This window comes from Desulfovirgula thermocuniculi DSM 16036, from assembly GCF_000429345.1.
Lineage (GTDB): Bacteria > Bacillota > Desulfotomaculia > Desulfotomaculales > Desulfovirgulaceae > Desulfovirgula > Desulfovirgula thermocuniculi.
The window spans coordinates 1-45,085 of record NZ_AUBR01000027.1 but is presented as its reverse complement, the minus strand read 5'-3'; the positions used below and the strand labels follow the sequence as shown (position 1 = coordinate 45,085).

Sequence of the window (45,085 nt, the reverse complement as noted above, 5' to 3'; positions counted from 1 at the left end):
CAGGGCGCGAAAGCTGGTAAAAAAGGTCAGGGAGGCGCTTGCGGATGCAGCGGACGGTGAGGCAGAAGAGCCTGCCGCTGAACGACGGAAAGTGGGCCAGGCTGCTCAAAACCGCTGAGGCTTACGCCCGGCAGAAGGATGCCTTCCTGGTGGAGTACGCCCACATTAAGTACCTGCACTACCTGGGCGACAAGCGCGCCTTGCGTGACGAGCTGGTCTCCGCCGGGTTTGCGAGCCCCTTCGGCTTGCAGGCCCGCATGTGGAAGCTGGCCTTGGAAGATGCCCTCTTCACCCTGGAGAGGCAGTGGGAGGCGGCCATAGAAACTGCAAGGGGCCTGGTCGCCCGCCACGAGGGGTTTACGGATGAGGAAAAGCACTATGCCTTCTGGCTGCTGTACAGGCCCCGGAAGGGTAGCCGCGACTGGAAACGCATCCAGGCCATCTTCACCGGCGATGATGTCACCGGTGAGCAGGTAACGTTGGACGGAGCCAAGCGGCACAGGGTGAGGAACTATTTGAGGCGCGTGCTCCGCCGCGTTCTCGGCAGGAGGCCCAGGGTGAAGAAGGCTCGCAGCTTCGTGGTGGACCGGCAGATGTACCGGGTGTTTTTCTCGGAGAAGCGGCAGTACATAGCGGTGTCCACTCTGACTCCCGGGGAGAGGGTGGTCATTCCTCTGGCGGGGGTGCACGCGGTGGAGGGGAACCTGCGGGTGGTGCTCCTGCCCGACGAGCGGGCGGTGGAAGTCCACATAAGCTGTGAGCCGGCAGTCTTTCCCGCCGGGGATGGAGAGGCAGGCATAGACCTGGGCGTGACGGAGGTGTTCACCGACGACACGGGCAGGAAGTACCGGGCTGAGTACTGTAAAGCCCTTCAGGAAATGTCGGACTACATCCTGGACAAGGGCAGGAAGTGCCAGAAGCTCTGGGCGCTGTACCGCAGGAACCTGGAGCGGGATCCCGCCAGGGCACGGCGCATAAGGAGGCACAACCTGGGCCTGGCCAAGCAGCGGAAGCGTCACCGGAGGTTCCGGCGCAGGTGCGAAAACGAGATCAACCGCGCCTTCAACGAGTTTCTGAAAACGCGCAGGCCCGGGGTAGTGGCCTACGAGGACCTGTCGCACCTGAGGGGCAAGGCCAGGAGTAAGGGACTTTCCAGGATAGTGAGCCTCTGGATGCGGCGCATTACCGGGGAGAGATGGGAGTACAAAAGCTACGTCCATTCCGTGGAGGACCCCGGACCGGTGAACGCGGCCTATTCCAGCCTGACCTGCCCCGTGTGCGGGTGGGTGGACCCGCAGAACCGTAAGGGAGACATTTTTGTGTGCCGGAAGTGCGGATTTACCGCCGATGCCGACCAGGTGGCCGCGATGAACCTGAAGGCCAGGCTGCACGATGAGGAGATAACGCGGTACACATCCAAGAGCAGGGTGAAAGAGATTTTGTTGCGTCGCTATTTCGAAAGCAGCGCGGTCTAGTCCTTTGGGCCGCGGTTGTTTTGCTCCGGATGTCCCGGGGCGTGTGGGCCGGGAAGCGGCCCGGCGGGAGAAAGCGCCGCCGGAACGTGCGCTGGCTGGCTTGGGGTGCACGCGAAGGCGGGCTTTGACGATGAAGGGCAAGAAACCCTGAGCACCGCCGGGTGGTCCTTCTGGGGTGCGCGGCAGACGCTGCTCTGGGGGGCTGGCAAGCGGTTTCCGGCCTTCCGGGTGGGAGCCCTTGCAGGCGGGGCGTCAGAACCACCCCGCCGTTTGGAAGCCGCAAGCCGCAGGAGGGAAGACGGTGGGACCGACCTGCCGGATGACGCCTCCGGACCGAGGGTGACTGTTTCGGGCGGGACTCCAGAAGCCCGCGGTCCGCTCATCCTGCCAGCCGGATGGGCGGGTTCAACCCGGCCTCTCGAAGAGCGTGAACTTTCGGCCTGCTTTGCTATCAAGGCACTATCTTCTGATAGAACTTGATAGCAAAAATGAAACAGGTCTTATGGGAAAACTGGAACGGGTGGCGTTTGCGGGGGCGTTTATCCTCGGCAGCTCCCTCGGCTTCATCTGGGTGCCCTGGGTCCAAAACCCCGCCGCTGCCGTGGGCAGCGCCTCGCTGGCCGCCGCGGCGGCAGCGACCGTAGCCTTGCTCTTTAACCGCAGGGAGCTTAGCCGCACGGCGCAGGCTCTGGCCCGCAGTATCGGAGAAGCGGGGAACGGCGGGGAAACAGGCGGCACCGTCCCTCCGGAGTTCCGGGAGGCGTACCGGAAAATAAAAGAACTCACCGACGGTCTGCGTGCCCTCAAGTGGGACTACCAGGTAACGGCCAGCCAGGTGTCCTCCGCCGTGGAGCAGATGTCCCTGGTAACGCAGGGTGCACGGGAAGCCGTGGCCGTCTTCCACAACCTCCAGAAGGCCGCGCAGGCCATCTCCAATTTAAGCCGTGAGCTGACACAAGAGGTTGCCGAAAACCGCCGGTCGGTGGGCAAGTGCCAGGACACCCTGCAGGAGGCCGTGGCGGCCCTTGACAGGATCTGCGCCGATTCTACGGAGGTTGCCGGGGAGATTGCCGCGCTGAACTCCGCCGTCAGCCAGGTGGACGAGATCGTGGCCAACATCGGACAGATCTCCCAGCACACGCGGCTGCTCTCCTTAAACGCCGCCATCGAGGCGGCACGGGCGGGAGAACACGGGCGTGGGTTCTCCATTGTGGCCGCGGAAGTTAAAAAACTCTCGGAGCGAACCCAGCAGGCCGTGGAGCAGACGGCCCTTGTGCTGCAGGAAATAAAGGGCAAGATGGCGCGGGTAGTTTCGCGCATTACCATGGGTAGGGAAAACATAACCGCGGGGATACGGGAAACCGGCCGGGTAAAGGAGAGCATCGCCTGCCTCGCAGAAGAAGTGGCCTCCATAAGCCACAGGGTTAACGAAGCCCATGCGGAGATCAGCGGATACCTACAGGAGCTGGAAGCGGCAGTGGAAGTCCTCGAAGGCAGTTTCTCCAGCCTGCAAAAGGTAGGCGAAATGCTCACCGGCGTGGCCGAACTGGTGGCCCAAAATGCCGCCAACGGGATAAACTGGCCGGGCAAGGAAAACGGCGCGGGGGACGGTGGTGAGCCGGAGGAAGGTGAAAATGTGCTGGGCGCCCTCAGGGAGATTGCCCGCCGCAGGGAGATCCGTAGCCTGGACCCGGAAAGCCGCCGCACCATCCTGGGGGAGTGGTTATCCAAAACGCCGGAGGTAGAGGCCGTATATTCAAACCGCGGCGACGGCACCTTCATCTTTTCCCAGCCGCCCGCCGCCCTGGCCAACGCCCGCATCCGGCCCTGGTGGCAAAAAGCCATGCAGGGAGAAGAGTACATTTCCTCGGTCTACGTCTCGGCCATTACCCGCCGGCCCTGCCGCACCTTCTCGGTGCCCATTAAGGACGAAAGCGGCAGGGTTACCGGCGTGCTGGCGGCGGACATTACGGTGTTGCACCGGTGAAAGGCTTCCTGTTGTGAAGCCTTCCCGTGCCGGCTAAAAAGCAGGCGGCAGCCCAAAAGCCTTTTAAACACGCGGCCCGGCTACCCTGCATCCCGCCGGGCCGCGCCCTTTTCATGTCTCCAAAACCGGCTGCCGCAGCGCTTAGCCGTTTAGCGCTCTTATGGTCTTTATGGCCTCCAGGGGTACCACGCGCATTCCCCGCAGCAACTCGCGCGCCGCCCGGGGGTCCCGCAGTACCTCCAGGAGGTTTTCCGTCTTGCGCAGGGTGAGGGGGCGGTAGCCTCTGCGCGTGAGGCCCCAGACCACCATCTTGCCGAGAAGCCCGCTGGCCGTCACATAGCGGCTCACAAACGACCACGTCCCGGTTTCCGGGGCCCACCCGAGGAACACGGTCCCCCCTTCAATGGCCCCGTGGCCGCCGGGCATGAGGCTGCCGGGATCCTCGGCAAAAGCCGCCAGGTCCGGGGAGGTCATGAAGGCCCAGCCGCGCAGGGCATCGGGTTCCGGCCAGATGGCCCACAGCACGGTGGCGGGGCCATCCCCTACTTCTTCCACCCAGCCACCCCGCAGGCCGGCAAAGCACTCGGCGCCGGTATATTTCAGGCGCTTAAGGGCCGCCAGGGCCCTTTCTTCCTGCTTGCGCCATGACCCGGCGGCAGCCCTGGTCAGGTCGGCCGACTTCAGGGCGCGCTCCGCCTCCATGATGGCGGAGGCAAACCTGCGCAGCAGCTCCAGCTCTTTTTGCAATTTCGCCCACCCCCAGCAAAAGAATAACCCGAAAACCGCCGCCAGGCAAGTTGAGAAAAAGTGCTTTTTAAAGTAACTAAAATCGGCACCTACCCATACAATGTAAACTGTCAAAAGTTGCTCTAAAAGGGGAGCGGAAGAGGTGAAAGAGGTACCCTTGTCCCGCCTGCCCCCAGGGCAAAAGGCAGAGGTGAGGCGCCTTTTGGGGGAAGGCCCGCTCAAGTTCCGCCTGTTGGATCTCGGCTTTGTGCCGGGGACAACGGTGGAGGCGGTGCGGCGCAGCCCCCTGGGTGATCCTGTTGCCTTTTGCGTCCGCGGGGCGCTAGTAGCCCTGCGCTCCAAAGATGCCGACCTCGTGCTGGTGGAAGTGTTGCCCGGGGACCAACGGCGAGGTGCATGCCCATGACCTTTCCGCAGGACAACCGCCCGAAGACTGACGGCGTGGTGGCCCTGGTAGGTAACCCCAACACGGGCAAGAGCACCATCTTTAACGCCCTCACCGGCCTAAAACAGCACACCGGGAACTGGCCAGGGAAGACCGTGAGCATCGCCAGGGGAACTTTCCGCGTGGGGGCGCAGAAGTATCTTCTGGTGGACCTGCCCGGGACCTACTCGCTTCGGGCCGGCTCGCCGGAGGAGAAGATAACCAGGGACTTTCTGCTCTCCGGCCGTCCCCATGTAACGGTGGTCGTGGCCGACGCCGGCCGCCTGGAAAGAAACCTCTACCTCGTACTGCAGGTGCTGGAAATTACCGGCAAGGTGGTGGTCTGCCTCAACATGCTCGATGACGCACGCCGCAGGGGCATTTGCGTGGACGTGCGCGCGCTGGAGGAGGAACTGGGGGTACCGGTGGTGGCGGCGGCGGCCCGGCAGGGCCTGGGCCTGCAGGAACTAAAGGGGAAAATCGACGCCCTGGCCAGGGGGGAGATAAGCGTTTGTCCGCGCAGGGTGAAATATGACCCCGACATTGAAGAGCAACTTGCCTTCATGAGTGGTACACGCTGGCTGGCCCTGGAAGCGCTGCTCGGCCAGCAAAAACCCGGGGAGGGGAGCTGGGTTGAGCGCTTTAAATACTGCCCCGTGTAAAAGCCCCGCTGACCTCCAGGAGCGCGTAGCAGCGGCCCTGTTCAGGGAGGCAGAGGCCATTGCCAACAGAGCCACCAAAGTAACAGAAGAGGAGGACAGCCGGGCACTCAGGTACCTGGAACGCAAGCTGGACGATTTCCTTACCTCCCGCCGCACGGGCTTTCTCCTTATGACCGCCCTGCTGGCCTTTATCTTCTGGTTGACGCTGGTGGGAACGAACTACCCCTCAGAAGCACTGGCGCGGCTATTCTCCTGGGGGGAAAAGCAGATTCTGGCTTTCCTGGGCGGGCTCAACGCCCCTCTGTGGCTGCAGGGGATACTGGTGGAGGGAATTTACCGTACCGTGAGCTGGGTAGTGGCGGTTATGCTTCCCCCCATGGCCATTTTCTTTTCCCTCTTCGCTCTTCTGGAAGACGTGGGTTATCTTCCCCGGGTGGCCTTTAACCTGGACCGCCTCTTCAGGGCAACAGGCGCCCACGGCAAGCAGGCCTTAACCATGGCCATGGGCTTTGGCTGCAATGCCGTGGGGGTTACGGCCTGCCGCATTATCGAGGCGCCGCGCGAAAGGCTCCTAGCCATCCTGACCAACGTCTTTACCCCCTGCAACGGGCGACTCCCCACTCTCATGGCCCTGGCCGCCCTTTTTGCCGGCGGGGGGCTTGCCGCTTCCCTGCTCCTGTGCGCCCTGGTGCTGGGAGGGTGTGCCATTACCCTAGGGGTCTGTTACCTCCTCTCCCGCACCTTCCTCAAGGGGCTCCCCAGTTATTTCGTGCTGGAGTTGCCGCCCTTCCGCAAGCCGCAGGTGGGGCGTGTGCTCCTGCGTTCCCTGCTCGACCGCACGGCCCTCGTGCTCGTGCGGGCCGTAACCGTTGCCGCACCGGCGGGCGCGCTGCTCTGGGTGCTGTCCGCCAGCGGGCTTGCCGCCAAGGCGGCAGCGGCGCTCGACCCCCTGGCCCGCGTGATGGGGCTGGACGGCTTCATCCTCCTGGCCTTTGTGCTGGGGTGGCCTGCCAATGAAATCGTCCTCCCCGTCCTGCTGGCCTGTTACCTTTCTGCCGGAACCATGGTGGAAGCGGAGAGCCTAGCCGGGCTGAAAGCGGTGCTGGAGGAGCACGGCTGGACGCACCTGACCGCCCTCTGCTACATGCTCTTTTCCCTGCTGCACTTCCCCTGCGGCACCACGCTGGTTACCATTTACCGGGAAACGGGGAGCCTCAGGTGGGTGTGCTGGGCGGTGCTCATACCCCTGGCCACCGCCTGCCTGGCCTGCACGCTAGTTGCACAGCTAGCTCGTGCCCTAGGACTAGTAACAAGCCTCTTTACCTGAGAAAAGCAACCTTGTGCGTGCGCCAAATAATACACTAAGACGGGTCTAAATAAATGCGGTTCTTTCCCAATTCCTTGGCCTGATAACAGGCCTGATCCGCTCTTGCAAGTAGCATGTCAACGGAGTCATTTTTTTTCGCTGAGGTAACACCCAGGCTTACTGTTATCTGGCGATGTGGGAAGGGGTAATTTTCTACAGACCTGCGTATTCTATCTGCTACCCTTGCGGCATCTTCCCCCTTTGTTCCCGGAAGTATAAGTAAAAACTCTTCACCTCCGTAGCGGCATGCAATGTCTGTAACCCTGATTGAGTTTTTTATTAACTCTGCCACCTTCTGTAATACCACATCGCCTGCCAAGTGACCGTAAGTATCGTTATAAGCCTTGAAACCATCTATGTCTAGGAAAATTACCGACAATTGATAACCATATCTGGCTGCCCTTTGCAACTCAACAGCCAGCACATCCTGCAAAGCACGTTTGTTGAGAAAACCGGTCAAGAAATCGGTTGTGGCCTCCTTTTCCAGGCGTCGGATGAGGGTAGCATTGGCCAAGGCAACTGCGGCAAAATTCGTGTATATCTGTAGGTTTCTATAGCCGATGTCATCCAGGGAAGCAGGAGTCGCTATGCCCAGTAACCCCACCAGGCCCAGTGCTGTCCAGAGTGGATAGATTATAACTTGAGAGATAGAAATAATTTCCACATCATTAAAGCCTGGCAACCCCTTTAGTTCGCCGATATGCAAAATGGTCGGTTCAATCTGGGAAGAAACTTGTTCGATTACTGGGTGAACCAGAGGCCACTCTTTCCCAATCAGCAGGTTGCTGCCGCGTACACCTTTACCATGGGCTATCCTGATCTTATCCCCTTCTCGGAGACCAATAAAGCATAAATCGGCCTGGTAAATTATTATCAGTGAATTAGTTATAAGTTCTAAGACCTTATCTAGTTCAATAATCGAAGTCATCAGGCGGCTTATTTCATAAATGCTGTTCAGTTCCAGTCTCCTTAACCCCAAAAGGTTTCTTTCTAAGATAGCATTGAAAACTTCATTCACGGTCCTGTATACGTTTTGCGCCTTGGTAACAAAGGCAATTTCCTCTTCGCGATCCGACAGGTTTGTATGCTTGGCAGGGGCAATTATAAGATACCCTATCTTTTGGGTATGGCTCCCCAGACGGTACGCGCAAAGTTTAATCCCGTAGGGGCATACAAGCGTATCTTTCTCCCCCAAAGATGCACAAGCAAGCTTATAAAAATCCATGCATTTATTGTCGCGAGGCTCCTTTCCCCCATTGACATCCTGGCATATTTCAACAGGCAAACTAAAGTGGGAAAAAGGGGTAACATTCGCATCAAAGATATAGATGTTTGCATTGATAGCTTTCGCTAGGGTATCCTGAAAATCCTGCCAGTATCTCACAGAAATGTTAAGGAAAAGATTGGGATGCATCAATTAACACCTCATTTGAGCATGTCCATTTTGTCCAGCCTACCGAGAATGCTTATCCCTTCGGCAGTAATTTCGTATTCCCTCAGAGACTTATCATGATCACTCCCCCGAGCTTTCAGAATCCCAATTACTTTTTTGACGCTAGAATTGTGTTCGACGTAGCGCAGGATGATTATATTATCGGCAATTAAAGACAGCTGAGCTTTGGAAACGACAAGAGGTGAAAAGAGATCCTCATTGAGCACTGTAAAGATGGTGGTGACATGTTCTCTCCTGAGCTGTTGTCCTATTGCCCACAGGTAATCCCTGTACTTTTGTACATCAGAAACGCTACTCTCAAAAGAAGAGATGCTGTCAATGACAAATCTCTCCACCTTTTTTTCTCTGATCATATCCAGTATTTCAAAAGCGTGTTTATCAACGTCCAGCTCTATGGGTGAAATAAATTTTATTTCCAACTGACCATCTGCTAAATATCCATCTATACTCCACCCTAAATAGCGGGCAGTATGCTGAAGTTGAAGCGCAGACTCCTCAAAGGAGAGAAACACCCCCCTCTCTCCCCTTTGAACTCCCTCCAGCAAAAACTTAAGGGCAAATATAGTTTTACCAGCCCCCGTAGCGCCGGAAATGAGGGTGATCGTCCCCTCTAACAAACCACCACACAACATTTCGTCCAATCCTTGGATACCAAATTTCTTTCGTCCCCGCTTGACTTCATACTGAAGTTCTTCACCTCCCGGCCTCAGGCGCGGGTACACTTCTATTCCCAAAGGGCTAATTTGAAACAAGTGTTCGCCTTGCTGAAAACTCGTCCCCCTCATCTTCAGGATGCGCATGTACCTTTTTTGAAACCGCTTTTCTTCTTGGCCATAAAGGTGGAAAATCCCATCAGCTATGGCAAATTCGCTTAGCCGCGTCAGCTCCTCCTCCTCGTACTCGCCAACAAGAAAGGCAGTAATCTCCCATACTGAAAAAAGAGCAGCCAGTTCAAAAACGAAGGCTCTAAAAGCTTTTTCGTCAGGGAAGAGATCCCTTATTACCTTTAGGCTATCGATCACTACTATGTTAGGCAAATATTTTTTAATCAGTTCTACCAGGTAATCAAGCCCTCTGCTCGCTCCCTCTTTACGCAGGACAGCTCCCATATCTCCGTAAATGATCTTGTCTCCAAGCAATTCGTGCGAGAAGAAAGAGAACTCTTGAAGGTGCCTTATCATCTTTAGTTGTGACTCCGAAATAGTGGTCAGGTATAGGCTTCTAAGGCCATCTCTGGCGTTATTAAATATGATGTGCTGGACGAATATCGTCTTTCCGCTGCCCGGGGAACCGGAAACAATATTTAGCGAATAAGCAGGCACGCCGCCACCAAGAATATAATCAAGATTTTTAATGCCTGTTTTTATCCTCTCCACTTTTCATTCCCCCCTTAGCAAAGGGATCCTCGTTAAATTCTTCACCTAGTATCCTTAATCTCTTCCTTATTTCTTCTGCCCTTTCATAACCGAGAAGCTTAGCTAAAATTTCCACATACCTGGCGATAAACTTCATAAACATATCTTCAACCGGCAATTCCGGGTTTTCCTCCAGTCTGGCCGCTATCCTCGCGCACGACACCCCATCTTGGTCGTACTGCAGGAGCTCTATCTCCTTATACTCAAGCGAAACTTCCCACACAACCCTTTCCATCAGGAGGCTTACGGAAAATGCTCCAAGGTATTTTGCAGATGCAGCCCACATTTCTTTGAGCAAAGTCTCATAACGCTTAATCCGATTCCCTATGGCATCGCTCACCATAACCCCTCCCTTCCACTAGAAGCTAAAACAAGCATAACACTTAACAGGTTACCTTTCAAGGGAATAAGTCTCGCCAGAACCCCGGTTACTACTTCATGTCCCAACTTACTTACTCATTCCTCTCCCGGCGGGGCTTGGCAACAGGCGATGCAAAAAAACGCCAGCGCGGGCGCTGATCCCCGGGGGCAAGATCGCTCCTCCAGTACCCGTAAAGAAAATAAACCAGCACGCCCAGCACCATCCACACCAGGAAGCGCATTAAGGTAACCCGGGGCAGGCTCAAAATGAGGTAGAGGGAGAAGAGGAGGGACAAAAGCGGCAGGTAGGGATAAAAGGGCACCTTAAAGGGCCGCGGGGCATCGGGCTTCGTCCTGCGCAGGATCATCACCCCTGCCGCCACCATTACAAAGGCGGTAAGGGTGCCGATATTGGCCATCTGGGCCACAACTTCCAGGGGAACAAGGCCCGCCACCAGTGCCACGACGCCCCCAATGAAGATGGTGTTCAGGTAGGGGGTACGGAGCCTGGGGTGCACGCGGCCAAACCACGGGGGCAGGAGCCCGTCCCGGGACATGGCCAGAAACACCCGGCTCTGGGCGTAGATGACCGCCAGGAGCACGGAAGTTATGCCGGCCAGGGCACCCAGGGCCACCAGGCTTCCCGCCCAGGTAACACCGGCAGCCAAAAGGGCCGTGGCCACGGGGGAGGCCACGTCAAGCCGGTAATAAGGCACCAGGCCGGTGAGCACAACCGTCACCATTACGTAGAGGAGCGTGCAGATGGCCAGGGAGCCGATGATGCCCACGGGGAGGTCCCTGCCGGGCCGCCGGGCCTCCTCGGCGGCAGTGGCCACGGCGTCAAAGCCGATGTAGGCAAAAAAGATGATGGCCGCCCCGCTCATGATCCCGGCGTAGCCGTAAGGCAAGAAGGGCCGCCAGTTGGCCGGGTCCACGTGCCAGGCCCCCACCAGCACGAAAAGCACCACCACGGCCAGCTTCACCAGCACCACCAGCTTGTTAACGGCGGCGCTCTCGCGGGTGCCGGCGGTAACCAGGCCGGCCACGGCCAGGGAAAAAAGGGCGGCGGGAAGGTTAATTACTCCCCCTTGCGCCGGCGGGTGCGTTAAAGCCGGCGGGAGCTCAACACCCAGGGAGCGCAGCAATTCGCCGAAGTACGCGCCCCAGCCCATGGCCACCGCGCCGGCCGCCACCAGGTAGCCTAAAATGATGTTCCAGCCCACAATCCAGGCGGGGAACTCCCCTAAGGCGGCAAATGTGTAGGTATACGCGCTGCCGGAAACGGGGATCATGGAGGCCATTTCCGCATAGGTAAGGGCTGCCAGCCCGGCCACTACCCCGGAAACGATCACGGAGACGATCAGGGCCGGCCCGGCGTAGAGGGCCGCCGCCACCCCCGTGAGGACAAAGATGCCCGTGCCGATAATGGCCCCTATACCCAGGGCAATGAGGTCCAGCGGCCCCAGAGAACGGGCCAGCCTGGACTCTTCTTTTTCGGCAATGAGCCTCTCCACGGGCTTTTTCCGCCAGATACTGGCGCTCACTTTCCCCCACCACCTCGCAAAACTTTAAACCACCCATTATTATGGTCAGGCGGCAGTGGCTATTAACCGCCGCCAAGCCGCATAGACGCCGCGACAATCACCACACTAAAGATAAAAAAACGAGGTGGCAGGCCGTGCACACGGTGTGGAAAGGATACATCAGCTTTGGCCTGGTCAATATCCCCGTGAAGATGTTTGCCGCCACGGAAGAAAAAGACGTGCGCTTCCGCTACCTGCACAGCACCTGCAAGACCCCCATTGAGTACGTCCGCCGCTGCCCTCACTGCCGGCGCGACGTGGGCCGGGAGGAGATCGTGCGCGGCTACGAGTACGAGCCGGGGCAGTTTGTCATCCTGAAAGAGGAAGACCTGGAGGCCATTCCCGCCGACGGGCGGCGCAGCATCGACATTATGGACTTTGTGGAACTGCAAGAGATCGATCCCGTGTACTACGACAAATCCTATTACCTTTCGCCGGGCGAAAACGGCGAAAAAGCCTATGCCCTTTTAAAAAAAGCCATGGAAGCAACAGGGAAAATAGCTATTGCCCGGCTCACTTTTAGAAAGAAGCCGGCCCTGGCTGCGGTGAGAGTCTACAGGGACGCGCTCATGCTGGAAACCCTCTTTTACCCGGACGAGGTGCGCAGCGCGTCCATGGTTCCCGGGCTGCCCGCCGCAGCAGAACTGCACGATAAGGAGGTGCGCATGGCCGTGCAGTTAATTGAAAACCTGGCCGCCCCCTTTGAGCCGCAAAAGTACACCGACGCCTACCGCCACGCCCTGCACGAGCTCATTGCCCGCAAAATTGAGGACCAGGAGGTGACGCCGGCCCCCCGCCCCGCCAACGTGGTCGACCTCATGGAAGCCCTGCAGGAGAGCCTCAAGGCGGTGTCCGGGGAAAAGAAACGGGCCGCGCGCCCCAGAAAGAAGGTCACCGGCTGATGGCCGGCAACGCCCCGCCTTTTCAGCCCATGGAGCCCGTGCCCGCCCCGTCGCTGCCCCGCGAACCCGGGTACGCCTACGAGGCGAAGTGGGACGGCATCCGCCTTATTGCCGAGGCCGGCAAGTCCGGTGTGCGCCTCTGGACGCGCGGGGGCCTGGAGGTAACCAGGACCCTGCCGGAAATAGCGGAAGCCCTCCAGGCCATAGCCCCCCCCGCGGGGCCCCTCTGGCTGGACGGGGAAGCGGTGGTGCTCGGCAAGAACGGGCGCCCCGCTTTTGAGGAGGTGGTGCGCCGCATCCGCACCCGGGACGAAAGGAAGGCTTCGGTGCTTGCGGTCTCCTCCCCCGCCTGCTACGCCGTTTTTGACTGCCTGCGCCGGGGCAGCCGCACGCTTTTCGCGCAGCCCTGGGAAAAGAGAAGCGCCATTTTGCGGGAAGTAATCCCCGGCGGCCCCGGGCCCGTCCTGCGCGTGTCCTCCTACGATGACGCGTCCGCACTCTGGCAAAAGGTTGTCTCCGAGGGCTGGGAAGGCGCGGTGGCCAAGAGGCGGGACGCCCCCTACATAGCGGGCAAGGCGCACCGGCTATGGTGGAAGGTAAAGGCGCTGCAGGAAAGGCTCTTTGCCGTTGCCGGCGTCGTGGAGGCGGGAGGGCGCGTGCGCTCGCTCCTGCTGGCCCTGCCAGGCGAGGCGGGGGCGTGGGAATTTGCCGGGCGCGCGGGGAGCGGCCTCAGCGAGAGGGACCGCCTTTTGCTGGCCACCCGCACGTCCCACCTCGTGGCGCGGGAACCCCCCTTTGCGGAAGCCGTACGCCTCGCTCCTGGTGAAATCGTGCGCTGGTTTAAGCCCCTGCTCACCGTGAAGGTGGCCTACCGGGAGCGCACGGCTGATGGCCTCCTGCGCCACCCCAGAATCATGGGCTTCACCGGCATTCCCGCCGGCAGCCTGAAGGAGGGCCGGGAATGGTGAAGGGCAACCTGCCGTTTGTTAGAAGCCTCCGCCTCACCCACCCGGACAAGCTGCTATGGCCGGAAAGCGGCATCACCAAGCTGGAGTACGTTAAGTACCTGTACGCCGTGCATGAGCCGCTTCTCCGCTACACGCGGGGCAGAACGGTAACTCTGATCCGGTACCCCAACGGCATTTACGGGCACTCCTTTTACCAGAAGAATTGTCCCCGCTACGCGCCTGCATGGGTTCCCCGGCACCCTTCCAACGGCGCCGGCGCCATCCTCTTAAACGACCTGCCCACGCTGCTGTGGCTGGGAAACCAGGCGGCGCTGGAATTCCATGTCCCTTTTCACGAGGCAAAAGACCACCGCCCCAGAGAGCTGGCCCTGGACCTGGACCCTAGCGCCCCCGGCTTCGCGCAGGTGACGGAGGTAGCCCTCCTGCTCAGAGACACGGCCTGCCGCCTGGGCCTCCCTGCCTACGTCAAGACTTCCGGGGCCACGGGCCTGCAGGTTTACATCCCTCTGCAGCCCCGCTATACTTACGGGGACACGCGCCGCGTCGGCGCCTTCCTGGCCCGCTACCTGGCCGAGCGCTACCCCCGGCTCGTAACGGTCGCCCGCCGGGTCGGGGAGCGCGGGACCAGGGTTTATGTGGACTACCTGCAGCACGGCCCCGGGCGCACCCTGCCGGCCCCCTACTCCCCGCGGGGGAGACCGGGCGCCCCCGTCTCCACACCCCTTTCCTGGGAGGAGCTGGAGCGCGGGGTCGACCCGGCGGAGCTGAACATACGCACGGTGCCGGAGCGGCTGCGCTCCCTGGGAGATCCTTTTGCCCCCGTAACCTCCGGCCAGGGGCGGGCCTCGCTGGACGAGATCCTGGCTTTCCTCGCCAAAAGACTGCCGGAGAGGTAGCCGCTAAGCCCGTGTACCTCCGGAAGCGGCCCCGGACCACGGCAGCACCCTTCCGGCGCCTCACCTCCCTATCCCTAACGACGCATGATGTCGGGAGAAAAGTGGGGCAGAAACCTGCTTTCCCGCCCTTTTACCCCCGGCCACCGGGATAAATTTTCCATGCTCCTCCAGATGCCGCCCGCGTCACTCCCAAGGCGGTACCATGGTCCCCGGGTAGCCCCGGCACAGAACCCTTACTCCTCAAGAGCGTACGGATTGATTGCCATCAGGCCCTCGATACATTCGGTCCCCCAAGAAAACGAACGGGCCCGGAATGCTTGATGCTTCCACAACCTTTAGTCTCCTTTCGTCACGGCCCGCATATTATTTGTTAAAAAGTCCCCCTTGCGGACCTCGTCTCGCCCGAGAGGAGTGATGGGGATGGACTTCCTCAAAAGGCTGGAAGAGCACCGCGCGCTGGAGAGGGAGCTGGCCTGGGAAGGTACCTTCCTGGACTACCTGAAAATCGTCAAGGAGAAGCCCTGGGTGGCCCAGCTGGCCCACGCCCGCATATACAACATGATCAGGGACGCCGGAGTGGAGGAAGTGGACGGGGTGAAGCGCTACAAGTTCTTCACCAACGAGCTTTTCGGCCTCGACAGGACCCTGGAAAAGCTGGTGGAGGAATACTTTCACCCGGCGGCCAGGCGCCTGGACGTGCGCAAGCGCATCCTGCTGCTCATGGGACCGGTGAGCGGGGGCAAGTCCACCCTGGTGAACCTGCTTAAAAGGGGCCTCGAGCAGTACAGCCGCACCGAGCGGGGAGCGCTTTACGGCATCAAGGGCTGCCCCATGCACGAGGAGCCCCTCCACCTCATCCCCCGCGAGCTCCGCCCAGAGTTTGAAAGAGAATTCGGCGTCTACATCGAGGGAGAGCTCTGCCCTTACTGCCGCATGATGCTGGAGGAAGAATACGGCGGGAGAATCGAAGACGTGCGCGTGGAAAGGATCTTCCTCTCCGAGGAAAAGCGCATCGGCATCGGCACCTTCACCCCTTCCGACCCCAAGTCGCAGGACATTGCCGACCTCACCGGCAGCGTGGACTTCTCCACCATCACCGAGTATGGGTCGGAGTCCGACCCCCGGGCCTACCGCTTTGACGGCGAGCTGAACATTGCCAACCGAGGCATCATGGAGTTCCAGGAAATGCTCAAGTGCGACGAGAAGTTCCTCTGGAACCTCCTCTCCCTCTCCCAGGAGGGCAACTTCAAGGCCGGGCGGTTTGCCTTAATTTACGCCGACGAGATGATCATCGCCCACACCAACGAAAACGAGTACAAGGCCTTCATTGCCAACAAGAAAAACGAGGCCCTGCACTCGCGGATCATCGTCATGAAGATCCCCTACAACCTCCGCGTGAGCGACGAGATCAAGATTTACGAAAAGCTCATCCGCCAGAGCGACTTAAGGGACATCCACCTTGCCCCCCACGCTTTGAGGGTGGCGGCCATGTTCTCGGTGCTCTCGCGGCTCAAAGAAAGCAAAAAGCAAGGTATGGACATCGTCAAGAAGATGAAGCTTTACGACGGGGAGGACGTGGAGGGATTCAAGCAGAAGGATGTGGCCGAGCTGCAAAACGAGCACCCCGACGAGGGGATGAGCGGCGTGGACCCCCGCTACGTCATCAACCGCCTCTCTTCGGCGCTCATCCGCACCTCCACGAAGTGCATAAACGCCCTGGACGTCCTGCGAGCGCTCAAGGACGGCCTGGACCAGCACCCTTCCATTACCAAGGAGGAAAGGGACCGCCTCCTCAACCTTATTGCCCTCGCCCGCAAGGAGTACGATGAGATTGCCAAGAAAGAGGTGCAAAAGGCCTTCGTCTACTCCTTTGAGGAATCGGCCCGGGTGCTCTTTGAAAACTACCTGGACAACGTGGAGGCCTACTGCAACGGCACCAAGCTGCGGGACCCCATTACCGACGAGGAGCTGGAACCCGACGAGAAGCTCATGCGCTCCATTGAAGAGCAAATCGGCATCTCCGAAAACGCCAAGAAAAGCTTCCGGGAAGAGATTCTCATCCGCCTCTCCAGCTACGCACGCAAGGGCAAAAAGTTCGACTACACCTGCCACGAGCGGCTGCGGGAGGCCGTGGAGAAAAAGCTCTTTGCCGACTTAAAGGACGTGGTCAAGATTACCACCTCCACCAAAACCCCCGATGCCGAACAGCTGAAGCGCATCAACGAGGTAATTAACAAGCTGGTCTCCGACTACGGGTACTGCACCATCTGCGCCAACGAGCTGTTAAAATACGTGGGCAGCCTCTTAAACCGCTAGGGGTGAGGGCGGTGTCCGGAAGGTTTGTCATTTCCAAGGAGGACTGGTCGCTGCACCGCAAAGGGGAAATCGACCGCCTGCGGCACCAGGAGAAGGTGAAGGAGGCCATTAAAAAAAATCTGGTGGACGTGGTGGCCGAGGAGAGCATTATCATGAGCGACGGCCACAAAATCATTAAAGTGCCCATCCGCTCGCTGGAGGAGTTTCACTTCCGCTTCGACCAGGGCAAGAGGAAGCATGCCGGGCAGGGCACCGGCAGGACCAAGGTGGGGGACGTGGTGGCCAGCGACCACCAGGCCGGAGGCGGCAAGGGCAAGGGGCAGGCCGGTGAGGAACCCGGGATCGACTATTACGAGGCGGAAATTACCCTCGATGAGCTGGCCCAGCTCATCTTCGAGGATCTAGGACTACCCCACCTGGAGGAAAAGAAAAAACAGGAGGTGGTGAGCGAAGGGCTCGACTTCCGCGACGTGCGCAAGACGGGCGTTTCGGGCAACATCGACCGCAAGCGCACCATCCTGGAGGCCATCTTGCGCAACGCCAGGCAGGGAAGACGCGGGTTGGACAAAATCACGCGGGAGGACCTGCGCTACAAGTCATGGGAAGTGGTTCAGCGGAAAGAATCCAGCGCCGTGGTCTTGGCCATGATGGACACTTCCGGGTCCATGGGGCCTTTTGAAAAGTACATTGCCCGCAGCTTCTTTTTCTGGATGGTGCGCTTCCTGCGCACCAAGTACCAGAACGTGCAGATCGTCTTTTTGGCCCACCATGTAGAGGCCAAGGAGACCACCGAGGAGGAGTTCTTCACCAAGGGGGCCAGCGGCGGTACGCGGTGCTCCTCGGTCTACAAGCTGGCCCTGGAAATCATCCACAGGCGCTACCCTCCCCAGGAGCATAACATCTATGCCTTTCACTTTTCCGACGGCGACAACCTGGCCTCGGACAACGAAAACTGCGTGCGCCTGGTCAACGAGCTGCTTAAAGTGTGCAACCTGGTGGGCTACGGGGAAATAGAGGGGCCCTATTACTACACCAGCACCCTGCGCTCGGCCTACAAAAAAATCAACCACCCCAGGTTTATCTGCGTGACTATTAAAGATAAAAGCGACGTCTACCCGGCCCTCAAAAAATTCTTTGGCGGCGCGCCGACCCAGCCTAAAGGATGAGCAGGGCACACTGCGCGCCGCCGGCTGTTTTTCTAGGCCTTTCCCGGGCCGAGAAGCCTCCGGAGCATGACCTCGCTGGCCGCCGCCTCCAGGCCGTCATCCAGGGGAGTGAGCTCTGCGGGCAGGCCGCGGCGCCGCAGGGCCAGCGAGATGAGGTGGTCGGTCAGGCGGGGGTTTTTGGGCAGCAGGGGACCGTGCAGGTAGGAGCAGAAGACGTTTTTATACCGGGCCCCCTCGGTGCCGTCGCGTCCGTTGTTGCCGTGACCGGCCAGCACACGCCCGAAAGGCGCGATCCTCCCCAGGTAGGTGCGCCCGGCATGGTTCTCGAAACCGGTCACCTTTACCCTTTCCCCTTCAATCACCACCTCCACGGCCACGTTGCCGATCAAGCGCGAAGCACCTGCCTCGGTGTAAAAGTCCAGCAGGTCCAGCCCGGGGATGGTGCGCCCGTCGGCGCTCCGGTAATAGCGCCCCAGCAGCTGGTAGCCGCCGCAGATGGCCAGCACCACCAGCCCGTCCTCTATGGCCTCCCGCAAGCACTCCCGCCTCCGCACCAGGTCGCGGGCCATCAGCCCCTGCTCGCGGTCGGAGCCGCCGCCCAGGAAGAGGAAATCCATTTCTCTGAAGTCCACCTCGTCCCCCAGGTCCACCGCCACCACCTCCACCCCGATGCCCCTCCACCGGCAGCGCCTCACAAAGGCCATCACGTTGCCCCGGTCGCCGTAGAGGTTGAGGAGGTCAGGATAGAGATGGCAGACCTTCAGGAGCACGCTCTCTCTGGGCATAGCGGCATAAAATCCTTTCCACGGGCCAGAGGGCCGTGTAGGTGGCCAGGAGGCAGGCGGAGCTGCCGCTTGCCCTAAGCACCCCGCGCACCGCCTCCTCCATCCTGCCCTCCGTTACGATTTTTCCCAGGGGCACGCCGGCATACTTTAACCTCACGGCCATCTCCTCTCCCCTCTGCCCGGTGCAAAAGATGAGGTTAATCCTTTCCTGCATCCCTTCCAGCATCTCAAAGTCCACATCCCAGATCCAGGAAACGTCCCGCCCGTCGGCATCGTTATCGTTAAGGGCAATCAGGAGATCCACCGGGGGATCGAGATGCAGGAGGGCCCGCAGGCCCTCATTAAAGCCGGTGGGATTTTTCACCAGGTTTAAAAGCACGGGCTTCTCCCCGCAGCGGAACCTTTCCATACGCCCGGTGGCGGGCAGGTAGGAAGACAGGGATCCTGCCATCCGCGCGGGGTCAAGGCCCAGGAACAGCCCGGCGGCAAAGGCCGCCAGCGCGTTGTACAGGTTATAGAGGCCGGGCTGGCCGAGGACCAGCTCCTGTGTGCCGCCGGGGTAGCGCAGGCGGCAGCGGCTGTAGCGGGCACCCGCAAAAACGCCCTCGCCCTCCACCTGGGCGCGGGGGCGGGAAAAGCCGCAGGAGGGGCACCGGAAGTTGCCCAGCTGGCTGTAATGGTAGTAATCGTACGTCAGGGCATGTCCGCAAAAGGGGCAAAAACGCCCCTCGCGGGCGGCGGTGGAAGTGGGGCTAACCTCGGCATGGCGGCCCAGCCCGTAAAAGGTGGCTGCGTGCCCGGTGGCGGCCAGCTGGGCCACCAGGGGGTCGTCGGCGTTTAAGATCAGGCGCACGTTTTCCAGGTCCGCCAGGGCGTCCCGGATGAGAGCCACGGTCCTGTCCAGCTCGCCGTAGCGGTCCAGCTGGTCCCGGAAGAAGTTGGTCACCACCACGGCGCCCGGCCTGACCTGCGCAGCGGCACGCGGGAAGGTGGCCTCGTCCACCTCCAGCAGCGCGTAGTCGCAAAAGATACGTCCCCGCCAGCTGGCGGCCCGGATGAAGGCCGTGGCGATGCCGGTGACCAGGTTGGCCCCCTCGGCGTTGACCACCGCGCGCAGGCCGGCATCCGCCACCATGCGCGCCAGCATGTTATTGGTGGTGGTTTTGCCGTTGGTCCCGGTAACCATAACTACCCCGCGGCGCACCTGACGCACGAAGTGCGAGAGCAGCCGGGGGTGAATTTTTAAAGCCACCAGGCCGGGAAGGGAGGACCCCCGGCCCCTCTTTAAGAAACGCACCAGCCAGGCCACTATTTTACCCGCCAGGACGGCCAGGAGAACACGCAAAAGAAAAATACCCCCGCAAAGTTAAGATCCTTCCGGCCCCGCGGCAGCCAGGAAGTATTTCGCCACCCCTCCATCTTCCAGGACCCCTACCTTACCCGACTCCTCCAGATAATCCAGGTGGGCCATCACTTCCGAAAGGCCCAGGAGCACTTCAAATCCCTTTAAGTTGGGGAAAAGCTTTAGCGTGAGCTCAAAGGCCGTGAGCCGGCCGTTTCCTTCCAGGGCCTCCAGCACGGCCTGCAGCCGGGCCCGGTGGTGCTCCCTCCCCAGGACCACAAACTGCCGGCAGCCACTCATTTCCTGCCCGTGCCCCGGCAGAACCCGCTCCACCTCAAGGCTCTCCACCCTCTCCAGGCTTTGCAGGTACTGGCGCAGGCTGGGAGCGCGCCGGGCGGGATGGCCGGGGTCGGGCTCCAGGAGGGGGTTGGGGGTAATGTGGGGCAAAAGAAAATCCCCCGCCAGCAGGGTGCGCCCCCCGGGGTCGTAAAAGCAAAGGTGCCCCGTGGCGTGGCCCGGAAGGTGCAGCACCCTGAGGGTCCCCCCTGCAAAGTGGATTTCGTCGCCGTCCGCGAGGCCCGCAGCCGCCTCTTCCGGCACCCAGGGCGCGGGCAAGGGGTCTTTGTCCTGCAGGATCTCCGCTAGGAGGGAGGGCGGGATGCCGGAACCCTTTATCAGGGGGAGCCTCTGGCCGAGAAAATCATAGCCGGGCACCAGCTTGGCCAGGTCGTAAGGGTGGGCGTAAACCCTTGCTCCCGAATTAACGTGCACCCAGCGGGCCAGGCCGCTGTGGTCCGAGTGAAAATGGGTCAGCAGGACCCGTTCCACCTTTTCGAGCGGCACGCCGTGCTCTTCCAGGGCCTGCCGCAGCATCTCCTTGGCCTGATCCGTTTCGGGGCCGGGGTCCACCAGGGTGTAGGGCGGCGAAGCGATGAGGTAGGCGTTGACCGGCCCCACCATGTACGGCGTGGGTAGCTCAATCCTGTATATGGGCAGCACGCAGCAACTCTCCCGGAAAAAGAAGTTGGGCACGGCCTAATTATACCACAACTGCCCGATATTTCAAAAGGTTAACCAATTCCGGCGTGGCCCGCATTTTTATCCGCCAGCAGCTTCTCCCTAAGGACCCTGACCGCCTGCTCGCAGGTGTAGGGCAGGAAAGGCAGCTCCAGCTCCGGCAGGGCGCAAAAAATCCTGGTTACCAGGGGAAGGCCGAGCCCCGCTTCCCGCACCAGGTCCTCACGAGCCAGCAGCGAGGGCTCTCCCCGGGCGAGAACCCGCCCCTCCTTCATGATGATCACGTGGTCGGCCCAGGCGGCGGCCATGTCCACATCGTGGGTGGCCACCAGGATGGTCACTCCCCGGGCGTGCAGGCGACCCAGGATTTCCAGGAGTGCCTCCTTTCCCTGGGGGTCCAGGTAGGCCATGGGCTCGTCCAGGGCAATGATTTCCGGCCCCATGGCCAGCACCCCGGCAATGGCCACCCGTTTTTTTTGCCCGTAGCTCAGGCGCGAGGGGTGCCTCTCCCGGTGATCCCACATGCCCACGGCCAGCAGGGCTTCCTTCACCCGCCCGGCCACCTCCTCCGGGGGCAGGCCCATGTTGAGGGGCCCGAAGGCCACGTCCTCGTACACCGTGGGGGAAAAGACCTGGTCGTCGGGGTCCTGAAAGACCAGCCCCACCAGGCTCCGCAGCTCCCTTGCCGTGCGGGCGTTTACCTCCCTGCCCAGCACCTGCACCCTGCCCTTTTGCGGGAGGTAGAGGCCGTTTAGGTGCAGGAGGAAAGTGGACTTGCCCGCCCCGTTGGGGCCCATGATGGCCACCCTGCTCCCCCGGGGAATAGAAAGAGAGAGGCCCCGCAGGGCCTCCGTCCCGTCACGGTAGGTATAGTGCAGGCCTTCTACTTCCACAGCAAGATCCAAGCTTCTCTCCCCGCTTCCAGCAAGTGTAGGCAGAGGGGGATGGAGACGATCACGGCTCCCCAGGCCAGGTCCCGGCTGCCGGGCGGGGGCAGCAACGCTTTCCCGGGTGCGCCCGCATAACCCCTGGCCAGCATGGCCAGGTAAATCCGCTCCCCCCGCAGCCAGGAGCGGACAAACAGCGCGCCCACCATCTGGCCCAGGTCGCTGAAGGTGCGCCGGCAGAACAGGTGCCTTCCTGGGACAAAGCCCCGGGCGGCCCGGGCCTGCCGCATGCGGCCCAGTTCCTCCGCCATTACAAATATATAGCGGATGGTGAGCTCGATCAACTGGAGGAAAATCCCGGGAACGCCCAGGGAAGAGAGGGCCTTAAAGAGGCGTACCGCCCCGGTGGTGGCCACCAGGAGGTTCAACGCCAGCAGCGCCACCAGCACGCGCAGGCCGAGAAGAGAAGCACGGTCCAGCCCTTCCCGGGAAACGGCCAGGGAGACAAAGCCCCCCGTCCAGCGCCAGATAGCCTCGCCCGGGGTCACAAAGGGCAAAAGCAGGCACACCAGCCCCACAAAGGGCAGTGCCCCGAGCAGGCGAAAGACGAGGTGGGATAAGCTGAGGCGCGCCGCTCGGGACAGGAGGAGGAGGAAGATCGCCGCCAGGATCAGGGAGGTGCGGGAAGAAAGCAGGGTGGCCAGGATAACAAAGCCTGCCAGCGCCGCCGTCTTGACGCGCGGCTCCATCCTGTGCAGGGGGGACGCTCCCGGATGGCCCTCCACCTGTTCCCTAAGCCATAAATCTTCCACGGCTGGCGCCCTCCCCTGCGCGGCCCGCAGGCCGCTTCAAGACCTTCTCCCTCACTTTTTATCACCTGCCAGCACCTCGGCTCCCAGGGCTTTGACGACAAAAGAAACGACCACCGCGTGTGATGAACCCCCGTCGGGCATGTGCATCCATGAACCCCCTCACGGGCAAAGTTTTTTGGGGGGCGTGCAAAAAAAAATGACCACTTGCCCCCTTTTGCTGGAGACCTCCGTGGTCACCGTAATCCAACGCTTTGCACTTTTAAATAAGGTTAAAGCCGTTCCGTTTTCCCGCGGGCACCTCCGTGGCGCCCCTTACAGAGGGACTTATTCTACCCCCGGCCCGGAATTCCTGCCGCCCCCTTCAAAAATCTTCTTCACCACGCTTTGCCCCTGGCGCAGGTCTATGGAGTACGCCAGGTCTGCCGCTTCCGCCAGGTGGTGGTTGTGGGTAACCATGATGACCTGCCGGTTAAAGGAGGTGGCGATGGTTTTCAGGAAATGGGCCAGGCTGGGGGCAAATTCCTCGGAAAGGTGCTTTCCCGGCTCGTCCAAAACCAGCGGGCCGCCTATGGAAGGCCGGGCCGTTTCCAGAAGCGCCACGCGCAGGGCCAGGGAGATCACGTCCACCACCCCGCCGCCCCGGGCATCCTGGGGGCGGCTTTTTACCTCCACCCCCCCGTAGCGGCTGACCACATAAAATTCGGCTTCCGGCTGCCCGCGGCGCTGCGCCACTTCCACCCTGAACTCCACCTCCGGCCCGAAAACCACCTGCAGGGCCTGGGTCACCATGTACTCTACCTGCTGGCGGGCCTGCTCGCGGGCGTAATCGGAGGCCTCCTGGAGCAAAAGCCTCACCTTTTCCAGGAGCTCTAATTCCGCCGCCACCTCCCCGCGCCTCCGCTCGGCCTCCCGGAGCTGTTGCTCTATGGCCTGCGACTCGCCCAGGCGCCGGTGGTAGTATTGCGCGAACTCCTGCAGGGCCTCCCTAATCTTTTCCACGGCGCGCCTCCCCTATCAGCTCCCAGGGGATGAGTGACTCTACCTCCTTGAGGAGCGCCTCTATCTCCCCTTCCAGGCGGGCTATTTCCCGGTCCAGATCTTCCGGGTTCACGCCGAGCCCGGCCAGCTGATCCAGGATCTCCCGCTCCTGCCTCATGAGCTCCTCCAGCCGGGCGGCTGCCTGGATGCGCAGGCGGTTGGCTTCTTCCAGTCCCTTCTTCAGCTCGCCGATCCTGGCCTCATAGCCCGCAACCTTATCCTTCACCCACCTTCACCCCTTCCGCCAGGTGGGCTGCGATGCGTTCCGCCGTGCGGCGGTCCACCGGTGCAAAGCAGGTGGGGCAGCGCCCCAGCTCCTTCAAGAGGGCGGCGTACTGGCCCGCCTTTTCCGCCACCTCTCGCTCTTTCTCCTTTAAAAACCGGCGCCCTCGCGCCAGGCGATCCCGCACGTCCAGTAAGTGTGCGCGCTGGCGGTAAAGTTCCCCCAGCCTGAGGGGCAGCTGTGCGAGCCGCTCGAACCCTTCCCTCGCGCGGGAAAGGGTGGCGGTAGCGGAGAGCACCCTTTCCAAGCCCGCCCGCTCCCCGCGCAAGAAGCCCAGCCGCCGGGAAAGCTCCCGGCAGAGGGAAAGGCGGGCAACCTTCTGTTCGAGCGAGGAAAGCCGGCGGAGGGTATCTTCCACCCCCGCCGTCGCGTGCAGCCGCCGCCTGGCCGCCGCCTGGAAATGCAGGTTTTGCTCCCGGCGGTCTCTTAGCTCCTGCAGCCGGCGGTAGCGGGCGGCCTTCTCTTCCAGGAGCCTGCGCTTTTCCAGGGCCGCCTCCAGGCCCTGCATGGCCGCCACCAGGACACGAAGCCGCTCTTTTTCCTGCCACAGCCTCCGCAAGCGCTGGCCTAGCTCGTAAAGGGCCTGGCGGCGGGCCTGCAGCGCTTCCGCCCGGCCGAACAGGCCGGTGGCTTTAGCCAGCCTCTCTCCCAGGGCTGGCAGGTCCCGATAGGCGGCAAGCTTTTCCCTTAACTCGCCTATCTCCCTTTCCAGCTGCTTTTCCTCACGCTGCAGCCGGGAGAGGTCCGCCAGGGTATCCCTCAAGGCGGCGTCCACCAGGTGAACCCCGTGCAGGCGCCCGATGGCCTTGGCCTTGAGGTTGCCGGGGCCGGATAGCAAAAAAGGTGGCTCCAGCTGCCCGGCCAGGTTCAGCACCAACTCCTGGTCTTCGTCCAGGAAAACGGGGCGCATGCCGTGAAGGGCAACCACCTCCTGGGGCACCTCGCTGCCAAAGCCCTCGAAAACCTGGGGCTCCTGCCCGGGACGCAAGATAATGTAGCGGTTGCGGTTCCTGGTCAGGGACCTTTCCCGCACCAGCCGGGTGCCGTCGGCAAACTCCGCCGCCACCCGGCACTCGCCCTGCCCCACGCGGATGAAGTCCGTTCCCCGGGGCTCGTTGAAAAAGAGCCAGCGCAGGGCCCGGACCACGGCGCTTTTGCCCCGGTCCGACTCCCCCACGATGACCGTCAGGCCGGGGGAAAGCTCCATTTCCGTGCGGGCGTGGGACTGGAAGTTTTCGATGGTCAGCCTCACGATTTTATGGCTCAAGCCGCCATCACTCCCGCCTCAAAATCTCCGCCTGGACCTTCCCCAGGCGGCGCAGGGCCTCCACGCGCACCTCTTCCGCCAGGCCTTGCCGGCGCGCAATGCTGTCCACGATCTCCTCCAGGCTCAGGCCCAGGTAATCACCGCCGGAACGGATGCCCTGCACAAAGAGGGCCAGCCTCTCCTCCCGGAAGGCGGCCTCCTCAAGGGCCGCGCGGTCCAGCACCTCTTCCCCGGGGCGGGCGCACTTCAGGGCCACGGCGCGATGCACGGGCCGCCCGCCGGTAAAGTCCAGCACGATCACCTGCGGGCGCCGCTGCACTTCCTGGGGCAGGGCGGAGAGGCGCACCAGGGCGCCCGGGTTTAAAAACCACCGCCCGTAAAGGCAGGTGTCCGGGAAGCCCAGGTGGGCGTGGCCGCAGAGGGTGTAGTCGGCCTGCGTGAAGGGAGCCACCCGCTCAATTAGCGTGCAGGGCGCCCCGGGGTAAAGGGAGCGGTCAAGGAGCATGCCGTGCACCACGTGGATGGCCACGTCGCCCTCCTTTTTCCTCACCGCGTAGTCCAGCAGCGGGTCGCGCCGGTCCATGTCGTAGTGGAAGCCTTGGCCGGTGAGCTGGACCACCACTCCCCCGCCCCGCAGGAAAACCGGCTTCTCCGGCTCCAGGAGGTGCACGATGCCCCAGCGGGCCAGCAGGCCCAGCATGGTGCGGGGCAGCGTGGCGGGGTTCTGGCCGAAGAGGTCGTGGTTGCCGGGAACGGCGTACACGGGCACCCCCAGCTCCTTCAGGAGCGCGCCAAACTCGGCCCCCACGGCCAGGGAGGGCTGCGGGGAGTCCCAGAGGTCCCCGCCGTGGATCACGGCATTAATCTCCAGCTCCCGCACCAGGGCGGCCACCTCGCGCATCTTCTCCTTTTGGGTTTCCATGAGGTTGTCCCGGCGGTGCTGGGGCGACGTGCCGCGGAAATGAGTGTCGGTAAGAAAGAGAAGACGCAAAACCAGGCCCGGCCCGCCGCTGGCCGGGCGCCACCCCCTTTGCCGGATTCTTTCTACACGGGCACGAACCTCTCGCCCAGGGGCGTTTTTTCCACCCCCAGCCGGCCTTCGGCCACCAGACGCTGTAGGCGGCTCAAGATCTCCTGGTGGCTCAGTTGCTCCCCGAGTTCCCGGGCAATGGCCGGCCCGTGTACGTGGAGCTCAAAGGCGCCAAAGGGCAGGCGCTTCTTCACCGCCTCAAAGAAGCGGTCCTCTTCCCGGCGGGACTCCTCTTCCAGCTCATCAAAGGGGTTCTCGCGGTGAGGGCTGGACGTCCAGGCGCAGCGGATGCGCACGGCCACCGCCCGCCCGGTAATGGCCGAAGAGATAAAGCAGTTGCCGGAAGCGAGGTAGGGAAGGCGGCTCACTTCCTCCGCTCCGAGATCGGTTTCCTCCTTGATGGTGGCCAGGTCCGTGGAGCGCACGGTGCGGAAGATGAGCTTGGTATTCAGCTGGGCCGTAACCGTATCGTCTAAAAGGGCAATGCGCTGGCTGGCCAGGATGAGGTTAACGCCGTACTTGCGCCCTTCCTGGGCAATCGTGCGGGTAACGCGCCGGCTGAAGGTATCCCGCTCACCCTTGGGGCAGAAGTTGTGGGCCTCATCGGTGGCCAGAAAGAAAGGCGGAAAGTAGGGGGCCGGACGCTCGCCCTTCTGCAGGGTATCGCGGTAGCGGCGGCGCTTCTGGTATAGGCGGTCGAAGAGGTAGGCCCCGTAAATCTGGAGGAGGCGCACCGGGCCGCGGATCACCGCCAGGCGCCGCGCCAAAAGGGCCTCCTCCACGGGGCGGCTGTTGGCGGCAAAGATACCCTCCCTCTCCAGGGCATTTAGGCGCCAGGCCACCCCCTTTAAGGAAGCCAGATGGCCAATTTTGTCGCGGTAGCGGGCCAGCAGCTCCCATTGCCACTCCAGGCGCTTTCTTTTGGCGGGGTCGCTCACTTCCTCCAGCTCGCGCTTCAGCTGCCGCTCGTTTTCCATGGCCTCGATGAGGCCGTAAAGCCTGGCGCTAAACGACTGGAAGGAGTCGCCGCTTTCGTGGAGGGTGAGCACGGCATTGGCCATGGCTTCGGGGAGGGGCTCCCCCACGCCCAGCAGGGAAACCAGCTCCCGGGAGGTCAGGTCGCCAAAGTCCACCCCCACGTCCACCCCCACGGTAAAGAGCGCAAAGCGCCCCTTAAAGTCCCGCACGCAATCCTCCGGCAGGCCCGGGAAAGGGGTGGAGAAATCCATCTCGTAGTGGGGATCCAGGACCACCCCCGGGACACCCCTGGCCATGAGTTCCTCCAGCAAGACGCGCAGGCCGAAAGACTTGCCCGAACCGGACCCCCCGAAAATGCCGATGTGGGGGTACTCGTTCATGGCGCGGTAATTGAAAATGAAGGGCACCCCGTCCTGGGGCAAAAGCCCCCTCTCCCCATCGTACAACCAGAGGAGCCGGGAAAGCTCCCGGGGGAGCTGCGCGCAGAGGCCCTCCGTGCCCCGGATGACGCCCAGCACCAGGCCCCTTTCCGGGGGCTGGCGCACCAGGAGGTCGGCCACCTCCTCAAAGGTGGGCAGGCGCACGGGTGATCCTACGGCCACCGGGGTAGCCACCTCGCCGATCAGGCGCACGCGGGCCAGGTTTACCTCCTCTTCCTGGATATTGTAGCCCACCGCCTTGAGGCCGGCAAGCACCTTTTCGTCCACCAGGGGGTTGGACTCCGTGACCAGGGGAATGTAGCGGTTAAACGAACTTGTCTCCACCACTTCTCCCCGCGGGTTGTGCCGGGGCGGGTCTTCGATGATCAGCAGCTCGTTAATGACAAACTTTCTTTCCCGCGAGGCCACCCAGACTTCCTGCTGGGTGGTGGTGCCTACTACCTGCATTTTCCGGCCATCCCTCCCCGGTTTTAAAAATCCCGCCGCTCCCGCTGGGGAGTGAAGAAAATTTCCCGCAGCAGCTGGCCCAGGTAGGTGTCCGCCAGGAGTTCCACGTCCCTTTTGCCCAGTCGCACCTCCGCGTCAACCAGGTCCAGGAAGAGCGGGATCCCCCGCCCGCCGGAGGGGGTGATGGTGTAGAGGTAGCGCATGACCTGCGGTGCAAAGGCCGCCTGCTCCTGCAGGAAATCCACCGCCACGGGCTGCGGGTGGCAGGAGAGGCGGGCAAAAACGGTGTACAGGGACTCCCCCTTCACCTTAAGCTCCGGCGGCACGAACAGGCACTCGCCGGGCTCCAGCACCCCCAGGAGCAGGTCGCGGTCGTAAACGGCGGGCGCAAAAACCCCGCAGATTTTTGCCAGGCCGAAGGACTCCACTTCCTCAATGACGCCGGCAGCAATGACACCGCGCTCCAGAGCCAGCCGGCAAAATGCCGCCCACTCCCTTGGCGCGTGGCGGGCATAACGCATGAACCCCCCGTCGAAAAGCAGGAGGCGGGGCGCCTCCTCCTCCACCAGCCGGCATCCCACCTCCAGCTCCAGGGCACTCAAGCGGCGGCTGCGCAAGGCGATCAGGGCCAGCTCCTGCGGCAGGCCTTCTTTTGCCGCCAGACTTTCCAGCTCGGCCAGGGCCTCGGGCAAAAGGGGCGTAAAAACTCTGGCCGCCGCCACCCGCCTGCCGGTGCTTGTCTTCCCCAGGGCCTGAAAGAACTCCAGCACGCGGGGGAAAGGGCCCCCCAGGACGTTCACCGAACCGTCCACGGCGGCCAGCGGGCGCCCCCCGAACCACCTTTCCACCTCCTCCGGCGACATGGGGGCGAGCACCTGAAAGCTGCCCGCCTTCCGGGCCAGCAGCTCACGCACCCCCTCGCGGGAAAGGCTCTTTTGCTGCTGCTGCAGGGCTTGCCGCAAACTAACCAGTTCGCCGATCACGTGCTGGTGCCACAGCAACTAGCCCTCCCCCCTCTCTTCCCGCCCGCACCGCTGCTGCGGGCAGTGCGCCAGGGAGATGTGCACCCGGCAGAGGTAGCAGTCGCCGCTCTCCGGGCGGCAGGGCTCGGTGTGGATGAGCACGCTGGCGCCGGGCAGCTGGCGGCAGATCTCGCTTTCCAGGGTGTCGCAGAGGTCGTGCACCTGAGCCACCGACCAGCAGCCCGGCACCACCAGGTGGAAGTCTATGTGGCGGTCGGGGCCGGCACGGCGGGTGCGCAAGTCGTGGAACTGCACAAACTTCCCGGCGTGGCCCCTGAGCACCGCGTGGATCACTTCCTCCTCCGCCTCGGGCAGCCGCACGTCCACGATGCTCCCCAGGGACTCCCGGAGGAGGCGAAAGGCGGCCTTAAAGATCAGCAGGGCAATACCTATGGCCACCAGGGGGTCCAGGATGTGCCATCCCGTGAAGCGAATGACGGCCAGGGAAACCAGCACGCCCGCCGAAGTGTAGACGTCGGTGCGCAGGTGCCAGGCATCCGCCTCCAAGGCCGGGGAGTTGGTGCGGGCAGCCGTGCGCATGAGGAGGGTGGAAACAACCAGGTTGGCCGCCGCCGAAACGGCCATGACGGCAAGCCCCAGGTCCAGCCTGGCCAGCTGCGCGGGGCCGTAAAGCCTGGGCACCGCTTCAACCACAATCATTACCCCCGCGGCCACGATCAGCAGGGCCTCCACCACCGCCGCCAGGTTTTCAAACTTGCCGTGGCCGTAGCGGTGGACCTCATCTGCCGGACGGGCGGACTGGCGCACGGAAAAGTAGGCTACCAGCGCCGCCACCAGGTCCAGCCCCGAGTGGGCCGCCTCCGAAAGCACGCTCACGGAGCGGGTGATCAGGCCTACCGCCAGCTTGCCGGCGGTTAAGGCAATGCCGGTAAAAACCGAGAGGCAGGCCACCTTTACCTTCTCATCCATAGACAAGCATCCCCAAAAAAACAGACCCGGGGGGGCTGACCCCGCGGGCGGCCAGGCTTTGTTTTCTTCCGGAAAAAACTTCTCCCAGTTAAAAGTATAGCATACCCGGGAGTTTGGCGCCAGAGGGAAAAGGAATTGCGCCGGGATGCGCCAAAAAATTAAAGATTATAACCCCTGCCGGGACCTAAGGGGAGGCTGGTAAATGCGCCGGAAATGCGGCCCTTACGAACGTCCGGGAGGCGAGGGGCGCGTCTTTTCCTACATGCTGCGCTTCCTCGCCCTGGTCTCCCTCATCTTTGCCCTCATCTTCGGCGCGGGCATTTTCCTGCTCATGCGCTTCGAGCACCTCAGGTTCTTTGAGGCCTTGTACCTGGCCGTCATCACCATCACCACCGTGGGCTACGGCGACTACCACCCCACGTCCGGGGCGGGGAAGCTGGTGGCCATGGTCCTGGCCTCCACCGGGGTCGGCTACCAGTGGCTCTCCCTCTCCACGGTGGTGGTGGCCTTCATCGAGGGACACATCATCCGCTTCCTGGGGGAAAAGCAAATGGAGCGCCAGATTGCCGGGTTCAAAAACCACGTAATCATCTGCGGCCTCGGGCGCGCAGGCATGAGCGCCGCCAGGCACCTTGAACACGAACAAATCCCCTTCGTAGGCATTGACATTGACGAAAAACAGGTGGAATACCTGCGGGAGCAGGGCCACCCGGCCATCGCTGCCGACGCCACCGAGGATGAAGCCTTAAAGGCAGCCGGGGTGGAGCGGGCCCGGAGCCTCATTGCCGCGCTGCCCCACGATTCAGGCAACATCCTCATCACCATGGCCGCCAAGGAACTCAACCCCGCCATCCGGGTGGTGGCCCGCGCCGACCGCCCGGAAAACATCAAGCGGCTCGAGCGCGCCGGCGCCGACTGGGTTACTGCCGTGGGCATTCCCGGCGGCACGCGGCTCGCCCTGGCCGCCACCAAGCCCGTGGCCGTGGACTTTGTCTCCAGCATCCTCGAGCGTCGCAACACCGACTACAAGCTGGAAGAGCTGTTCATTGCCGAGGGGTCGCCGCTGGCGGGGCGCTCCATCCGCGACTCCCGCTTAAAAGAGGACTTTGGCGCCCAGGTGCTGGCCATTATGCGGGACAGCACCACCATTGTCAACCCCGAGGCCACGGAAGTGCTGCAGCCCGGCGATATCATTATTGTCTTCGGCGACGCCCGGAGGCTGACCCGGCTGGAGTCGACCTCCGGCATCTGGACTTTAAACCTCTAAGCTTTAGCGCCCGCGTTCCCGCGCGCCCTCCCGCCCCTTCTCGTGCTCGATCCCCACGTCAACCATCTCCGCGGGCGCCCTCTCGTCATCGAAGCCCCGGCGGTTTTCGTAGATCACCCCGTCATCCCCGATCTCATAAGGGATGTTGTCCACGTCCTCCACAAAGCCCCGGTCCTCTTCCTCCAGTTCCCCGGGACCGTAGTAGGAACCGGCGCCGGAACTGCCGGCGTGCTCGAAGTACCGGGCCACATCCTGCCAGGAGTCCTCCGTGTCGTACATGACGCTCTCCAGCTCGTCCTCGTAGGCGGTGCGGTAAAGGTCGGCAATGATCTCCTCTTCCACCGGTCGCAGGGAGCGCACGGTGTGCCGGTCGAAATCCCGACGGCAGCGCAGGCAAAAGGTGGTCCAGGGCACGGCCTCAAGCCTCTCCGGGGCGATTTCCCGCCCGCAGGCTTCGCAGAGGCCGTACTTCCCCTCCTCCAGCCTTTTCAGAGCTTCGTCAATGGCCCGCAGGCGCAGCCGGGCGTCCTCGCGCAGGGCCAGGTCCTTGCTGCGCTCGAAAAGCTCCGTGCCCACGTCTCCGGGGTTGTTGTCGTACAGGGACAGCTCGCCCAGGGAGTCCCCCATGGAGGTCCCGAGGCCTTCGTTGATGCTCTTTACCGTGGCCAGTACCTTATGCTTTTCCTCTTCCAGGCGGCGCATGATGGCTTCCTTCTGCCGTTGGTCCATCCAAAGGCCCTCCGTTCTTGGCACTATGGCCCCAGGCGCTTCTGCACGATGGAGACGATCTCCGCAATAAAGCTGCCGATGAGGGGCAAATTCAGCATGACCAGCCGCTGGAGCACGATGATGATGACGGCACCCAGCAGGGCAAAGCCAATCATCATGCCCACGCCCCTCGCCAGGCCGGCCAGAAAGTTGATGTACAGGAGCCGCCAGGGCCGCTCCAGGAGCTCCACGTACTCGGCCAGCTTCATCTTTTCCGTATTCAGGGCCAGCTCGCGTACCCTCTCCTGCAGGGACTCTAAAAGGTACCTCTCCCTCTCCTCCAAGGGCAGGGCCTCCTGGGGGCAAAGAACCTCACCCCTTAATCTTCCCCCGGCCCGCAGGGTTTATGCCCGGCCCTAGCCCTAAGCCCTGGCCTCCCGTGTCCCGGAGCGCCTTTCCAAGAGCTTAAAGTCCACCCAGAGGGGGCTGGCATTGCAGATGGAGGAATAGGCCCCGCTGATTACGCCGATGAGGATGGCCAGGACGAAGTTGCGGATGGTGCTGCCGCCCAAAAAGTAAAGGGCCACCAGGACGAAGACCACCGTGAGCACCGTGTTTATGGAGCGGGTCAGCGTCTGCCAGATGCTGGCATTAACCAGGTCCTCCAGGCTCTCGCCCTTTTTGCGGGAGAGCATGTTTTCCCGGATGCGGTCGAAGATGACGATGGTATCGTTAATGGAGTAGCCGAGGATGGTCAGAATGGCAGCCACGAAGGCGCTGTCCACCTCCAGGCGGAAGAGGGAGAAGACGCCCGTGACCACCAGGGCATCGTGCAAGAGGGCAATGATGGCCGCAACGGCCTGCTTGAACTCAAAGCGCACGGTGATGTAAATGACCATCAGGACCGAGGCAATGGCCAGGGCCAGGAGCGCCTTCTGGGTCAGCTCGCGGCCAATGGTCGGGCCCACAGCCTCGTTGCGGAGCACCTGGTACCTGCCCAGGCTTCCCAAGGCCGCCATGAGCTTGTCCTGCTCCTCCTGGGCCAGGTGCCGCGTGCGGATGAGATAGGTAGCGCCGCCGCTCTTCTGGATGCCGCGGCTGGCCTCCAACCCCTGGGCCGCCACCACCTCGCGCACCTTCTCCACCGGGACTTCCTGTTCGTAGCGGATTTCCAGGATGTTCCCTCCGGTAAAATCAATGCCCAAATTCAACCCCCGTACCATGAGGGAAATCAAGCCGGGTAAAATAACGGCCAGTGAAACGGCGTACCATATCCTGCGCAGCTTGATAAAATGCATGGCTCACATAACCCCCGCTCCGTATGCCTTGATGTTTTTGACCAGGCCGCTGCCCGCCACCAGGTGCAGGAGCCAGCGGGTGACGGTAATGGCCGTGAACATGCTGGTGAGGATGCCTATGCTCAAGGTCACCGCAAAGCCGCGGATGGGGCCCGTGCCGAAGAAGTAGAGCACAATGGCGGCAATGAGGGTGGTGGCGTTGGAGTCAAAGATGGCCACAAAGGCGCGTTTGAAGCCGGCATCAATGGCCGCGCGCAGGCTCTTGCCCACCAGGAGCTCTTCCTTTAAGCGCTCGAAGATGAGCACGTTGGCGTCCACGGCAATGCCTAGGGAAAGGAGGAAGGCGGCAATGCCGGGCAGGGTCATGGTCACGTGCATGGCCACATAAATGGCCAGCACGATGAGCGCGTAAATAAGCAGGGCAAAGTCGGCCACCAGGCCGGGTAGGCGGTAGTACACGGCCATGAAGATGAGGATGGCCACCACGCCCACAATCCCCGCCCGCTTGGACTTATCCAGGGAGTCGCTGCCCAGGGCAGGGCCCACGGCACGCTTCTCGGCCACCTCCACCTTTACCGGCAGGGCGCCGGAGCGCAGGAGTACGGCCACGGTATGAGCCTCCTCCAGGGACTGGTAACCGGTAATCTGGGCCTTGCCGTTGGGTATGGGCTCCTTCACCACCGGGTTCTGGATGAGCTCGCCGTCAAGGTAGATGCCGATGCGCCGGCCCACGTTGGCGGCGGTGGCGTCGGCAAATTTTTTGGCGCCCGCCGGGTTAAAGGTGAGGTCCACCCTGACTTCCCCGCTCACGGCGTCTTTGGACTCAATGGCGTCCTTCAAGTCCGCGCCGGTGACCACCGTCTGGCCGTCTTCGGTCTTAAATTCCAGGTAGGCCGTCTTGATCAGGGAGCGCACGGCTTCCTCGGGGTCTATATTGCCCCCGGCAATTTCCACAATGAGCCGGTTCTTGCCCTGCTGCTGGATGACCGGCTCGGCCACGCCAAACTGGTTGACCCGGCGCTCGATAACCGCTTTCAGCTGCTTCATGCTCTCATCGGTAACCTTGACCTCCGGGGTGTCCTTGGCCTCCAGCACCACGTGGACGCCGCCCTGGAGGTCCAGGCCCAGATTTACGTGCTTGATGAGCGGCAGGTACTTGCCTAAAAAGGGGCTCTGCTCCCAGATAGGAGCAAAGGAAGCAGCCGCCGCCAGGCCCACCAGAAGCACCACCAGGGCCAAAATTAAAAGCTTTTCCCACTTCATTTAGTCCTTCTCCTCCCCCAAAGAGCTAGAGCAGCCTGGAACCGTTAATGATCAGCTCGAAATCGCAGTTCAGGAAGTTGGCCGCCCGCCGGCACAGGGCCATGCGGGTAAGGAAAATCTCGAAGTATTCCATCACCGGGCAGATGTTGATGTCGATGACCAGCTCCATGGTGATGGTGCGCTTGCCGCTGTTTACCGTCAGGAAGGCGTGCTCCACGGCGTAATTCACGCGGTCGTGGATGTCGAAGGTGGCAAAATCCGGGTTGCGCACCCGCGAGCGGTGAACATCGGATTTATCGGCCACGATGAGGGCCGCCGCCACGCTGTTGACCGGCTGGCCGTACTGCTCCTCGTGGTTGGCGATGGCCGAGATGACCGTCACCAGCTCTTCCGCCGGCATCCCCATGCCGCTTAAAAAGTAAAAGGCCAGCAGGGCGCCGGAAATACCGTGATCGTTCCTGCTTATGGCGTTGCCGATGTCGTGCAGGTACCCTGCAATGGCCGCCAGTTCGGCTTCCCGCTGGGAATAGCCAAGCTGGGTCAAAATCTGCCGCGCGGTGCTCGCCACCAGGTTCAGGTGCCGGTAGCCGTGTTCGGTAAAGCCCAGCACCCCCAGGTACTCGTTCCCCTTGCGGATGAAGCTGTCGATGAAAGAGTTGCGCTTTACGTCCTCCAGGGTAACCAACGATCCGCCCACTCCCTGGCAAAATCCTTCTATAAATTACTTTTCCTCTTCTTCCCGCGGCCTAACCTGGGCAATGGCGTTTTTTAGAACTTCGATGCGCACGTTGTCCGCCACCCGGAGCACCACCGTATCTTCTTTAATCTTGACGATGGTGCCGTAAATGCCCCCCACGGTGACCACCGGGTCGTTTACCTTGAGGTTCCTGAGCATTTCCTGGTGCTTTTTCTGGCGCACCTGCTGCGGGCGGATGAGCAGGAAATACATGAGGGCAAAAAGCCCCACCACGTAGAGCAGGGTGACCAATTGCGGGTTAAGCTGGTTCACTAAAAAACCTCCTTTCCTTGGTAACGTTAAAAATTATTCGTCCTCGCCGGGCAATTCCCTGCCCCAGGAAGACAGAAATGCCTCCTTGAACTCCGCAAAGCGGCCTTCTAGGATCGCGCGCCGGATTTCCCCCATGAGGCGGAAAATAAAGCGCAGGTTGTGCAGGGTGGTCAGGCGGAGCCCCAGTATCTCGTTGGCCTTGATTAAGTGGCGGATGTAGGCCCGCGTAAAGTGGCGGCAGGCGTAGCAGTCGCAGCCCTCCTCCAGGGGACGGAAATCCCGGGCAAAAGCGGCGTTCCGTACCACCAGGATCCCCCGCCTGGTAAAAACGGCGCCGTGCCGGGCCATGCGGGTGGGAAGCACGCAGTCAAACATATCTATGCCCCGCGCCACCCCCTCCAGCAGGCAGTCGGGCGAGCCCACGCCCATGAGGTAGCGCGGCTTTTCGCCGGGCAGCAGGGGCACGGTGTAATCGAGCACCTGGTACATGAGGTCTTTGGGCTCCCCCACGCTCAGCCCCCCGATGGCGTAGCCCGGAAAGTCGAGGGCCAAAAGGTCCCGCACGCTCTTTTCCCTCAGGTCCCGGTAGACGCCGCCCTGCACGATGCCGAAGAGGGCCTGATCCTTTTTACGGTGCGCTTCCCGGCAGCGGTAGGCCCAGCGGGTGGTCCTTTCCTGCGCCTGCCGGGCCTCCTCGTAGCTGCAGGGGTACGGCGGGCACTGGTCAAAGGCCATGATGATGTCCGCCCCCAAAGCCTCCTGCACGGCAACGGCTTTTTCCGGGCTGAAAAAGTGCTGGCTGCCGTCAAGGTGGGAGCGGAACCACACCCCGTCATCCTCCACGCGCGTTAGAGGCGCCAGGCTGAAAACCTGAAAGCCGCCGCTGTCGGTGAGGATGGGCCCCTCCCAGCCCATGAAGCGGTGCAGGCCTCCTGCGGCGGCAATCAGGTCCGCGCCAGGACGCAGGTAGAGGTGGTAGGTGTTGCTGAGGATCAACTTCCCTCCCAGGTCCCGCACCTCGTGAGGGGTCAAGGCCTTTACGGTGGCCTGCGTGCCCACGGGCATAAAGACCGGCGTGGGCACGTCCCCCCGCAAAGTGTGCAGAACACCCGCCCTGGCGCGGGTGGCAGTATCCTCCTTGATGACGGTAAAGCCCACGCTCAACTGGCCGGTTTCCCCCTTCTTCATAAGATGAGCATGGCGTCCCCGAAGCTGAAAAAACGGTAGCGCTTCTCCACCGCTACCCGGTAGGCGGCCAGGATCTTCTCCCGCCCGGCAAAGGCGCTCACCAGCATGAGCAAGGTGGAGCGGGGCAGGTGGAAGTTGGTGATCAGGGCGTCAACGGCGCGAAAGCGGTAGCCAGGGTAAATGAAAAGGTCCGTCCACCCCGCTCCCGGCTTCACCCGCCCGTCTTCGCCGGCCACCGTCTCCAGGCACCTGACGCTGGTGGTGCCTACGGCCACCACCCTCCCTCCCCCGGCGCGGGCTCCGTTGATCACTTCAGCCGCCTCCGGGCTCACCTCGTAATACTCGGCGTGCATGTGGTGGCGGGTGATATCCTCCACGCGCACGGGACGGAAAGTGCCCAGGCCCACGTGCAGGAGAATGCGGGCAATCTTTACGCCGGATTTCTCAATCCTTTCCAGGAGCTCCGGGGTAAAGTGGAGCCCGGCGGTGGGGGCGGCCACGGAGCCGTCCCGGCGGGCGTAAACCGTCTGGTAGCGTTCGGGATCCTGCGGGTACTTTTTAATGTAGGGGGGCAGGGGTACCTCCCCCAGGCGCGCAATTAACTCGCTAACGGGAAGGGGAGAAGAAAAGTAGACCCTGCGCCCCCCGGTACCCGTGCGCTCTCCCACCACGCACTCCGCCAGGCCGCCGCCTAAAACCAGGCGCGTCCCCGGCTTTGCGCGCCTGCCGGGCCGCACCAGCGCCTCCCAGCACTCCCCCTCCAGCTGGCGGAGCAGGAGTAATTCCACCTCTCCGCCGTTGCCGGCCTTTTTAGCCCGCAGCCTGGCGGGTATGACCCGCGTCTCGTTGAGCACCAGGACGTCTCCCGGCACGAGGTATTCCACCAGGTCCCTGAAGAGCCGGTGTTCGAGGCGGCCGGTGGCGCGGAAGAGCACCAGCAGCCGCGACTCGTCCCGCCGACCCGCCGGCTCCTGGGCAATCAGCTCGGGTGGCAGCTCAAAGTCGTAATCGCTCAAGCTATAGCTCAAGAAGCATCACCTGCTGCCTTTTCTCCGTAGTTGGGGGCCAGGGCGGTGCCCGGGTAATAGTATGACAAGATTTCCTGGTAGCTATAACCTTTCTCCGCCAAGCCCAGGGCACCGTACTGGGACATCCCCAGGCCGTGCCCCCAGCCGCTGCCGCGGAAAGTCACGCCGGCCAGCCGCCTGGGCTGCTGCCCCGGCGCCGCGGAGTACGTCTTTTCCAGGGTAAAGAGGGCGCTCTTCAGCCCCAGCGCCCGGCGCACCTCGTCGGCCCGGGCCTTGGTCGGGTCGCGCCCGATCTCCACCACCAGGGGCTTCCCCTGCTCATCCGTACCGATGACGCGCAGGGCCTTCACCCTGGCGCCGCTGGAGGTGCGCTCCAGCACCTCCAGGTCGTATACCTGGCCGAAGCGGTAGCCGCGGGAGGCCAGCTGTTCTTTCAACTGTTCAGCCGTATAGGTAACGCTCCAGTTATAGTGGGGATTGGACGGGTGGCGGTCGTAGGGGTCCGGACGGGAACGCAGGTAATCCACCTTTTTTGCCCATACGTCCTCGCTGTTTTCCGTGTAGCCCCCACTGGAGCTGTGGAAAACGGCGCTGGCCACCTGGTTCCGGTAGGTGAGGACCACGCCGCGGGTTTCCTCCACCGCCCGCGTGGCGGCCGGGTGCTCCGCGTCGTACCCCCGGTAGACCTGGCTCCTCTGGTCGGCCAGCAGGTCGTAGGCCTGGCCGCTGTTGCCGCTGCGGCTGACCAGCGCGTAGCTGCGGGCGGCCACCGCCTGGGCCTTTAAGGCCTCCGGCGGCCAGTATGCGGGCATCTCCGACGGCACCACTGCGTAAAGGTACTCCTCCAGGGGGAGGCGGTTTATGGCCGTTATGCCCTGCCCGTCCGCGCGCAGCTCCATGTTCCCCCGGTAGCGGCGCCTTTCCCCCTGGTAAGAAAGGGCCACCAGGCCGGTGCCGCGCTCCGGCGCGAGCCTAACCGTTTTGCCTCCGGCGGCAATGACACTCAGGCCGGACAGGGAAGCCGCGCTCGCCTGTCTCCCCTGCGCCCCCAGGGCGTAAACCGGGGCCTCCGGGAAGGAGAGGCTTCCCCCTCTGGCCAGGGCGGCCACGCGTTTGACCTCTTCCCGCACCAGGAGCGGGCCCGCAAAAACGCCCACCCGCTGGCCCTCGCAGGACAACTCCAGGCCGCCCGGCGCAAAGCGTACCTCAAAGTTCTGGCCCGGAGCGGGCCTGGAAACGACTTTTTGCGTAGCACAATCAACTAACTGATAACTGCCTTCAACGGCAAAGCCAATTTTGGGGGCCTGGAGGATGAGGCCCACCCTCATCTCGGGCCCGCCATCTTGCTTAGCTGCGGCAGGCCAGGCGCCCGGGATTGCCGCCCATACCCAAAAGGAAAGCAACAAAAGCCCTTTCTTTAACCGGTGCACCCGCAAGACCCCCTACCTGCGGAAGAGAAGGTTAAGGATGACGGTGAGGAGAAGGCTTAAAAGGAGGGAGGTGACAATGGGGAAGTAAAAGGTAAAGTTGCCCTTCTGGATGAAGATGTCCCCGGGAAGCCTGCCCAGGTGAAAGATCCTCTCCGTAGCCATGAGCATGCCCCCCAGCAGGAGGAGAAAGATCCCCATAAGGGCCAGCATCTTACCCATGCCGTACATCACAGCCGGCAACCCCCTCTAAAGATAATTACCAACGCCATTCGCGCCATCGGTTAACCAACTTCGGCGGCGCCGTGTTTCGTTTCGTATTCGGCCGTCCGCAAAGTTGCTCTTTAAGGGACGAGCGCCGTTCGTTTCCTTCCTTGCCTCCGCCGCTATCTTGCCCGGCGGCAGTAGCGCTCCTTTTCGCTGAAGAGGCAGCCGCAGTATTGCTGGCGGTAGAGCCCCATCTCCCTGGACCTGGCCACGGCTTCCTTGTAGCCGGGCCGGAAATCCACGTAATAAAAAGGCACGCCGTATTCCTCGCCAAGAGCCTGGCCTATCTCGCGGATGGTCTCGTGTTTCTGATAAGGGCTTACCAGGAGGGTGGTGGTAAAGGCCTCGAACCCCCCCCTCCTGGCAACCCTGACCGCCTGGCCCAGACGCAGCGCGTAGCAGAACTGGCAGCGCTGCGCCTCGCGGAAAACCACCAAGCGCAGGTAATCTTCCGGGCGGTACTCCGGCTCGTAGATCACCGGCAGGCCCTGTTCTTCCGCGTACCGCTGCAGGGCCGCCTTACGCCTCTCCCATTCCGTGTAGGGGTGAATGTTGGGGTTAAAGAAATAGCCGTGCACCCCGTGCCCCTCGCGGCGCAGAAAGTCAACGGGGTAAATGGCGCAGGGCGCACAGCAAATGTGCAGGAGGATCCTCACGGCGCATCACCACAGGCTTTGCTGGTCGCAGCGTTGGCGCGGGGGCAGGCCCAGGTGCCGGTAGGCAGCGGGGGTGGCCATGCGGCCCCTCGGCGTGCGCGCCAGGAGGCCGGCCTGCATGAGGTAGGGTTCAAAAACGTCCTCCAGGGTGCCCGCCTCCTCGCCGGTTGCGGCAGCCAGCGTTTCCAGCCCTACGGGCCCGCCGTTAAACTTTTCAATAATTATGCGCAGGAGCTTCCGGTCGGTATGATCGAGGCCGAGGGCATCCACGCCCAGGAAGGTCAGGGCGGCCTGCGCCACCGGACCGGTAATTACCCCCTGGGCCTTCACCTGGGCGTAATCCCGCACCCGCTTTAAAAGCCGGTTGGCCACGCGCGGCGTCCCCCGCGACCTCCGGGCAATTTCCAGCGCGCCTTCCGGCTCCGTGGCTATGCCCAGGATGCGCGCCGAGCGCGTCACTATCTGCACCAGCTCTTCCACCTGGTAGTAGTCCAGCCGCAGGATGATACCAAAGCGGTCACGCAGGGGGGAGGTAATGAGCCCGGCGCGCGTGGTGGCCCCGATGAGGGTAAAGCGCGGCAGCGTGAGGCGCAGCGACCGGGCCCCCGGCCCCTTGCCGATGACGATATCCAGGGCAAAGTCCTCCATGGCCGGGTAAAGTATTTCCTCCACCGCCCGGGAGAGGCGGTGGATCTCGTCGATGAACAAGATGTCCCCCGGGGAAAGGTTGGTTAAGATGGCCGCTAGGTCCCCGGGCCTTTCAATGGCCGGCCCGGAAGTTACGCGCAGGTTCACGCCCAGCTCGGCAGCGATGATGCCCGCCAGGGTGGTTTTTCCCAGCCCCGGCGGCCCAAACAGCAGCACGTGGTCCAGCGCTTCGCCGCGGGCTCTGGCGGCGTGAATAAAAACGGCCAGGCTTTCCTTGACCTTTTCTTGGCCGATGAAATCCTTTAACCTGCGGGGCCTTAAAGCGCGCTCGCTCTCTTCGTCTTCCGGGCGAAGGACAGCGGATAGAAGCCTTTCCTCCACCAATTACACCTCCCCGCATCCCCGGCTAGCGCCCCAAATGCCGCAGGGCCTGGCGCAAGAGCTCTTCCGCCGGCCGCCTTCCCAGCCGGCCCGCCGCCTCCCGCACGGCCTGCCTTGCTTCTGCTTCGCCGTACCCCAGCGCCAGCAGGGCGGCCACGGCCTCCTCCTCTTCCTTGCCCGCCGGCACGCCGCCTTGGCCGGGGGGCAGCTTGTCCTTGAGCTCCAGGATGATGCGGCGGGCGGTCTTCTTGCCTATGCCCGGAACGGCGGTAAGGACGGCCTCGTTTTCCTCCGCCACCGCCCTTTGCAGCGCCTGGGGCGAAAGGACCGAGAGGATGGCCAGCGCCCCCCGGGGCCCGATGCCGCCGACCCCCAGCAGCTTGCGGAAGACCTCGCGGTCCGCGGGGCTCCCAAAGCCGTACAGGGCAGGCCCCTCCTCCTTCCAGATCAGGTGGGTGTACAGGCGGATTTCCTGGCCCCTTGGCGGCAAAGACCTCAACAGAGGCCAGGGCACCTTTACCAGGTAGCCGATGCCCCCTGCTTCCACCACAATCCCTTCTTCCAGGACGTCCACCAGTTGACCGCACAGATAGGCAATCACCAAAAACCACCCAGCCTGTGGGCGTGGCAGATGGCTACGGCCAGCGCATCGGCCACGTCGTCGGGGTGCGGCGTGGAAGGCAAATTTAAAATTGCCCGCACCATGTACTGCACCTGGGCCTTGGAAGCACGCCCGTACCCCGCCACCGCCTGCTTGACTTCCAGCGGCGTGTAGCTGGCCACGCCGAGGCCGCGCACGGCAGCGGCCAGCAGGACCACTCCCCGGGCCTGCCCTACGGAAAAAGCCGTACGGGCGTTCCTGCTGAAAAACAGCTCTTCCAGGGCCAGCCACTGAGGCCGGTACCGCTCGAGGAGTGCCAGGACCCGCTCGTAGAGCAGGCGCAGGCGTTCCGGCAGATCCACGCCCGCATTGGTTTTTATAACATCATAGGCCAGCGCCGTCAAGCGCCCGTTTTCCAGCTCCACCACACCGTAACCGGTAACGGCCACACCGGGATCAACGCCCATAACGCGCATCTTCTCGCCCCTGTTGGAAATTCCACGCCGTGCAGCGCTTTCCTCCAGACGGGCAAAATTTAAAGCCCGGGAACAACGCGTTCCCGGGCCGCCCCACTACTGCGCGCCCTCGCGGGGAGGCCTCCAGGCACCGGAGCCGGCCCCCTCATCGAGGTTGTCCAGGAAGGCGCTGGCCGCCTGCTCGGAAGAAAACTCCAGCTCGGTCTTAAGCACGGCCCTGGTTTCCGCATCCTGGCGCCCGAAATCCATGGCGCGGTAAAGCTTTAGCTGCAAATCGGGGTGAAGCTGCGCCACCGGCAGGCTCCTCTCTACCCGCAGGAGTTTCTCGTTATGGCCCAGGGGACCCTCAAAAACGGCCAGGTAGCCGTCGTGAATGCCCAGGTGGCGGTAGTTACGGTGCTCGGGGCAGAAATCCTCTATGCGCTGCCGGGCCATCACCGTACCGCCCCTTTCTTCAAGCTCCCACCCCGCGGAAGCGGGATAGCGCTTTAAGAGGGCCGCCCGGCCATCCACCCGTCCCGCGAGGCTTACCTGCACGTCGCCGCAGAGGTACTCCCTTTCCTCCTGCACGTAAAGCGCACCCGGGCGGATGTGGCCCGTGGCCGCCAGCTGGGGCTTGCGCAGGGGCTCGGGAAAAAAGTAACAGAGCCCGGCGTAAATGGCGCCGGCCACGCCCAATGCCATGCACAGGCCTATCAGGGCATAAAAAAACCTCAAGAGCATGATCCCGCGGCTCCCGTTCAATACCTTGCGTCAGCAATATATTATGGCCATTTCCCGCCGGGATCATACTCTTTTTCCTTTAGCTTGCCTCTTCAAGCTCAAAATTGGCGTACACTTCCTGGACGTCGTCGCGGTCCTCCAGAGCGTCAATCAGGCGCATCATCTGCTCCGCTTCCTTGCCGTTTAGCTTAACGGTAGTCTGGGGCACCATGGTAACTTCCGCGTCGAGCACCGGGAGGCCCCTTTCCACCAGCGCCTGGCGTACCTTTTCAAAATCGGCGGGATCGGTGAGCACTTCAAACTCGCCTTCTGCGGTTTTAACGTCCTCGGCACCCGCCTCCAGGGCCACGAGCATCAGCTCGTCCTCGTCCACCCCGTCCCTGGCCACGATGATCACGCCCTTCTTGGAAAACAGCCAGGAAACGCACCCGGCCTCGCCAAGGTTGCCGCCGTGGCGGGAAAAGAGATGGCGAATCTCGCTGGCCGTGCGGTTGCGGTTGTCGGTAATGATTTCCAGCATCACCGCCACACCGCCGGGGCCGTAACCCTCGTAAACCACTTCCTCATAGCTGGCAGCCCCCGTTTCACCCAGGGCCTTTTGGATGGCCCGCTGGATGTTTTCGCTGGGTATATTGGCCTCTTTGGCCCGCAGGATGGCAGCTTTCAGGCGGGGGTTGTTATCGGGATCCCCGCCGCCTTGACGCACGGCCACCATGATCTCCCTGGCCAGGCGGGTAAAGATCTTTCCTTTCTGGGCATCCACCTTGGCTTTTTTACGCTTTATGTTTGCCCATTTGGAGTGCCCAGCCATGGCCACCAACTCCTTTCTACACAAAAGCTAATGCTTTTTTAGAAAGGCGGGAGGGCCGGCAGCTGGCTTTTATGAGCGTTTTTCAGCGCCAAGAACTTGACGGTTTCCCTTACCCTTTCGTCTCCCTGGCCGGTGAGGATAAACTCGTCCAGCTCGCGGTAGGTCAAGCCCATTTCCGCTTCATCGCACTGGCCCGGCCACAGGCCGGCAGAAGGGGTCTTTTCTATAACCCGCTGCGGCACACCCAGGTAACCGGCCAGCTCGTATACCTGGCGTTTCACCAGGTTTCCAATGGGCAAAAGATCTACGCCGCCGTCTCCGTACTTGGTGAAGTAGCCCACGGTCAGCTCGGTGCGGTTGCCCGTACCCGCTACCAGGTACCCGTAGCGGTTGGCGTAGTAATAAAGCGTAACCATGCGCAGGCGCGGTTTGATGTTGGCCACGGCAAGGTCCTTCTTCTGGGGGTCGTACTCCTCGCCGGTGAACAGGCGCACCAGCAGGGCAAAAGGTTCGTCCAGGTTGACCACCTTGTAGGGTATGGCAAAGGTCTCCGCCACCAGCCGTGCGTCCGCGGCGTCCTGCGGGTCGCTGAAACACGGCATGATGAGCCCCAGCACGTTCTCCGGGCAGGCACGCTTGCAAAGGGCGGCGGTTACCGCCGAATCTACCCCGCCGCTGATCCCTACCACCAGGCCGCGTGCCCCCCTCTGCTCTACCTGTTCCCTCAGCCACCCGGTCAGCTTTTCCGCCAGTTCCTGCAAATGCGATCCCCCCGCCCAGCAATTTTGCATAACCCCTAATAATCTTAACACGCAATCCGCAAGAAGAGAACACCCCCGCGTAATTGCGGGGGTGCTTGCGTGTAGGAAGACTTTCCGGCAGCGACCTACTCTCCCAGGGGTCAACCCCCTAGTACCATCGGCCCTGGAGGGCTTAACTTCCGTGTTCGGGATGGGAACGGGTGTTTCCCCTCCGGTATGGCCACCGGAAATTTCCTTTCCCTGCTCCCTCAAAACTTCACAGCGGAGGCACCGCCGGAATCAAGCCCTCGACCTATTAGTACCGGTCCGCTCAACCGGTTACCCGGCTTACACGCCCGGCCTATCTACCTGGTAGTCTTCCAGGGGTCTTACCGGATTAACTCCGCGGGAAACCTCATCTCGGGGCGGGCTTCGCGCTTAGATGCTTTCAGCGCTTATCCCTCCCAGACTTGGGTACCCAGCTGTGCCCCTGGCGGGACAACTGGTACGCCAGCGGTCTGTCCATCCCGGTCCTCTCGTACTAGGGACGGCCCCCCTCAAGTTTCCTGCGCCTGCGGCGGATAGGGACCGAACTG

At 62.1% G+C, this 45,085-nt stretch carries 45 protein-coding genes and 2 rRNA genes; 11 read left to right on the top strand and 36 right to left on the bottom strand.

All coding sequences use genetic code 11. The annotated features are described in order from the left end of the window. The first annotated feature begins 44 nt into the window (after window positions 1-44). The gene (locus tag G454_RS0107905) at window positions 45-1,475 is read left to right on the top strand and encodes a zinc ribbon domain-containing protein (protein WP_035107420.1); all 1,431 of its coding nucleotides are present in this window, start codon (window positions 45-47) and stop codon (window positions 1,473-1,475) included. Between the two features lie 502 nt (window positions 1,476-1,977). Next, the gene (locus G454_RS0107900; protein WP_027718185.1) at window positions 1,978-3,462 is read left to right on the top strand and encodes a methyl-accepting chemotaxis protein; all 1,485 of its coding nucleotides are present in this window, start codon (window positions 1,978-1,980) and stop codon (window positions 3,460-3,462) included. A 141-nt stretch (window positions 3,463-3,603) separates the two neighbouring features. Here G454_RS0107900 and G454_RS0107895 read toward each other — a convergent pair whose 3' ends face one another. Continuing rightward, a complete protein-coding gene (locus tag G454_RS0107895) occupies window positions 3,604-4,209 on the bottom strand; it encodes a hypothetical protein (RefSeq protein ID WP_027718184.1) in 606 nt (201 codons plus the stop codon). A 142-nt stretch (window positions 4,210-4,351) separates the two neighbouring features. Here G454_RS0107895 and G454_RS0107890 point away from each other — a divergent pair, with 142 nt between their 5' ends. The 3 genes from G454_RS0107890 to G454_RS18300 are packed head-to-tail and all read left to right on the top strand — an operon-like array spanning window position 4,352 to window position 6,622. Then, the gene (locus tag G454_RS0107890; protein ID WP_027718183.1) at window positions 4,352-4,615 is read left to right on the top strand and encodes a FeoA family protein; all 264 of its coding nucleotides are present in this window, start codon (window positions 4,352-4,354) and stop codon (window positions 4,613-4,615) included. Beyond that, window positions 4,612-5,295 carry a FeoB small GTPase domain-containing protein gene (locus tag G454_RS18305; RefSeq protein WP_051276080.1) on the top strand — a complete coding sequence of 228 codons (684 nt, stop codon included), beginning with the start codon at window positions 4,612-4,614 and terminating at the stop codon, window positions 5,293-5,295. The genes G454_RS0107890 and G454_RS18305 overlap by 4 nt, the downstream gene beginning before the upstream one ends. Next, window positions 5,267-6,622, top strand: a complete 1,356-nt coding sequence (locus G454_RS18300) for a nucleoside recognition domain-containing protein (protein ID WP_035107417.1) — start codon at window positions 5,267-5,269, stop codon at window positions 6,620-6,622. Before G454_RS18305 ends, G454_RS18300 begins: the two co-directional genes overlap by 29 nt. Before the next feature lie 34 nt (window positions 6,623-6,656). On the opposite strand, the gene G454_RS0107875 is transcribed toward G454_RS18300, so the two are convergent. From G454_RS0107875 to G454_RS18290, 4 genes are all read right to left on the bottom strand, one after another. Beyond that, window positions 6,657-8,045, bottom strand: coding sequence for a GGDEF domain-containing protein (locus G454_RS0107875; RefSeq protein WP_245574353.1), 1,389 nt, complete (start codon window positions 8,043-8,045; stop codon window positions 6,657-6,659). 41 nt (window positions 8,046-8,086) lie between these two features. Next, a complete protein-coding gene (locus G454_RS0107870) occupies window positions 8,087-9,490 on the bottom strand; it encodes a DUF7125 family protein (protein WP_027718181.1) in 1,404 nt (467 codons plus the stop codon). Beyond that, window positions 9,465-9,869, bottom strand: coding sequence for a hypothetical protein (locus G454_RS18295; RefSeq protein WP_051276083.1), 405 nt, complete (start codon window positions 9,867-9,869; stop codon window positions 9,465-9,467). The genes G454_RS0107870 and G454_RS18295 overlap by 26 nt, the downstream gene beginning before the upstream one ends. 112 nt (window positions 9,870-9,981) lie before the next feature. Beyond that, window positions 9,982-11,433: an amino acid permease gene (locus G454_RS18290; RefSeq protein WP_051276078.1), complete on the bottom strand. Its 1,452-nt coding sequence runs from the start codon at window positions 11,431-11,433 to the stop codon at window positions 9,982-9,984. A 134-nt stretch (window positions 11,434-11,567) separates the two neighbouring features. On the opposite strand from G454_RS18290, the gene ku reads away from it, so the two are divergent. The 5 genes from ku to yhbH all read left to right on the top strand — a co-directional run bounded on the left by ku (window position 11,568) and on the right by yhbH (window position 17,720). Continuing rightward, window positions 11,568-12,374 (top strand): non-homologous end joining protein Ku, encoded by an 807-nt coding sequence (gene ku / locus G454_RS0107855; protein WP_027718180.1) that lies wholly within the window; start codon window positions 11,568-11,570, stop codon window positions 12,372-12,374. Further along, the gene (locus G454_RS18285) at window positions 12,374-13,342 is read left to right on the top strand and encodes an ATP-dependent DNA ligase (RefSeq protein WP_051276075.1); all 969 of its coding nucleotides are present in this window, start codon (window positions 12,374-12,376) and stop codon (window positions 13,340-13,342) included. The genes ku and G454_RS18285 overlap by 1 nt, the downstream gene beginning before the upstream one ends. Further along, on the top strand, window positions 13,336-14,238 hold the full coding sequence (ligD, locus tag G454_RS0107845; RefSeq protein WP_027718179.1) for a non-homologous end-joining DNA ligase: 903 nt from the start codon (window positions 13,336-13,338) through the stop codon (window positions 14,236-14,238). The genes G454_RS18285 and ligD overlap by 7 nt, the downstream gene beginning before the upstream one ends. A gap of 420 nt (window positions 14,239-14,658) precedes the next feature. After that, window positions 14,659-16,554 carry a PrkA family serine protein kinase gene (locus G454_RS0107840; protein ID WP_027718178.1) on the top strand — a complete coding sequence of 632 codons (1,896 nt, stop codon included), beginning with the start codon at window positions 14,659-14,661 and terminating at the stop codon, window positions 16,552-16,554. A gap of 11 nt (window positions 16,555-16,565) precedes the next feature. Next, window positions 16,566-17,720, top strand: coding sequence for a sporulation protein YhbH (gene yhbH, locus G454_RS0107835; RefSeq protein ID WP_027718177.1), 1,155 nt, complete (start codon window positions 16,566-16,568; stop codon window positions 17,718-17,720). Window positions 17,721-17,752: 32 nt separating this feature from the next. Here yhbH and G454_RS0107830 read toward each other — a convergent pair whose 3' ends face one another. The 12 genes from G454_RS0107830 to G454_RS18265 form a co-directional block, all read right to left on the bottom strand. Next, window positions 17,753-18,490: a type 1 glutamine amidotransferase gene (locus tag G454_RS0107830; protein WP_211230009.1), complete on the bottom strand. Its 738-nt coding sequence runs from the start codon at window positions 18,488-18,490 to the stop codon at window positions 17,753-17,755. Next, entirely contained in the window at window positions 18,459-19,850 is a 1,392-nt protein-coding gene (locus G454_RS0107825) for a Mur ligase family protein (RefSeq protein ID WP_035107412.1), read from the bottom strand. The genes G454_RS0107830 and G454_RS0107825 overlap by 32 nt, the downstream gene beginning before the upstream one ends. A 21-nt stretch (window positions 19,851-19,871) precedes the next feature. Beyond that, a complete protein-coding gene (locus G454_RS0107820) occupies window positions 19,872-20,846 on the bottom strand; it encodes an MBL fold metallo-hydrolase (protein ID WP_156896707.1) in 975 nt (324 codons plus the stop codon). A 71-nt stretch (window positions 20,847-20,917) separates the two neighbouring features. Beyond that, window positions 20,918-21,757, bottom strand: coding sequence for an ATP-binding cassette domain-containing protein (locus G454_RS0107815; protein ID WP_245574352.1), 840 nt, complete (start codon window positions 21,755-21,757; stop codon window positions 20,918-20,920). Beyond that, window positions 21,748-22,563: a cobalt ECF transporter T component CbiQ gene (cbiQ, locus tag G454_RS18280; RefSeq protein ID WP_051276074.1), complete on the bottom strand. Its 816-nt coding sequence runs from the start codon at window positions 22,561-22,563 to the stop codon at window positions 21,748-21,750. The genes G454_RS0107815 and cbiQ overlap by 10 nt, the downstream gene beginning before the upstream one ends. A 324-nt stretch (window positions 22,564-22,887) precedes the next feature. Further along, complete coding sequence (locus tag G454_RS18275) at window positions 22,888-23,562, bottom strand: ATPase (protein WP_051276072.1); 675 nt, start codon at window positions 23,560-23,562, stop codon at window positions 22,888-22,890. Continuing rightward, window positions 23,549-23,827, bottom strand: coding sequence for a hypothetical protein (locus tag G454_RS0107795; protein ID WP_035107409.1), 279 nt, complete (start codon window positions 23,825-23,827; stop codon window positions 23,549-23,551). The genes G454_RS18275 and G454_RS0107795 overlap by 14 nt, the downstream gene beginning before the upstream one ends. Next, window positions 23,817-25,151 (bottom strand): AAA family ATPase, encoded by a 1,335-nt coding sequence (locus G454_RS20370; protein ID WP_051276070.1) that lies wholly within the window; start codon window positions 25,149-25,151, stop codon window positions 23,817-23,819. The genes G454_RS0107795 and G454_RS20370 overlap by 11 nt, the downstream gene beginning before the upstream one ends. Before the next feature lie 7 nt (window positions 25,152-25,158). Next, window positions 25,159-26,142: a metallophosphoesterase family protein gene (locus G454_RS0107785; protein ID WP_027718171.1), complete on the bottom strand. Its 984-nt coding sequence runs from the start codon at window positions 26,140-26,142 to the stop codon at window positions 25,159-25,161. A 53-nt stretch (window positions 26,143-26,195) separates the two neighbouring features. After that, window positions 26,196-28,046 carry an ATP-binding protein gene (locus G454_RS0107780; protein ID WP_027718170.1) on the bottom strand — a complete coding sequence of 617 codons (1,851 nt, stop codon included), beginning with the start codon at window positions 28,044-28,046 and terminating at the stop codon, window positions 26,196-26,198. Window positions 28,047-28,069: 23 nt separating this feature from the next. Beyond that, window positions 28,070-29,047, bottom strand: coding sequence for a DNA double-strand break repair nuclease NurA (locus tag G454_RS0107775; protein ID WP_027718169.1), 978 nt, complete (start codon window positions 29,045-29,047; stop codon window positions 28,070-28,072). Next, window positions 29,048-29,998, bottom strand: coding sequence for a cation diffusion facilitator family transporter (locus tag G454_RS18265; protein ID WP_051276068.1), 951 nt, complete (start codon window positions 29,996-29,998; stop codon window positions 29,048-29,050). Between the two features lie 202 nt (window positions 29,999-30,200). Here G454_RS18265 and G454_RS0107765 point away from each other — a divergent pair, with 202 nt between their 5' ends. Further along, entirely contained in the window at window positions 30,201-31,265 is a 1,065-nt protein-coding gene (locus G454_RS0107765; protein WP_051276066.1) for a potassium channel family protein, read from the top strand. A 3-nt stretch (window positions 31,266-31,268) separates the two neighbouring features. Here the strand turns inward: G454_RS0107765 and G454_RS0107760 are convergent, their stop codons facing one another. The 19 genes from G454_RS0107760 to G454_RS0107670 all read right to left on the bottom strand — a co-directional run. After that, window positions 31,269-31,994, bottom strand: a complete 726-nt coding sequence (locus G454_RS0107760; protein ID WP_027718167.1) for a TraR/DksA C4-type zinc finger protein — start codon at window positions 31,992-31,994, stop codon at window positions 31,269-31,271. A gap of 23 nt (window positions 31,995-32,017) precedes the next feature. Further along, window positions 32,018-32,317: a DUF5665 domain-containing protein gene (locus tag G454_RS0107755; RefSeq protein WP_027718166.1), complete on the bottom strand. Its 300-nt coding sequence runs from the start codon at window positions 32,315-32,317 to the stop codon at window positions 32,018-32,020. Window positions 32,318-32,395: 78 nt separating this feature from the next. Next, the gene (gene secF, locus G454_RS0107750) at window positions 32,396-33,271 is read right to left on the bottom strand and encodes a protein translocase subunit SecF (protein ID WP_027718165.1); all 876 of its coding nucleotides are present in this window, start codon (window positions 33,269-33,271) and stop codon (window positions 32,396-32,398) included. A gap of 3 nt (window positions 33,272-33,274) precedes the next feature. Beyond that, window positions 33,275-34,534, bottom strand: coding sequence for a protein translocase subunit SecD (secD, locus tag G454_RS0107745; protein WP_027718164.1), 1,260 nt, complete (start codon window positions 34,532-34,534; stop codon window positions 33,275-33,277). A gap of 25 nt (window positions 34,535-34,559) precedes the next feature. Next, complete coding sequence (locus G454_RS0107740) at window positions 34,560-35,231, bottom strand: HD domain-containing protein (protein WP_245574351.1); 672 nt, start codon at window positions 35,229-35,231, stop codon at window positions 34,560-34,562. A 24-nt stretch (window positions 35,232-35,255) separates the two neighbouring features. After that, window positions 35,256-35,543 carry a preprotein translocase subunit YajC gene (gene yajC / locus G454_RS0107735; protein ID WP_027718162.1) on the bottom strand — a complete coding sequence of 96 codons (288 nt, stop codon included), beginning with the start codon at window positions 35,541-35,543 and terminating at the stop codon, window positions 35,256-35,258. Between the two features lie 33 nt (window positions 35,544-35,576). Further along, window positions 35,577-36,707, bottom strand: a complete 1,131-nt coding sequence (gene tgt, locus G454_RS0107730; RefSeq protein WP_027718161.1) for a tRNA guanosine(34) transglycosylase Tgt — start codon at window positions 36,705-36,707, stop codon at window positions 35,577-35,579. Window positions 36,708-36,727: 20 nt separating this feature from the next. Continuing rightward, entirely contained in the window at window positions 36,728-37,759 is a 1,032-nt protein-coding gene (gene queA / locus G454_RS0107725; RefSeq protein ID WP_211230007.1) for a tRNA preQ1(34) S-adenosylmethionine ribosyltransferase-isomerase QueA, read from the bottom strand. Further along, complete coding sequence (locus G454_RS18260; protein ID WP_051276065.1) at window positions 37,756-39,189, bottom strand: SpoIID/LytB domain-containing protein; 1,434 nt, start codon at window positions 39,187-39,189, stop codon at window positions 37,756-37,758. Before G454_RS18260 ends, queA begins: the two co-directional genes overlap by 4 nt. A 12-nt stretch (window positions 39,190-39,201) precedes the next feature. Further along, window positions 39,202-39,420: a DUF2905 domain-containing protein gene (locus G454_RS0107715; RefSeq protein WP_027718159.1), complete on the bottom strand. Its 219-nt coding sequence runs from the start codon at window positions 39,418-39,420 to the stop codon at window positions 39,202-39,204. Window positions 39,421-39,572: 152 nt separating this feature from the next. Continuing rightward, window positions 39,573-40,109 carry an epoxyqueuosine reductase QueH gene (locus tag G454_RS0107710; protein ID WP_027718158.1) on the bottom strand — a complete coding sequence of 179 codons (537 nt, stop codon included), beginning with the start codon at window positions 40,107-40,109 and terminating at the stop codon, window positions 39,573-39,575. A gap of 6 nt (window positions 40,110-40,115) precedes the next feature. Then, the gene (ruvB, locus tag G454_RS0107705) at window positions 40,116-41,138 is read right to left on the bottom strand and encodes a Holliday junction branch migration DNA helicase RuvB (RefSeq protein WP_027718157.1); all 1,023 of its coding nucleotides are present in this window, start codon (window positions 41,136-41,138) and stop codon (window positions 40,116-40,118) included. 25 nt (window positions 41,139-41,163) lie between these two features. Next, window positions 41,164-41,739: a Holliday junction branch migration protein RuvA gene (gene ruvA, locus G454_RS0107700; RefSeq protein ID WP_027718156.1), complete on the bottom strand. Its 576-nt coding sequence runs from the start codon at window positions 41,737-41,739 to the stop codon at window positions 41,164-41,166. Next, the gene (ruvC, locus tag G454_RS0107695; RefSeq protein ID WP_027718155.1) at window positions 41,736-42,215 is read right to left on the bottom strand and encodes a crossover junction endodeoxyribonuclease RuvC; all 480 of its coding nucleotides are present in this window, start codon (window positions 42,213-42,215) and stop codon (window positions 41,736-41,738) included. Before ruvC ends, ruvA begins: the two co-directional genes overlap by 4 nt. Window positions 42,216-42,311: 96 nt before the next feature. After that, entirely contained in the window at window positions 42,312-42,938 is a 627-nt protein-coding gene (locus G454_RS18255) for a BofC C-terminal domain-containing protein (RefSeq protein WP_156896705.1), read from the bottom strand. Between the two features lie 79 nt (window positions 42,939-43,017). Continuing rightward, a complete protein-coding gene (locus tag G454_RS0107685) occupies window positions 43,018-43,749 on the bottom strand; it encodes a YebC/PmpR family DNA-binding transcriptional regulator (RefSeq protein ID WP_027718154.1) in 732 nt (243 codons plus the stop codon). Between the two features lie 38 nt (window positions 43,750-43,787). After that, the gene (gene nadE / locus G454_RS0107680) at window positions 43,788-44,510 is read right to left on the bottom strand and encodes an NAD(+) synthase (protein WP_027718153.1); all 723 of its coding nucleotides are present in this window, start codon (window positions 44,508-44,510) and stop codon (window positions 43,788-43,790) included. Window positions 44,511-44,622: 112 nt separating this feature from the next. Beyond that, a 5S ribosomal RNA gene (gene rrf / locus G454_RS0107675) occupies window positions 44,623-44,738 on the bottom strand. A gap of 47 nt (window positions 44,739-44,785) precedes the next feature. Beyond that, a 23S ribosomal RNA gene (locus G454_RS0107670) occupies window positions 44,786-45,085 on the bottom strand; the annotation flags it as partial.

Bases quoted from the DNA above. Each gene is read 5' to 3' on its own strand.
- G454_RS0107905 (WP_035107420.1), top strand. From the start codon at position 45: ATGCAGCGGACGGTGAGGCAGAAGAGCCTGCCGCTGAACGACGGAAAG.
- G454_RS0107900 (WP_027718185.1), top strand. From the start codon at position 1,978: ATGGGAAAACTGGAACGGGTGGCGTTTGCGGGGGCGTTTATCCTCGGC.
- G454_RS18305 (WP_051276080.1), top strand. From the start codon at position 4,612: ATGACCTTTCCGCAGGACAACCGCCCGAAGACTGACGGCGTGGTGGCC.
- G454_RS18285 (WP_051276075.1), top strand. From the start codon at position 12,374: ATGGCCGGCAACGCCCCGCCTTTTCAGCCCATGGAGCCCGTGCCCGCC.
- ligD (WP_027718179.1), top strand. From the start codon at position 13,336: ATGGTGAAGGGCAACCTGCCGTTTGTTAGAAGCCTCCGCCTCACCCAC.
- G454_RS0107840 (WP_027718178.1), top strand. From the start codon at position 14,659: ATGGACTTCCTCAAAAGGCTGGAAGAGCACCGCGCGCTGGAGAGGGAG.
- G454_RS0107780 (WP_027718170.1), bottom strand. From the start codon at position 28,046: ATGCAGGTAGTAGGCACCACCACCCAGCAGGAAGTCTGGGTGGCCTCG.
- G454_RS18265 (WP_051276068.1), bottom strand. From the start codon at position 29,998: ATGGATGAGAAGGTAAAGGTGGCCTGCCTCTCGGTTTTTACCGGCATT.
- G454_RS0107765 (WP_051276066.1), top strand. From the start codon at position 30,201: ATGCGCCGGAAATGCGGCCCTTACGAACGTCCGGGAGGCGAGGGGCGC.
- G454_RS0107760 (WP_027718167.1), bottom strand. From the start codon at position 31,994: ATGGACCAACGGCAGAAGGAAGCCATCATGCGCCGCCTGGAAGAGGAA.
- secF (WP_027718165.1), bottom strand. From the start codon at position 33,271: ATGCATTTTATCAAGCTGCGCAGGATATGGTACGCCGTTTCACTGGCC.
- secD (WP_027718164.1), bottom strand. From the start codon at position 34,534: ATGAAGTGGGAAAAGCTTTTAATTTTGGCCCTGGTGGTGCTTCTGGTG.
- ruvC (WP_027718155.1), bottom strand. From the start codon at position 42,215: ATGCGCGTTATGGGCGTTGATCCCGGTGTGGCCGTTACCGGTTACGGT.
- G454_RS18255 (WP_156896705.1), bottom strand. From the start codon at position 42,938: ATGCTCTTGAGGTTTTTTTATGCCCTGATAGGCCTGTGCATGGCATTG.
- G454_RS0107685 (WP_027718154.1), bottom strand. From the start codon at position 43,749: ATGGCTGGGCACTCCAAATGGGCAAACATAAAGCGTAAAAAAGCCAAG.